Source organism: Streptomyces sp. NPDC050548 (assembly GCF_044457385.1).
GTDB lineage: Bacteria > Actinomycetota > Actinomycetes > Streptomycetales > Streptomycetaceae > Streptomyces.
In genome coordinates, this window is the sequence record NZ_JBITGV010000010.1 from 280456 (window position 1) to 337824 (window position 57369).

Consider the following 57369-nt stretch of genomic DNA (forward strand, 5'->3'; position numbering starts at 1 on the left):
GGCCGCGATTCTCGCCGTGGGCGCGGTCCGCCGTATGCCCTGGGTCGTCCGGGACGACAACGGTGACGAACGGATCGAGCCCCGGTGGGTGACCCAACTCGCGCTCTCCTTCGACCATCGGCTGATGGACGGCCGACAGGGCTCCGAACTGCTGGCCGGTATCGCGGAGATCCTGCACGAACCGGGGCTGGCGCTGCTGTGACGGCGGTCGCGTCGACTGGAATGGCGGCCTGTGAGGCAACATTATTTGCCTAGGAGGTTGACTTGGGCTCGCTGGGCCGAGACTCTGTGGGAAAGGCCGAGGGGTCTTGGAGTCTCAGGAGGAGCGGGCCATGGCAACGTTCGTACTCGTACACGGTTCATGGGGCGGCGGCTGGGTGTGGGACCGGTTGCGCCCCCTGCTGGAGAGCGCCGGCCATACGGTTCTCACCCCCACCCTGACCGGTCTCGCCGAGCGCAAGGACCTCTCCTCGCCGGACGTCGGCCTCGGCGTCCATGTCCGGGAGATCGCCCAACTCCTGGAATCCGAAGGGGTGCAGGACGCGATCCTGGTCGGGCACAGCTACGGCGGGATGGTGATCACAGGAGCCGCCGCGCTCGCCGCCGACCGGGTCGGACAGGTGGTCTACGCCGACGCCTTCGCCCCGGTGTCAGGCGAGTCGGCGTTCGCGATGCTGCCGTGGCTGGAGCAGGCGTTCGCCGATGCGCAGGGGCCGGCCGAGTGGGAGGTGGCACCGATCGACCCCGGGGCGCTCGGTGCGGACGAAGAGGGGGCGGCGTGGCTTTCGGGCAGGCTGACGCCGATGCCGGTGCTCACCCACCGGGAACCGCTCGGGCCCGGCAGCGAAGAGGTTCTGGCGGCCAGGCCGGTCACCTATCTCTACTGTGCCGATCAGGGGCTCTTCACAGAGGTGGCCGCCGCGGCGGAGAAACGCGGATTCCGGGTCGTCGCCCTGTCCGGTGTCACCCATATCGGCCTGCTGACCCACCCGGACGGCTTCGCGCAGGAACTGCTGAAGCTCGCGTAGGGCCCGGCCGATGTACCTGGCAGGCTGGCTTGATTGCCTCACAGGCATGTTATCGTGCGGGAATGTCGATCGAGGACACTGATCTGTGGGTTGCCCAACGCCTCAAGGACATGCGGGGCGAGCGGGGCATCACCCTGACGACACTGGCCGAACAGACCGGCATTTCCTCGGCGCATCTCTCGCGACTGGAGAAGGGTGTACGCAAGCCGTCCATCGGCAGCCTGCTCCAGATCGCCCGCGTCTACGGCGTGTCCATCAGCGAACTGGTGCAGGAACCCGACCAGGACGACTTCCATCTGGTGCGCGCCGACGAGGCGATGACACGTGAGGGCCAGGACGGCCGCTACACCGTACTGAGCGGGCCTCGCGAAACGATGTCTGTCATCCGGGTCGAATTGACGGCCGGCAAACACACCAAGACCGCGCGGCATGTCGGCGAGGAATGGCTGCATGTCGTGTCGGGGGCGATCACGCTCGACATCTCGGGCGTATCGCTGCAACTCGATGCCGGAGACTCGGTGCATTTCGACTCGTCGAAGGAGCACCGTCTCACCAGCAACGACGACGCCGACGCCACCGTACTGATCGCGTCGACGGCGGCGACCGTTCCGATGCGACACCCCATTCCGGCGTCGCGTCGCAATTAGCCGGACACCCGCTGCGTACCGCGCGGGAATGACGGAAACATACATTCTGTGGCAAGAGGGAAGGCCTCGCCATGTCTTCGATCATCGCGCTGAATCCCGCTGAACTCCCGCCCCTCACCGGTGTGATCTCCCACGGTCTGGCGGTCCCCGACCTTGGTCTCCTCTACACGTCGGGACAGGTCGCGTGGGACGCCGAAGGGAAACTCGTCGGCCGGGGTGACCTGGCCGCGCAGTTCACCAAGGCCTACGAGAACATCGACGCGGTACTGGCCGCCGGGGGTTCGAGCCGTAGCAAAATCATCAAGGAGACCATTCATCTCGTGGGGTACGACACCGACAACGCCGAGCAGTTGATCGCGCTCATCGCCGGCTGCCGCGGGGCGGGACAGACGCCGCCCGCGAGCACCTGTGTGGGTGTGGAGACGCTCTTCGCGGAGGGCTATCTGGTCGAGATCGAGGTGGTCGCCACCCTTTGACCGACCGATGCGGGCCGCCCGGGTGGTCGGGGCCGCATGCGACGTCCGGCAGAGAGAGGGCATCGCCAAGCTCTCGGCGAGGGCGGTGGCCGCCGAACTCGGCGTCAGGATGAACACGGTCATGTGGCACATCCGGACCAAGGACCGACTGCTCGGCCTGATGGCGGAGTTCATCATGGGCGAGGTCGACCGGGAGAACCTGCACGGAGACTGGCGCGAGCAAGTGGCCGAGCTGCTCGGGCGGTTGCGGGGAGCCATGCTCGCCCACCGGGACGGCGCTCTGCTCGTCGCCGGAACCTTTCCCGTCGAGCCGAACACGCCGGCCTTTTCCGAGCGCCTGGTGACCGTCCTCTTCGAGGGGTGCCCCACCCGTAAGTCGGCCGTGTTCCACGACCGGCTGCGGGAATCCGTCGACGAGCAGCATTTCCCCGGCCTCCATTCGGTACTGGAGGACTACGTCTCGATCGACTACGGCGAGCGCTTCGCCCTCGGTATCGAGCAGATCCTGCAATCGGCGCCGACGACCAGACCCAGGCCCGGTTCCGGGAGTTGAGCGAGGGCCTGTCCGCCGGACGTCGGTCCGGCGGACAGGCCCTCGGGTCGTGACTATCCCCGGCGGCCCGCCGGATCGTGGGCGACCGAGTCCTGGTCCTCATCGGCGGAGGCACCTGAACCGGTGCCCGCAGCAGGCGCGGTTTCCCGGGCGCGGTCGGCATGGCCCGGCCACCAGGCCGCGTGACCGATCAGAGCGGTGAGGCTGGGCGTGAAGAACATCGCCATCACGAACGCGGCGACGGCGATGCCGAAGGAGACGGCGAAACCCATCTCCGTGAGCAGCGCGTTGCCGGCCAGCATCATCGTCGCGAAGGTCGCCGCGAGGATGAAACCGGCCGCCGCCACGGTCGGCCCCGCGTGCCGCAGCGCCATACCCGCCGCCTCGCGCGGATCACGGCCCTCGCGGGCCTCCTCGCGCAGCCGGGCGATCATCAGGATGTTGTAGTCCGTGCCGATGGCGACCACGAAGAGATACATGATCACCGGGAGCATGAACATCAGACCCGGGTGCCCCTGCGCGTCCTGGAAGATCCAGACGGTGGCGCCGAGCGTGGCGCCGAAGCCGAGACCCACCGACGCCATGAGGTACAGGGGCGCGACCACACTCCGCAGGACCAGACCCAGGATCAGCATGATCAGCAGGGCGGCGACGGGGAAGACGGTCCGGTAGTCGTGATTGACCGCCGCGTTGATGTCCTTGTAGATCGAGGACATGCCGCCGACCACGGCCTCCGTACCGTCGGGAGCGGAGGAGTGCGCGACCTCGCGCACCCGGCCCACGGTGTCGATCGCCTTCTCCGTCGAAGCCTCGTACTTCAGCGTCACGGTGAAGTCAGCCGTGGTCCCGCCCTTGTTGACCTGGCTCATCCGGGCGCTCGCGACACCGTCCACGGCCCCGAGCTTCTCGGCGTAGGAGGCGAAGGTGCTCCGGTCGAGCGCCCGGCCGTCGGAGCTGGAGAGATAGACGTCGGTGGGTGCGGCGGCACCCGCCGAGTACGCCTCCTGCATCTCGTCCTGGACGACCATCGACTCCTTGGTCTTGGGCATGGAACCCGAGGCCAGGTCGAAGGTGGCCTTGTAGCCGAGGGTGCCGAGCGACAGGGCGACGAGAACGAGGCCCGAGAGCGCGGCGGTCAGCGCGGGACGGCTGCGCACACCGCGGCCGAGGGCGGCGAACCGGGCGTTCTCCGGCTCCCGCTGCCACGACTTGGAGGGCCAGAAGACCTTCGGCCCGATCAGCGACACCACGGCCGGGATCAGGGTCAGGCCCGCGACCAGGGTGACGCTGACCGCGATCGCCAGCGCCGGACCCATCTGCTTGAGGAAGCCCAGCGTGGACAGCACCAGCGCGAGGAACGCGATGATGACCGCGCCGGCCGCCGACGCGATGGCCTCGCCGACCCGGGCGACCGCGTTGATCATGGCCTGCTTCGGTTCGTCACCTGCCCGCAGCCGTTCTCGGTAACGGAACATCAGGAACAGGAAGTAGTCCGTGCCCACACCGAACAGCACGACGATCAGGATCGACGAGACGGAACTGTTGGCCTGCAGGCCGAACAGCTTGGTGGCGTACGCGATCAGCCCGTTGGCGATGGCCGCCACCACACCGATCAGCAGCAGGGGCAGGAAAGCGAGGATCGGCGCCCGGAAGATGATCAGAAGCGTCACCAGAATGATGACGAAGGTCCCGATGCCGATCAGCGCCTCGCCGCGCTTGGAGGAGTCCTGCTGGTCGAGGGCCTGAGCGGCGGAACCGCCGAGCTTCACCTCCAGGTCCGTGCCCTTGACCAGTTGTTTGACGTCGTCGCGCAGCACCTTGGCGGCGTCCGCCTGGACGGGCTGGCCGGCGTTCTTGCTGTCCATCTGGACCAGGGACATGGTGTAGCGGCCGTCCTTCGACGGCTGGCCGGTGACCACCTTCTGCACCTGGTCGATGTGCTTGTCGCCCAGTTCGGTGGTGATCCGGGCGACGTCCTTCTTGTCGGCGGCGGTCAGTGTGCCGCCGTCGGTGCGCTGGTACAGCGCGATGGCGGACGGGGTGAAGGCGCTGGGGAACGCCTTCACCTGCAGATCCGCCGCTTTGATGGATTCGTAGCTCTTGGGCAGGAAGCTGCTCTCGTCACTGTTGGAGGGCAGGCCCGGAGCGGTGGCGACAATCGCCACCGCCGCGATCAGCCACGCGACGATCGTCCAGACGGGATGTCGGACGACCGTATTGCCAATACGTTGGAACATGCGGGAGGTCCTCCTGGGCAGGAAGATCACCGCAGCCCGGGGAGCGGACCCCGGCATCGGCGACCCCGACCGGCCCTCACCCGTTGGCCGGTCGAATGGTTGTCTGTCTTTTGTCATATCGGTCAGGCGTGAAGATTCATAACACAGGCATGGTTGCCGACGCGGGTGAGTTTTCGGGGCGGAGCGGGGGTGCGGGGCCGACGCTGTGGCGTCCTAGGCTCCGAACGCGAGCTTCGAGACGTCGTCCCACTTCCGCCACTCGTCCAGTCGTGCCCCGTACTCCTTGGTGATCAGTTCCAGGGGGCCTTCGCCGAAGAAGATCCGCAGTGGCGGCTGCTCCGCGTCGACCACGGTGAGGATCGCCGCGCGCGTCGCGCTCGGATCGCCGCGCCGCGCCGCGATCCGCGTCATGGCGGCACGGAAGTCGTCGTAGGCCGGCAGGTGTTGGGCCTGTACGGCGGAGGGCCCGGCCCATTCGGTGGCGTATCCGGCCGGTTCGACCAGGGTGACCTTGATGCCGAAGTCCCTGACCTCGGCGGCGAGGCTCACGGTGAAGCCCTCCAGGGCGAACTTGGACGCGTGGTAGAGGCCCAGTCCGGGCAGCGAGACGACCCCGCCGATGGACGACACCTGGATGATGTGGCCCGATCCGCGGGCGCGCAGGTGCGGCAGCACCGCCTGGGTGACCCAGAGCGCGCCGAACACATTGACGTCGATCTGTTCGCGGGCCTGCTGCTCGGTCACCTCCTCGGTCATGCCGAACAGGCCGTAACCCGCGTTGTTGATGACGACGTCAAGGCCACCGAACGTGTGCACCGCCCGCTGCACGGCCTCGAACGCCGCCGTGCGGTCGACGACGTCGAGCCGCAGCGGCAGCACCGCGTCGCCGTACTTCGCGACCATGTCGTCGAACGCGGACTCCGAGCGACTGGTCACGGCGACCCGGTCGCCTCGTTCGAGTGCGGCTTCCGCCCATTCCAGGCCGAACCCCTTCGAGGCTCCGGTGATGAACCATGTCTTCGGCATGATCTCCCTCGCTCACTCTCTTGTTCGCTGACCAACAAAACAAGTGAACTTGGTCGGCGACCAAGATGTCAACCCATGGCAACGCGCCCCTTGTGCGGTGACCAAGGGGTGCGTTACTGTTCTTGTGCGTCGACCAAGATGATCGTCGGCCCTGTCCTGCGGCAGGGGTCTGAATTGTTTTCGGGCACGAAAGGGCAACTCTGCGGCCATGAATGCGACTGAGCGCTATCGGGATCTTTTCGACGGTATGTACACGTGGGTCTCGGACCTGTGTGACGTCGAGAAGGGCGGTGCTCTCGACGAGATTCACCGCTACTGGGCGGACGACGCGCGGATCGTCACCTTCGGCAGAGTGAAGGCGGACGGTATCGAGGCGCTGCGGAAGCACTTCGGGGTCTTTCCCGAGCTGTACGAGAAGGTGCGGGTTCGCGTGCCGTACTACACGTACCTGGAATCGGGAAACAGGGTCGTCGTCGAGCACGACATCCTGATCCGTCCGCGAAATGCAGATCATGCCGTCATCGACGGGGAGGCCGGCCGGGAGGAGTTCCGGGTGACGTCGATCTTCACCGTCCTCGACGGCAGGATCACGGAAATGCGCGAGGTCGCCGCCGTCAAGGCCGGAGGTGACTGACCGCCAGCCGGAGGGCTATGCAGTTTTGCGGCGCAACCACATGTTGCGGCAGGAAACGCCGTATCTGTTCAGGTCCGTCCGGTCATGGAAGAACTGCCCCTGATCGCCGGCCAGCCAGTCGCGCACCGCCGACACGACCCCACCGGTCTCACCCGGGGGCTTTATGTGTACGCACAGTTCCGGCGAATCTATGAGACCGTCCTCGACCACGAAGAAGCCGTCGTCGGGGACGAACCGGGAGTAGTGGCGCAGTGCCGCGTGGGTGGTCTCGTAGGCGTGCCGGGTGTCCTCCACCACAAGACAGCGCGCGCCCTGCGGAATGTGCTCGGCGACTCCGAAACTGGTGTCCTGGTCGAGGATGTCTCCTTCGAGCAGGGTGATGTGCTCGGCGTAACGGCTGTCGGCCGCGGCCAGGACGTCGTGCGTGTTCTTCTGCGAGAGGTCCACGGAGATCACGCGGATGTCTTTGGGGATCAGGCCGTAGGCGGCCATTGTCCGCAGCCGATCCCGGAACCACAGGGCCGAACCTCCTGAATGCGTGCCGAGTTCCACGACCACCTGCGCCCGGGAGAGCCACAGCAGGTGCTCGAACATCCGCAGGTCCTCGGGGAACTTCATCAGTCGGACACCTGCGTACGAATCATGCACATGCTGGCCCACGCGATCCTGCCAGTAGGTCAGCAGACTCCCCTGGGCAGGGGCCTCCACGCCGGGCGGAAGTGATTCGGGGTCGTCGACGTGGGGTGGAAGTACGACTGACTTCTGGTCCGGCATCGCCTTTTCCTGTCTGTGGTTTCGGGAGAAGGGCGAGCAGGAATGCGGTTCGACTGCCGCCCAGTAAGCGGAGAATCTATCACCACTTAGTGTCGACGGAGGGGGCTCCCCGTGAGAGGCTGAACGGCATGGGGGCAGCGGCGGACGACCGGGCGGTCAGGGAATTCCTGGCGGGGATCCACGTGGGGGACATCTGCGGCGGGACCGTCGTAGAAGTCAGGCGGGGGATGTTGGCGGTTGCCCTGGACGGGTACTCCGCGCGCCCGCTGGGGATCGTCTGGCAGGGGGACATCACCTGGCGCTGGAATACGGCGGGGACCGTGGAGATCGGCCGGCGGATCACGGCTGAAGTGGTGGCCGTCGATCTGGACGAGGGCCGGGTGCGGCTGGCGATGACCGCTACCGAGAACCCGGAACTATGGGCGTTCCTGACCTCACGTCGACCCGGTGAGGTGCTCTCCGGGACAGTCGCCGCGATCGAGCGGTTCGGCGTGTTCGTGTCACTGGACGAAGGCCCCGACCATCCGGTCTTCCCCGGCGTCGGGTTCATCACGATCCCCGAACTGTCGTGGCGTCACATCGACGCGGTGTCCGACGTCGTCCGGGTCGGACAGCACGTGTCGTGCGAGTTCCTCCAGTTCGACGACTGGCACGGAGAGGCACGGCTGTCCTTGAAGGGAACGCAGCCGGACCCCTTCGCGGCGTTCGTCGAAGAGGTCACGGTGGGTCAAACGCTGCAGGGGCAGGTCACCAAGGTGATCCCGTTCGGCGTCTTCGTCAGGGTCGCCGACGGCATCGAGGGACTGGTCCATCTACGAGAGCTCACAGAGCTGCCTGTGGAGACGGCGGAGGGCATCCTTCAAGTGGGCGACGAACTCATGGTCGTCATCACCGAAGTCGACCTGGAACGACGCAGGTTGGCGCTCTCCCCGGCGCACCGGCCGTGAACTCCCGCACCCGGCCGCGCTGTTCGACATGAGTCAGGTTCCTCGATCCGCCCCCGCGTCGCCCTCGCGCGGAGACGGATCAGGCAGCGGCTTCAGGACTTGACCGGCCGTCCCCGGCCCCACGCCCAGGCGAGCCGGTCCGCGCCGGACTGGTTGGTGGTCTCCAGCCAGGGGCGGGCGGCGTCGCCGATGAGCTTCTGGATCGAGTACGTGTCGTCGGTGCGCAGACCGGGCCAGTACACGGAACCCATGCCGAGCTTGCGGAAGGTGTCGGTGTCGGCCTGGATGAAGTTGACCGAATTGTCGTCGGGAGCAGGCACGTTGTAGTTCAGGCCCGTGGTCATCGGGGCGCCGAACTCGTCGGCCACGGTGCGGTTCGCGCAGTCGCCGAGGCGTACCTTGAGGTCGCTCACCCACTGGTCGTAGGTGGCGTAGTCCTTCCAGAAGCCGTAGTGGTGCAGGGAGAGGTAGGTCCCCTTCAGGCGCGGGTCGGCGCAGACCGTGGTGACGTGGTCGTTGTAGCCGGCGCCGCTCACGAACACCCGGTTGCGGGGCACCTTGGAGTAGGTGTCCAGCCACTTGGCGGCGAGGTCGGCCCACTCGGTGTCGGTGTAGCCGTGGGGTTCGTTCATCGGCTCGAAGTAGACGCGCTGGTTGTGCTGGTAGGCCTTCACCACGGTGTCCCACATGGGCCAGTACGTGGCGGGGTCGTCGATGAAGCCGTCCTTGTTGGCGCCCGTCCCCTCCCAGTACGACACGATGACCTTGAAGCCCTGCGCCGTCGCCGCGTCGATGACACCGCGGTACGACTTCCAGTAACTGCCGTTCACCGTGTACGGGTTGATGGGCAGCCGTACCGTGTTGGCGCCGAGGTTGGCGCGGAACGCCGCGATGACACGGGTCGCCTTCGTGTACGTCTGGGCGTAGGTGTCGGTGAGCGACAGGCCGGACAGGACGACCGGGTCGTCGGCGTAATTGTCGCGCGGGTCGGCCCAGTTGACGCCCTTGAACTGGGACGTGTTCGTGCTCGGCGCGGCGGAGGCGGGGCTGCCGGCCAGCGTGGTGCCGGTGACCGCGGCGATCGCGACGGCCACGAAGGTGGCCCGCAGACGGGTTCTGGCGGGGTTGGTGCGCATCGACTTGCCCTTTCAGGAATGGCGACTCGGCGCAGGGCGGGGCCTGCGCGCGGCTGAGCGGCCGTCGGAACGGATACCGGGCGGACGGCTCGTGCCGGCTCGTCGTCCTGGGACCCGGTGGGCTCGGTGTGGGGGAGTGGAGAGGGATGTTTACGCAAACATGGCGGCGCCGGAATCGTGGCATCCGGCACCGCCATCGTCAAGGTTTCCCGCGTGTAACGTCGTCGGCGTCCTGCGACGCGGCTACGGCTTGATGCCCACCCCGGTCCACAGGCTGACCTCGGCGTCCGTGGGCGGCTCCGCCGTGACGGCATCCTCGTCGGCGGCGTCGGGGCGCCAGCGGTGGCCGACCGCGATGCCGGGTTCCAGCAGATCGAGCCCGGTGAAGAAACGGGAGACGTCCTTCTGGGACCGGAACTGCACCGGTGTCCCGGCATTGGTGTAGATCGACGTCACCTTCTCCCAGGTGGTGGGGTCGAAGTCGGGCGTGCAGTGGCTCACGGCCAGGGCGCTGCCCGAGGGGAGAACCGACAGCAGGCGCTCGACGAGCCCGTACGGGTCCTGGGCGTCGGTGACGAAGTGCAGGAGCGCGTTGAGGGAGAGCGCGACCGGCTGGTCGAGGTCCAGTACCTCGGCCAACTCCGGGGCGTTGAGGAGCGTTTCGGGATCGTTGACGTCCGCCTGCACATAGGTGGTGCGGCCCTGCCGGGTGCTGCGCATCAGCCGCTCGGCGTACTTGAGGACCAGCGGGTCGTTGTCGGCGTAGACCACCCGGGCCTCGGGGACCACGGACTGGGCGACCTGGTGCAGGTTCGGTTCGGTGGGGATGCCGGTGCCGATGTCGAGCCACTGCCTGATGCCGTGCTCCCGGGCCAGGACACGGGTGGCCCGGTGCATGAACGCACGGTTCTCGCGGGCGCAGACGAAGATGGCCGGGTAGGCCGCCGCGACCGTCTCGGCCGCCTGCTTGTCGACCTCGAAGTGGTCCTTGCCGCCCAGGTAGTAGTCGTACATGCGGGCGGAGTGCGGCCTGCTGGTGTCGATGTCCCGCGCGGCGTGGGGGTTGGTCATGCTGTCCCTCTCAAGTGGTGTGCATCGGCGTCTCGGGCAGGTCGCAGCCGGGCCGGCTCCAGTTCCTCACGCCCGTGGTTCTGGTTCAGCCGACCATCAGATGGTCGGCCAGGCCGCGCTTGACCCCGGCGACGAACGCCGCCATCTCCTGCGGCGTGTAGATCAGCGCGGGTCCGGCGGGGTCGGTCGACTGACGCAACGCGACGCGGCCGTCGGCGAGTTGCTTGGTCTCCACGCACTGACCGCCGTTGGGACCGCTCCAGGGGCATTCCCAGCCCTGCTCGCCGAGGTTCGACGCGGGCATCCCGTTGTAGACCGAGTTGTCGGTGGTGGTCATGAGTACTCCTTGCGCATGCGGTTCAAGAGCGCCTTGCTGTCCGCGGACGAGGTCAGCAGCGACATCCTGTTGTGCGCCTCCAGATGGGCCGCGACGTCGGATCGCTGGTCCAGATACATGGAGGCGGAGAGGATCTCGCTGTAGACGATGTCGGGCAGCTCCGGTTCCTCGAACCGGAAATAGGTGAAGGGTGCGCACGCCCCCACGTGGGCACCCGCCGAGAACGGGACGATGTCGACACTGACGTGGTCCAGTTCCGAGACTTCGAGGAGCCGGTCTATCTGGTCCCGCATGACCGCGGGACCGCCCACCACCCGGTGGAGCACGGCTTCTTCCAGCACCGCCCACAGGGTGGGCGAGTCCGGCCTCTCCAGCAGACTCTGGCGGCGCAGACGTAACTGCACCCGCCGTTCGAGGTCTTCGTCGTTGTCGTTCGGGAAGCCGCCGCTCAGTACGGCACGCGCGTAGTCGTACGTCTGGAGGAGTCCCGTGACGTAGTGGGGTTCATAGGTGCGCAGGGTCTTGGCGCCGGTCTCCAGGCTCACATAGGCGGTGAACCAGCCGGGCAGCACATCACGGAAGTCGTGCCACCAGCCGGGCCGGTTGGCGCGCTCGGCGAGGGTGACGAACTCCTCGATCTCCTGCCGGTCGGCACCGTAGGTCTCCAGCAGCTTCTCGACGTAGAGCGGCTTGAGGCCGACCTCGGCCTTCTCCAGGCGGCGGATGGTCAGGGACGTCACCCGCAGGGCCTTGGCGGCGTCCTCCAGGGACACACCGGCGTCCTGCCGACGGTCCTGCAGCCGGCGGCCGAGGATCATGCGCAGGACCGTGGGTGCACCGGCGCCCGAACGAGCTTCGCTCACGCCCAACCTCCTGAGGGACTGTCACCGGCGTCAGTGTGACAGCGACTTGCTGATGTCGCCAGACAGAAATCGCCGTTCTGTAATTATCAGGGAGCCGGTTGCAGCTTGAACTGACCTATGGGCATAGTTACTTGTGTCAGTGATCTAGGCAGTCCGCCGGAACACCCCAACTCCGGCACGCCCGTTGCCGCTGACTCGCGTCTCCCGCCTGCGCACGCCCCCGATGGAAGGCGAACCACCGTGTCCCCCCACACGACTCCCTCCCCGCAGCTTTTAGACGTCGCCAGCCCCGACCTGGCGCACTGGCTGGAACTTCCGGCGCACCGCTCCGGCGTCCGGGTCGCCCGCCATGTCATGGGCGCGCAACTGACCAAGTGGGGCCTGCCCGAGAGCGTGCGTGACGACGCGGTGCTCCTTGTCTCGGAGTTGGCCACGAACGGTGTGTGTCACACGCCCAGCGCACGGCTGCTGTGCGGGGTCGGGATCGTCGACGACCGCTGTCTGCGCATCGAGGTGCACGACCACGACTACACCGGGGGCGGACTCTCCCGCTGCGAGCCGTGTGTCGACGACGAGAGCGGGCGCGGGCTGTTCATCGTGCAGGCGCTCGCGGACACCTGGGGGGTCGACCGGTCGGCGCTCACCGGCGGCAAGGCCGTGTGGGCCATGCTGCCGACCGGGCGCTGATCCCGGACGATGCGGGGGCGAGGACGCCCGCGGCCTGTTCAGGTGGTCGCGGGCGTCAACTCGGCCAACAACAGCGTGCGGTCGTCGGCCCCGGGCACCGCGCCGGGGGAGCGGAGCAGCCGCTCGCACAGCGAGGGGAACGCGTCCGGGCCGCCGGACGGCGCGGGTTCGGCGGCGGCCGAGTCGAGGGCCGCGGCCAGCCGGGCGATCTCCTGGTCGATGTCGGCGTGCCGGGACTCCACCAGCCCGTCGCTGTAGAGCAGCAGCAGGGACGGCTCGGAAACCGTCAGCACCGTGGCCTCGTAGTTGCCGGTGCCGAGTCCCAGCGGCAGTCCCGCGCCGGCGAGGACGACGGGCGCGGCCGGTCCCCCGGGGCCGCGCAGCAGCGGCGGAGGGTGCCCGGCGCCGACCAGGGTGCAGGTGTGCGCCCGCGCGTCCCACTCGGCGTAGATGCAGGTGGCGAAGGACGCGCCCGGGGTGTCGTAGGCCAACTCGTCGAGGCGGCGCATCAGTTCGGCCGGCTCCATGTCGAGTCGGGCCAACGTGCGTACGGCGGTGCGCAGTTGGATCATGGCGACGGCCGAGTCGGGGCCGTGGCCCATCGCGTCGCCGACGACCAGGCCGACCCGGCCGCCGGGGCGCGGCAGCACGTCGAACCAGTCGCCGCCGATGATGTTGGCCTGGCCGGCGGGGAGATAGCCGTGCGCGATACGGCAGCCGGGGAACTGCCGGGCCGGATCGGGGAGCAGGCTGTTGCGGATGGCCAGCGCGGTGCGGCGCTCGCGTTCGTAGCGCCGCGCGTTGTCCAGCGCGACCCCGGCCCGGGCAGCCAGTGACTCCACGGCCACGGCCTCGCCGGGCAGGAACGGTTCCCGCTCCGGGCCGCGGGTGCAGGCGATGAACCCGATGACGGCGCCCCGGAGTTGGAGCGGCACCACGAGGAAGGACGCCGTCTTCAGCAGGTCGTCTATGCGCTGCGCGTCCCCGCCCGCGGAGGCCAGCAGCCGCTGCGACGTGTGCGAGTCCACCCCGTCGAGCACCTGGGAGTGCCCCGTGGCGAGGGCACGCGCGTACGGCGTCTCGCGCGGGAAGACGATCACCTCACCGACCGGCAGCACACCGTCCCAGGACTCCTGCGCCTCCGAGCCCACCCGCACCGCCAGTCGGCGCGCCTCGATCTGGGCCGGGTCCACGGACGGAGTGGCGTTCTCCTCAAGCACCCACCGCTCCAGCAGGTACACCGACGCCGCGTCGCAGAACCCGGGTGTCAGCGCGTGCACGACATGTGTGCCGGTCAGCCGCAGATCGAGCTCCGAGCCGATCACGTCCGCGGCGGGGGCGAAGGCCTGCCTGCGGCGTGGGGACCCGGCAGGGAGTGCGTCACCGTGGTGACTGCGCGGTTCGTTCCGCAGGGTCGTGCCTTTCCGGGGTGGGGACCGGCCGCGTCGCGTGGGGCATGCGGTCTGCCGTGCGTTCGAGGGCAATCATATGATGACTCGTCAAGGATCTTCGGGCGAAGAGGAGTTGCCGTGCCGAGTGGTGGAGGTCTGCCGCAGGGGATCGATCCCGACAAGGCGAGCGTCGCCCGAATGTACGACGCGATGCTGGGCGGTGAACACAATTTCGCCATAGACCGCGAGGCGGTGGCGGCGTTCACCGCGATCGATCCCCAGGTCCGCACCCTGGCCCGGGCCAACCGCGACTTCCTCGGTCGGGCCGTGCGCTTTCTGGTCGCCTCCGGAGTACGGCAGTTCATCGACCTCGGCTCGGGCATCCCCACCCAGGGAAACGTCCACGAGGTCGCACAGGCGGCGAGCCCCGGCGCCCGCGTGGTCTACGTCGACAACGACCCGGTGGCCGTCGCACACAGCACCTCCCTTCTCGCCGACAACCCGGACGCGGACATCGTCGACGGCGACATCCGGCGGCCCGACGAGATCCTGTCCGCCCCGCAGGTGAGGAAGTTGATCGACTTCGAGCAGCCGGTCGCCGTCCTGATGATCACGATCCTGCACTTCATCACGCCCGCGGAGGACCCGGCCGGCATCGTCGCCGCGTTCCGCGACGCGCTGCCCGACGGCAGCTGGCTGGCGCTGAGCCACGCGACGAACCAGGACCGCCCGGACACCGCCGCGGCCGTCGGCCAGTTGTACCGTTCCAAGGCCACCTCGCCCGTCACCGCCCGCTCCCACGACGAGATCCTCGGCCTGTTCGACGGCTTCGACCTCGTCGAACCCGGTCTGACCTACGTCCCCCTGTGGCGCCCCGACGCCGAGGACGAGATCCCGGAGAACCCTTCGGAGTACTGGGTCTACGCGGGCGTCGGCCGCAAGGGCGCGTGAGCCGTCGGGCCAGGCAGCCCACCGAAAACCAGCTACCCGCCCCGGATTTGACCGAACGAGGGGGAGTGAGACCCGCGAACCGGGGCAGGGGCCTCTTGACGGAAGTTCGTTCGAGCGAATGGGGTGGGCGTTATGGGAGCCGTGACGGCAGCGAAGGCAGCGGCCACGGCAGGGCGGCGGGTTGCGACCGAGGAGTCGCTCCCGTTGATCGCGGAGCCGTCGAAGGTGAGCCCGAAGGACGCGCGTGAGCTGTCGCGCCAGTTCTTCGACCGGCTGACCTCGCTGGAGGAGGGCACCCCCGAGTTCCAGTACGTGCGCAACACCCTGATCGAGATGAACCTCTCCCTCGTGCGCTACGCGGCGGCGCGCTTCCGCAGCCGCAGCAACAACGAGATGGAGGACATCGTCCAGGTCGGCACGATCGGACTCATCAAGGCGATCGACCGCTTCGAACTCACCCGGCAGGTCGAGTTCACCTCGTTCGCCGTCCCCTACATCGTCGGCGAGATCAAGCGCTTCTTCCGCGACACCAGTTGGGCCGTCCATGTGCCGCGCCGACTGCAGGAGGCCCGCGTCGAGCTCGCCAAGGCGACCGAGGAACTCCGCTCCCGCCTCGGCCGTACCCCCACCACCCGTGAACTGTCCGAGCTGATGTGCCTGACCGAGGAGGAGGTCATCGAGGCCCGCAAGGCGTCCAACGGCTACACCTCCTCCTCGCTCGACGCCGCGCTCAGCTCCGACGCCGGCGCCGAGGGCGAGACCGTCCTCGCCGACGTCATCGGCGAGGACGACCCGGGTCTCGAACTGGTCGACGACCTCAGCTCCTTGGCCCCCCTGATCGCCCGACTCGACGGGCGGGAACGGAAGATCATCCACATGCGCTACGTCGAGGAGCGCACCCAGGCCGAGATCGGCGAGGAACTCGGCATCTCCCAGATGCACGTGTCCCGCCTCATCAGCCGTATGCTCCGACGCCTGCGCGCGGGGCTGCTCGATCCCGCGGTCGCCTGACCGGCCATCCTGCCCAACAATCCGGTCTGTTGGGTGAATTCACCCTCCCCCGACGCTCGTTCCGCGGGACTCTCGTACTGTGACCGGTCCGGCACCCAGGGTGCCGGACCGGCCGTTGCAGGCTTGCCGGAAGGGGGAGTTGTGGCGTGGCGGAGTGAGGAGTTCGGGGAGTCCCACGAGGGCATCGTGGGGGCGACACTCGCCGACGGCAGTGAGCCCAAACCCGTGTATCTGGACGTCGGCAGTGGCACCAACGGATTCCAGACGTGCGAGTGGTGGGCGTACAACGGCTGGCTGGGCCGCCCCAAGGCGGCGGCCTGGCGGGCCTCCTGTGCGTGCGGTTGGCGTGGCGAGAGCCATCCCATCGACTGGGACCAGGTGGAGGACCACGACCTGGACGACCTGGACACGTCCGACGCGTACGAGGACTGGTGGGAGCACATCAACGCGGTCGAACGCCGTACGGTCCCGCTTCCGGAGGAACTCTCCGATCTGATCGAGCAGTTGGAGGAACGGCTCGACGCGCTCGCCGAGACGGCACCGGTGGCCGCGCTGAAGGCGGTGGCCATGCTGGAACGCATGGCGAGCCGGGTCGGCAGGGAGGCCGCGTACGGGGTACGGGCCGACGACGTGTCCGGCGAGGCGCTCGGCAAGGCACTGGGACTCAGTGTGAACCGGGCCCGCTCCCGGGTCGACCGTTACCTGCGCTCCTACTGAACGGACGGCGGGCGGGACGCCGTGCCGCCGCGATGCCGTACGGTCGCCGGGCCGTGCCAGACTGGACGTACCGTTAGTCCCGCTCCGCCGTTCCCGCACTTCACCGAGGTTGTCCGTGACCAAGCCCCCGGCCCGAGTCCCCCAGCGAAGCAACGCGCGCTCCAACCGGGAACGCATCCTGGCCACGGCCCGCCGGGAACTCGGCCGGAACCCGGACATCACCCTGGAGGAACTCGCCCGCGCCTCCGGTGTGGTGCGGCGCACCCTGTTCGGGCACTTCCCCGGCCGGGAGGCGCTGTTGGAGGCGCTGGCCGAGGAGGCCGCGGAGGCGTTGAAGGCCGCGCTGCCCGCCGACCCGGAACCGGCGGAGCCGGAGTCGGCCGACCGGGCGTTCGCGCGCTTCGTCCTGTCGATGTGGACCGTGGGCGACCGCTACCGGCTGCTGCTGGCCCTGGCCCGCCATGACCTGGGCGTCGAGCGGGTGGCCGAGGTCCTGGCACCGGCCCGCCGTGCCGCCACCACCATCCTGGACCGCGGACAACGCGACGGCGTCTTCCACACACAGTTGCCACCCGCCGTACTGAGCGTGGGACTTGAGGCCCTGACGATCGCGCTGCTCGAAGAGCTCAACACCGGCGAGCTGGAGGACGACGGCACGCACGCGGCCGTCGCCGCGCTGATCGCGACCGGTGTCCCGGAGAAGCAGGCGCGTGACGTGGTGGACGAGATCGCGGGGGCGAAGCGGACCGCCACGGACGCCTGAGCCCTCAAAGATCGTCCCCGCAGGGCGAGTTGGCTCACGCCGAACCGCTCCGCGCGCTGTCGTCGGACCGGAAGGTGACCGACTCGCCCGGCAATCGGGCGCTGAGCCCGCTCTCCGTCGCGGTGACGGACCGCAGCCGCAGTCCCTCGGGGATGTTCCGCAGCTGTATCGGCCGCTCGAAGACCGAAGTGAGCGCCGCTCTCCCCACCTCGGGCAGCAGACCGCCGGTGACCCGGAAGTCCTTGAAGGCGATGCGGTTGCCGGGCAGCACCGAGACGGTCGCCGCCACGATGACGTCGGCACCGGGAGCGAGCGGCACCGTCGCGCGGACCTGGTCGGGGCGTGCGCCCTGGGAGATCTGCAGTCCGAGGGTGTCGGACAGGTCCTGGTAGGACAGCAGAGCGGTCGCCTCGGCCGAGCGGGCCAGTGCCTCCTTGTCGTCGTCCGACTTCCTCAACCCGGCGAGATGGACCGAGAGTTGGTTCACCGGAAGCGGGCCGGTGGTGTCGCTCGCCGCTATGTCGTGCGCGGTGATGTCCACGTGCCGCAGAGTGCCGGCGGCCAGTTGGGTCAGCACGGGGAAGCCCCGGACGTGGACCTCCGGCAATGAGGGCGTGTGCATGCCCTCTTGGAACGCTTTGGCCGTACGGGACTCCACCCGTGCCGTCGCGAAGCGGTCGACGGCGACGGGAATCACGAGCAGTGCGACCAGCGCGCCGACCGCGACGACGACCGGGCGCCGGTTCCCGCGCGGCGGGCGGGTGTCGTCGGGCTCGTACGCCCCGTAGGTGAAGTCGGCGTATTCGTAAGGGTGTTGGTCCATGAGATCTCCTTCAGCCGGACGGTCGCAGGTGGTGAACCGTGGCGGCGGCGCTGTCGCGTCCGACGCCCGCGGCGATGAGGGCGGCGGTGGCGGCGGCCGTGCCGTCGTCGTTCCAGAGGCCGGAGTTGACGCATTCCAGCAGCGCCAGCATCTGTGCCTCCAGGGCTCTGTTGAGCGGTCCCGGCGGGACGGCGGTGTGGAAAACGCCTTGTTGTTGGCCCTGGTCGAGGATCCCGATGACGGTTTCGCGGGCCGGGCGGAGGAGCGCGTCGATCGCGTCGGGGCCGAGGTCGTGGTGGGCGAGTCCCAGGAGCGTGCGGTAGCGGTCGCCGACCGGCCACAGGGCCAGGACGAAGCGGGCCAGCGCGGTCACGGCGTCCGGCGTCGGCGCCCGGGTGGCGGCGCTCACCCGCCGTACCGCCTCCCCGGCGTCCGCGGCGAGGCCCTGGACGAGCGCGGCCCGCCCGGTGAAGTGCCCGTAGATGGTGCGCCGGGCCACGCCCGCTGCCTCGGCGATGTCACCGAGGCTGCAGTCGGGGTCGCGGCCCAGTTCCCGCAGGGCCGCTTCCAGGATGCGGGCGCGGGTGGCGTGCGCCCTGGCGCTGCTGCGGCTGATCACGTCGACACCTCCTGGAGGGGCCGGCTCGTCCCGGCATAGTTGCACAGAGGTGAGCAATAAAATAGCCTGCACGTCAGTGAGCAATTAATGCGTCCCCAGGAGTCCCCGATGCCGCTCTTCGTCACCACCCCCGTCGACCGGATGGCCGGGCCCTACGCACGCCGCTGGTCCGCCCTGATCGTGCTGTGCCTGAGCCTGCTGATCGTGGTCATGGCGAACACCTCGCTGATCGTGGCCGCCCCCGACATGACCACGGACCTCGGTCTGAGCAGCAGCGACCTGCAGTGGGTCATCGACGGCTACACCGTCCCGTACGCCGCGCTGATGCTCGTACTGGGCTCGATCGGCGACAAGTACAGCCGCCGCGGCGCCCTCGTCACCGGCCTGCTGATCTTCGCCGCGGGATCGGTGACGGGCAGCCTCGTCCACGAGACCGGGCTCGTCATCGCCGCCCGCGCGATCATGGGAGTGGGCGCGGCCGTGGTCATGCCGGCCACGCTGTCCCTGCTCGTCGCGATCTTCCCGAAGCACGAGCGGGCGCGGGCCATCACGGCCTGGACCGCCACCTCGGGCCTCGCCATCGCCGTCGGCCCGCTGGTCGCGGGGTGGCTCCTTGAGAACCACGCCTGGGGCTCCACGTTCCTGATCAACGTCCCCATCGCCGTCCTCGCGGTGGTCGGCGCCCTGGTCCTCGTCCCGCCGTCCAAGGCCGACACGACGTTCCGCATCGACTACGTGGGCGGTCTGCTCTCCATCGTCTCGGTCGGCAGCCTCGTCTACGCCGTCATCGAGGGCCCGCACTTCGGCTGGGGCGCGGGACCGGTCACCGCGGCCGTCGTCACCGCCGTAGGACTGCCCGCCTTCGTGGCCTGGGAGCTGCGGCACCCGCGCCCCATGCTCGACGTCCGCAAGTTCGCCCACCGTCCCTTCAGCGGCTCGATGACGGCGGTGCTGTTCTTCTTCTTCGGCACCTTCGGCTCGATCTACTACGCCACGCAGTTCCTGCAGTTCGTCCTCGGCTACAACGCGCTGGAGACCGGCGTACGACTGCTGCCGCTGGCCGGAGCCGTGTTCCTCGGCGCCGCGGTCACCGGACGGCTCACCCCCAAGCTCGGCATGAAGCCGATGGTGGTGACCGGCATGGTGCTCGGCACCGTGGCCGTTCTCCTGCTCACCCAGGTCGACAAGACCTCCACCTACGGCGACTTCCTGCCCACGCTGATGCTGCTCGGCTTCGCGGTCGGACTGAGCGTCTCGCCCGCCACGGACACGATCATGGGCTCCTTCCCGGAGAACGAGCTCGGTGTCGGGGGCGGTGCCAACGACACCGCGCTGGAACTGGGCGGCTCGCTCGGCATCGCCATCCTCGGCTCGCTCCTGGGCACCGTCTACAAGGACAAGCTGACCGACCTGGTCGGCGGCCATCTCCCCGCCGCCGCCCTCGACAACGCCAAGGACTCGGTCGGCGGCGGCCTGGCGGTCGCCCAGGAGATCGCGAGGACCCCGTCCGCCGGACCGCAGCAGGCACAGGCCCTGGTCGACGCCGTGCACGAGGCCTTCGCCCACGGTGTCGCGCAGACCAGCCTGGTCGGCGGGATCATCATGGCCGCCGGCACGCTGATCGTCCTCGCGGTTCTGCCGGGCCGTCGCGCGGCCGGAGAGCCGGAGGCGAAGGTGGCGGAGTCCAGCCGCGACGAGGAGCACGCCGACTCCGTCTGAACTCCGGTGCGTTGCGGGCCCCTTCGTGCAGCAGGGGCCCGCGCGATCGCGTACGCGCGCGACGAACGAACGGGGGCACACTCCGGTCCGCCGGGCCATCGTGCATAAACTGGCACAGTTCCGCCTCGGCGCCCGCTCCCTCGTCCGCTCGGAGAACACCGTCCCCGCATCGAGCGGCGCCGGGATCGCCGACGGTTGAAGCTCACTTCACGAAATCGACGGTCCTGCCTGTGCACGCTCCGGACACCACCGCCATCACCCCCGAACCGGCCGGCACGGCGCCGCGTCGCACCCGGCGCTGGCTGCGCCCGGCGGTGATCACGGTCCTGCTCGCGCTGTTCACCACCGAACTGGTGCTGGGCTGGCCGTCGCTCGCCGCCGCTCTGTCACAGCTGCGCGCACCCCGGCTGAACTGGTTCGCCGTCGCGCTCGTCGCCGAGGTCGCCGCCATGGGCTGCTACGCGCGCATGCAGCGCCGGCTGCTGCGTTCGGCCGGGGTGGAGGTGCCGATCCAACGCCATGTCGCCCTGGCCTACGCCGCGCACTCGCTCAGTGTCACGCTGCCGGGCGGACCGGCCTTCTCCACCCACTTCAACTACCAGCAGATGCGCCGCTTCGGGGCGACACCGGCCGTCGCCTCCTGGTGCATCGCACTGTCCGGCATCCTCTCCGCGGCGGCCCTGGCCGTCGTCACCGCGATCTCCGCGATCGCCTCCGACGGCAGTCTGCAGTGGCACAGCCTGGTCACCCTCGGCCTGGCCGTCCTGCTGCTCACCGTCGGCATCCGGCGCATCACCCGCCACCCGGAGAAGGTCGAACCGGCCACCCGGGCCGCGCTGGCCAAGGTCAACAAGTTGCGGCACCTGCCCGAGACCCAGGGCCTCGACCGGATCCGCGGCTTCGTGGAGCAACTCCGCACCGCCCGGCTGCAACCCCGGCACGCCGTCGCCGCCGCCGTCTTCGCCGTGCTCAACTGGCTGCTCGACGCGGGCTGTCTGTGGCTCTGCTTCCACGCCATAAGCGACACGCAGATCAGCAACGCCCAGCTGCTGCTCGCCTTCTGCGCGGGCATGGCCGCCGGCACCCTCACGATCATCCCGGGCGGACTCGGCATCATCGACAGCGCGCTCGTCCTCGGGCTGGTCACGGGTGGCGTCGCGACCAGCACGGCCATCGCCACGGTCGTGCTCTACCGGATCATCAGCTTCGGGTTCATCATCGGCGTCGGCTGGATAACGTGGCTGGTCATCCGCCGCCACAACCGCCGTGAGCCGGTCGTCCCCGCAGACGCCGATGGTGCCCAGGAGGACAGGGGTCCCCTGGGCACCGGCGCCGGTACGTCGGCGGGTCGCTAGCTGAGCGTGAAGTCGTCAGCCGTGACGTTGGACTGGCCGTACCAGCCGTGGACGAACACGGTGACCGTTCCGCTGCTGCCGGTGGTGAAGGGCACCGACAGCTGGTTCCAGCTCGTGTTGTTGGACCAGGTGCTCGCGGAGGCCCCGCCGCTCACCCCGAGGTAGGCGTACGGTCCCTGCACCCACGCGGTCAGCGTGTAGCTCTTGTTGGGGGACAGGGTGACGGTCTGGTCGCATTCGCCGGTACCGCCGGCACTCGGTGTGACCTGGAGGCTGTGGCTTCCGCTGTGCACCGGACTGGAGACCACCGCGCTGCCGCCCGTGCAGGTCCACGGGCCCAGACTGCCGGTCTCGAAGCCCGCGTTGGTCAGCGAGCCACCGCCGCCGCCAGTGCTGCTGGTGACGGTGAGCGTGTACGTGGCGATGTGGCTGCCGGTCGCGGCGGTGCCGGTGACGGTGATCGGGTAGCTGCCCGCGGCCACGGACGAACCGACCGTCGCCGTCAGCGTCGAACTGCCCCCGGATGTAACGGAGTTGGGGCTGAACGAGACGCTGACACCGGAGGGTGCGCCGGAGGCGGAGAGGCTGACGGACTCGGCGCTGCCGGAGGTGACGGCGGTGGAGACGGCCGAGGTCGCCGTACCGCCCTGGGCGACCGAGGCGGAGCCCGGCGACAGGGACAGCGAGAAGTCGCTGGTGGTGCCTCCGCCGCCGCCCGTGCCCGTGCCCGTGTAGGGCACGAACGCGTCGGTGAACGCGAGGCTGTTCTGGCTGATCTGACTGCACGTGGGCAGGGAGTTGGCGCTGCCACCGCACGCCTGGTCCCGGGTGATCGCCCAGAACGCCAGCCGGCCGACACTGTTCTGCGCGGCGAAGCTCTCCACCGTCTGGGCATCGGCCAGGGTGAAGGTGGAGCCGTCGTCGTTCTTGCCGATCATCGGGGTGATGCCGAGGTTGGCGTAGGTGTAGCCGGAGTCGACGGACTGCATCTGCGCCAGCGTGGCCTTCGCGGCGGAGACGGCGGCCTGCCCCATCTCGGTCCCGGTGCCCGCGTAGTAGTCCATGGCCATGATGTTGAGGACGTCGATCTTGATGCCCGCGGTCTTGGCGGCCTTGACGATGTTGACGCCGTCGCCGGTCAGCCCGCTCGTCAGCACCGGCAGGGTCATGGAGAACTTCAGGTTCGGGTTGGACGCCTTGAGGTCCTTCATCGCCTGCATCTGGCGGGCCACCGCGGCGGTGTCCGCGATGGCGGCGCCCTCGATGTCGAAGTCGAGCTGGGTGACGCCGTAGTCGTTGATGACGGCCTGGTATCCGGCGTCGATGCTGCTCTGCGTCGAGCACGTCCAGGCCAGCGGCTCGCCGCTCGCGCCGCCGGAGGAGATGATGACCGACGCGCCCTCTGACTTCGCCTTGGCGATCAGGGGGTCGGTGAAGGAGTCGTTGCCGATGGGGAGGGTGTCGCCCCAGATCTGGTTGCAGCCGACACCGAGCACGAAGGCCGCTGTGTACGCCTTGAGTTGGTGTCCGGTGATGGCGGTGTCGAGCAGTCCTTCCTGACTGTTCGACATGTCGACGTAGGGGGCCACGGAGTAGACGCTGCTTCCCGCAGCGCTGCTCGCGGGGGCCAGGGCGACGGTGACGCCGGTGACCGAGAGCGCGAGGGTGCACACGGAAGCCGCGAGTCTTGCCAGGTGCATGACAGATCCCCTTTCGGGGGTGCCTATAAGGGGGGAGTGGTGGGGGGTGGCGCGTGAAGGCTTTGGTATATACCAAAGCGCTCGCGCGACTCTCCGTCAAGAGGACTAGACCAACTCAGTACCGTCGGGTCGGTCCGCCCCAACTCCCCACGGGTGTCGGCGTCATGAGGCGCCGACACCCGCGTCCTCGCGGCCGGTCCGGGCTCAGCCCGGGTTCGCCGCGCGGGCGACCAGGTCCAGCGCGATGTCCGTGATCATGTCCTCCTGGCCGCCGACCATCGCCCGCCGCCCCGCCTCGACGAGGATGCTGCGCGTGTCGAGCCCGTAGCGGGCGGCGGCCGTCTCGGCGTGGCGCAGGAAGCTGGAGTACACACCCGCGTACCCGAGGCTGAGGGTCTCACGGTCGACCCGTACCTCGCGGTCCTGCAGCGGTCGTACGAGATCGTCGGCCGCGTCCATCAGCGGGAACAGGTCGCAGCCGTGCTTCCAGCCCATCAGGTCGGCGACCGCCACGAACGCCTCCAGCGGGCAGTTGCCCGCGCCCGCGCCCTGGCCCGCGAGGGAGGCGTCGACGCGGATCGCGCCGCCCTCGACCGCGACGACCGTGTTGGCCACGCCGAGCGCGAGGTTGTGGTGGGCGTGGATGCCCAACTCGGTCTCCGGGGCGAGGACTTCGCGGTACGCGCGGAAGCGGTCCCGGACGCCGTCCATCGTCAACCGGCCGCCGGAGTCCGTGACATACACGCAGTGGGCGCCGTAGGACTCCATCAGTTTGGCCTGGCGGGCGAGTTCGGTGGGCTCGGCCATGTGGGACATCATCAGGAACCCGGCCACATCCATGCCCAACTCCCGCGCTGCCGCGATGTGTTGGGCGGAGATGTCGGCCTCGGTGCAGTGCGTGGCGACCCGTACCGAGCGGATGCCCAGCGCGTGGGCCTGCTTGAGGTCGTGGACGGTTCCGATGCCCGGCAGGAGGAGGGTTGTCGGGATCGCCTGCCGTACGACGTCGGTGACGGCCTCGATCCATTCCCAGTCGGTGTGGGCGCCGACGCCGTAGTTGATGCTGGAGCCCGACAGTCCGTCGCCGTGGGCGATCTCGATGGCGGCCACTCCGGCCGCGTCCAGGGCGGCGGCGATCGCGCGGGCCTGGTCGACGGTGTAGCGGTGGCGCACGGCGTGCATGCCGTCCCGGAGGGTGACGTCCTGGACGTAGAGGGACGGGGTCACTGGACGGTCTCCTTGCGGGTGCGGGCGGCCATGCGTTCCGCGGTGCGCAGGGCGGCCGAGGTCATGATGTCGAGGTTTCCGGCGTAGGCGGGGAGGTAGTGGGCGGCCCCCTCGACCTCCAGGAACACCGACACCTTGAGCAGTTCGCCCGTGCCCGGAGCCAGGGTGCGCAGCGGGTCGTCGGCCGCCACCTTGTCGTACTGCACCTGCTGCTTGAGGCGGTAGCCGGGCACGTACGCCTGGACGCGGCCGACCATCTCCTCGACGGACGCGGTGACCGCCTCGGTCGCGCAGTCGGAGACCAGGCAGTGCACGGTGTCCCGCATGATCAGCGGGGGTTCGGCCGGGTTGAGGACGATGATCGCCTTGCCGCGCGCGGCGCCGCCGACCGCCTCGATGGCCTGGGAAGTGGTCTCGGTGAACTCGTCGATGTTCGCGCGGGTGCCGGGGCCGGCCGAGCGCGAGGCGATGGACGCGACGATCTCGCCGTAGTGGACCGGCGAGACGGCGCCCACGGCGGCGACGATCGGGATCGTGGCCTGGCCGCCACAGGTGACCATGTTGACGTTCGGGGCGTCGAGGTGGGCCTCGCCGTTGACCGGCGGGACGACGTACGGGCCGATGGCGGCCGGGGTGAGGTCGACGAGCGTGCGGCCCAGGGGCCGCAGGACCTCTTCGTGGTGGCGGTGGGCGCCGGCCGAGGTCGCGTCGAAGACGAGGTCCACGTCGGCGAACTCGTCCAACTTGACCAGTCCTTCGACGCCCTCGTGAGTCGTGGCGACCTTGAGGCGGCGGGCGCGGGCCAGGCCGTCGGAGTCCGGGTCGATGCCGGCCAGTGCGGCGATCTCCAGGGTCTCGGAGAGACGCAGGACCTTGATCAGGAGGTCGGTGCCTATGTTGCCGGAGCCGATGATGGCGACCTTGGTCGTCACTTGCCGTTCCCTTCCGTGGCGAAGCGGACCCGTACCGAGCCCAGGTCCGAGATGTGCGCCTCGAAGGTGTCTCCGGGGGTGGCCGGGGTCATCGGGCCGAGGGCGCCGGTCAGCACGAGGTCGCCCGCGCGCAGCGGGTCGCCACGCTCGGCGAGGGCCGAGGCGAGCCAGACCGCCGCGGTGAGGGGGCTGCCGAGGCAGTCGGCGCCGGTGCCCTCGGAGACGGTCTCGCCGTCCCGGCTCATGGCCATCGTGACCGCGCGCAGGTCCACGGTGGTCAGCGGTACGGGTGTGCCGCCGAGGACGTACAGACCGCAGGAGGCGTTGTCGGCGACGGTGTCGACCAGGGAGATGTCCCAGTTCCGCACCCGGCTGTCGACGATCTCCAGTGCGGGCAGCGCGAAGTCGACCGCGCGCAGCACGTCGACGATCGTGCACTCGCGTTCCGGCAGGTCCCGGCCGAGGACCAGTGCGACCTCAGCCTCCACCTTCGGCTGGAGCAGTCGGCCCACCGGCACCTCGCCGCCGTCCGGAACCGCCATGTCGGCGAACAGTGCGCCGAAGTCCGGCTGGTCCACGCCGAGTTGGCGCTGTACGGCAGGGGAGGTCAGGCCGATCTTGCGGCCGACGACACGGCGTCCTGCGGCCAGACCGCGCCGGACGTTCAGCTGCTGCACGGCGTAGGCGGTCTCCAGGTCGCCGCCGTCGAGCAGGTCGCGCACCGGCGGACAGGCGACCCCGGTACGGGTGGCCTCCGCCAGCAGGTCGGCGGCCTTGACCACGGCCGGGGACACGGCGTCCGGACGGGCGCCGTCGGGCACGGTGGGCACGGGTTACCTCCTGGGAGAGCAGTGCGGGTACACCCCTCGGTATAGACAGCATCCCCGCCAAGGGACAATCTTTGTTCCGTGACACGGAACATTGCGGGCGGCAGCATGCTGGAGAAGGCCGCGCTCATCCTCGACTGCTTCAGCCCGAGCGGCGGACCGTACCGCCTGTCGGAACTTTCGGAGCACACCGGACTGCCCAAGCCCACTGTCCACCGATTGGCGGCCGACCTCGTCCGGCTGGGCTGGCTGGAGCGCTCGGGCACCCGCTATCTGCTCGGCGCGAAGCTGTTCGAGCTGGGCTCGCTGGTCCCGCACCGGCGCGATCTGCGCGAGACGGCCCTGCCCTTCCTCCAGGACCTGTTCGAGGCCACCCGGGAGACCATCCACCTCGGTGTCCGAGAGGGCCTGGAAGTGGTCTACCTGGAACGCATCCACGGCCACGAGGCCCTGCGGCTGCCCTCCCGCATCGGCGGCAGCCTTCCCCTGACCTGCACCGCCGTCGGCAAGGCGCTACTGGCTTTCTCCGGCGCCGAGTTGACGGAGGAGGTGCTGTCCCGACCGCTGCAGAGTCTCACCCCGCACTCGATCACCGACCCGGCCCGGCTGCGCATGACCCTGGAGAAGATCCAGGTCTCCGGCCTCGCCTACGAGGAGCAGGAGGCGGCCTCGGGCGTGAGCTGCATCGCGGCCCCGGTGTTCGCCGGCGAGACCGCGGTCGCCGCGCTCTCGGTCGCCGTACCGCGCACCCGCTTCCGGCCCGCCCAACTCGCCCCGGCGGTACGGACGGCGGCGCTCGGACTGTCCAGGGTGCTGAGGGGCGGAGGTGCCCCGCGGTCTCCACTGTCCTAGCGGCGAACCCGACCGTACACTGACAAGTCACGGTAACGGGGGCGTAGTTGAGCGGGGGGAGAATCATGTCCGGGGACCAGTACGGCGGTTATCAGGGATATCAGGAAAATTCGGGGTATCAGGGGTTCGCCGTTCCACCCATGCCCTCGTCTCCGCCACCCGCGCCGCCGGACCGACTCAGATCCGTCGCGGTCGGCCTGCTCAACCTCAGTGGCCTGGGCCTCGGTTACGCGCTGACGCGCCGCTGGCTGCTGATGGCCGTGTGCTGGGTCGCGACCGCAGTCCTGCTGCTGGTGACCCTGCCCGCCGACCCGGACGGTGTCTCCGGCGTCCTCGTCACCCTGTACGTCGTGTTCCTCGTGTTCGCCGCCGTCCACGGCGCGTTGGTCGGTCTGCGCACCCGGCTGGCCTGGCCCGCGGCCGCACCGCTCGCGATCCTGCTGGGCCTGGTGCTGCTCGCCGTACCCGCCGGGGGAGTCGTGCTGTACGACAACGCGCGCGACGAGGCGACTCAGCAGATGCTCCTCGACCGGCTGGAGAAGGCCGACCAACTCGTGGCGGACAGCGGGAGGTTGTCGTTCTCCGCGGCCGAACCCCACTACCGTCAGGCCCTGGCGGTGTACGACGACCTCACCACCGCGCACTCCGGTTCGCGGGCGGCCGGCAAGGTGCCCGACCGGCTGAAGACGTTCTACACGACGGTCGGCGGGGCGTACATGCAGAAGAACTACTGTGACGCGATACCCCAGTTGAAGTATCTGCGGACCGTCCCCGGCACCATCGGCAAGAAGCAGCTGGGCACCCTGACCAGCTGGCCGGACGACCGGCTGGCCACCTCCCTCTACGAATGCGCCTCCGCCTCGCTGGCCGGTCAGAGCGCCGACTGGCCGACGAACTTCGGGGATCTGCTGGCCACATTCCCGCAGTCGTCCCAGGCGGGCCAGGTCGAACCGGCCGTCAAGTCGGCCGTCACCAAGGCCGCGCAGGGTGTGGGCGGCAGCCAACCGTGCGCAGCCGTCGAGCAGTTGAAGAGTCTCTCCGCCCAGATCGGGACCCTGGAGGGCGGACAGGCGGGCGTGGCCGACGAGTTGAGCGCCGACGCCACGCGGGCCGGCGGCCAGGCCAGTGCCGGGGCCTACCAGTGCGGTGTCTCGCAGTACAAGAGCGGCGACTTCGACTCGGCGCTCTCCACGATGAACGACTTCGTGAAGAACAACACGCACGACAAGAACCGGGCCCGCGCCAAGAAGATCGCGATCGCCGCCGAGGTGGCCCAGACGGTTCCCGCCGCGGGCAAGAAGCTGCCGACGACGGCGTCCGGCGGCAGCATCTCCGTCACGGTCAAGAACGACAGCCCGGACGACATCACCGTCCTGTACACCGGGCCGGTCACCGGCAGCTTCACGCTCAAGGCCTGCGGCAGCTGCACGACGTACTCCCTGAGCACCACCCTGTTGTCCGGCTTCAAGCCGTGCAGCGGAGGCAAGAACTATCCGCAGAAGACGATCAGTCTGCCGACCGGCACCACGTACTTCGTGCACCGGCCGGACAGTTCGACCGCGAGCCCGGCCTCGGACACGGCCAAGCTCAGGTCGGGCTACATCTACACGGAGTGCGCCTACGCCACGGGGGCCTTCGGCACCGGCTGACGCGCGAGGGTCCGCTCACAGCAGCGCCGGTGCGTGGAAGGTGCCGAGGCCGGTGGTCAGGTCGCGGTCCATCCAGTACCGGCGCGGCTCGGCGAGCATGACGGAGACGCTCACACCGAGCAGACCGGGGATCCTGGCCAGTTCGCCGTCGACGAAGAGCGCCAGGGCGGAGCGGTCGGTCACCAGGCCGGTGGCCAGGACCGACATGTCGCTGGCGACATGCGCGGCGAGCCGCGTCTGTGGGAGCTGGTCGATGCGGTGCATGACCTCGGGGGTCGCCCCCGGCGCCACCCGCAGCCGCAGGATGAACGGGGTCTGGAAGCCGAGCCACTCCGACACGATCTCCAGGCGCGGCTTGACCCACCCCTCGTCCAGGACCCGGCGGACGACGCGGTGCGCGGTGGAGGTGGCCAGACCGGTGGCCCGCGAGACGCTCGCCGCGGACGCGCGGCTGTCCCGGAGCAACTCGGCTACGACACCGCGCTCGGCCTCGCTCAGCGGCTTCGCCGGGGGTGTCGCGGTCGCGGTGCCCTCGTGTCGGGCGCCGGCGAGCTTCAGCAGCTCGGCGCGTTCGGCGTCCGTGAGGAACTGCGGGTCCCAGGTCCGGCCCCGGCGCAGCGTGCTGAGCGCGGGCAGCGCGTTGACGCGGCGGACACCGGGCACGGAGAACATCCGGTCGATCGCCTCGCTGGTAGCCGCCTCCGACGGGGCGTGCACGACCGCGTAGAGCGGGTAGTCGCCCGAGATCTGCGCCAGCAGCTGGAGATGGGGCAGGCCGCGGAGCCGGTGCAGGACGGCCAGTGGGCTCTCGCCGGTGATGTCCAGGAAGACGTGGACGGGCATCGCCGTGGAGTGGATGCCCCAGTCGGCCTGCCCGATCACGCGCACCATGCGGGCCTCGTGCAGACGGTCGTAGCGGCGTTTGAGCGTGCTCGCGTCGGCGGCCAGGATCTCGCCGATGTCGTCCCAGGTGGCCCGGGGCGCCAGGTGCAGCGCGCCGATGAGGCGCCGGTCGAGCTCGTCGAGGAGAGGACGGGTCATAGGGCCTCACTCTAGATGCCGTTTAATCCCACCGTTACATCCAAGTTATGGAGAATCTCTCACTGGGGTGCCATTGTTCGCAGGAACATCCCCCCATCGTGTGAAGAGGTACCGATGAGTGCCACCTCGGCCGAGCCTCAGCCGCAGTCCACCGAGCCCCGGTCGAGGGCCTTGCGCACCGCGTTCCGGGGCCTGACGGCGATAGAGAAGATCGGGAACCGACTCCCCAACCCCTTCTGGCTGTTCTGGATCCTGGCGGGCGTCGTCGCCGTCCTCAGCGCCGTCCTCGCGACGACCGGCCTCAGCGCGGTGCACCCCGGCACGCACGAGACCATCAAGGTGCAGAACCTGCTCAGCAAGGACGGCCTCACCATGGCCGTCGAGGGAGCCGTCGACAACTACGCGGCCTTCCCGCCGCTGGCCACCATCCTCACCGTGATGTTCGGCATCGCTGTCGCCGAGAAGAGCGGACTCTTCTCCGCCCTGCTGCGCCGCATGGTCGCCCGCGTGCCGGGCCGGTACCTCACCTTCGCCCTGTCGATGACGGCCATGGTCAGCCATGTCGCGGGCGACGCCGCCTACGTCACCCTCATCCCGCTCGGCGCCCTGGTCTTCCGCGCGGCCGGCCGCAGCCCGGTCCTCGGCTGTGTCGTCGCCTACGTCTCGATCGCCGCCGGATACGACGCCTCCCCGTCGCTCACCACCACCGACGTCCTGCTGTCCGGGATCTCCACGGCCGCCGCGCACACCATCGACGCGCACTACGTCGTCACGCCGGTCGCCAACTACTTCTTCGGCCTCGGCTCCTCGATTTTGGTGGCCGTCGTGATCACCCTCGTCGTCGACAAGGTCCTCGCCCGCCGCTCCGACCTCGAACCCGACGAGCCGGTCGCCGCGCCCGACACCGGGGAACTCGCCGCGATCGAGATCACCGAGCGGCAGCAACGCGCCCTGCGCGCCACCGGGTTGGTAGCCGTGGGCTTCCTCGTGTTCCTCGCGGCGGCCATGATCCCCGACTCCTCACCCCTGCGCGGCGAGGGCGGCGGCATCGTCGACTCCCCGCTCATCGGCGGGATGGCGCTCGTCCTGGGCGTGTTCTTCGCCGTGCTCGGCACCGTCTACGGCCGGATGGCCGGCACGTTCACCGCCGCCCGCGACAGCATCGGCGCGATGGTGGACGGCACGCGTTCGATGGCGCCGATCCTCGTCCTGTTCTTCGCGATCGCCCAGTTCCTCGCCTACTTCAAGTGGACGAACATCGGCAACATCCTTGCCATCAAGGGCGCCGAGGCATTGCGCGACCTGAACCTCCAGGGCTGGACGGTGCTCGTCGGCATCGCCGTGCTGATCACCTTCATGAACCTCGTCATCACCAGCGGCTCCGCACTGTGGGCGCTGGCCGCGCCGGTCCTCGTGCCCATGCTGATGCTCATCGGCATCGAGCCCGAGACCACCCAGGCCGTCTACCGCGTCGCCGACTCGGTCACCAACTGCGTGACCCCGATGAGCCCCTACTTCGTGATGGCCCTGGGCTTCATCCAGCAGTACCGCAAGTCCGCCGGCATCGGCACCCTGGCCTCCTTCACGATCCCCATCGCCGCCGTCCTCTGGGTCGCCTGGGTCGCGTTCTTCGTGGCCTGGTACCTGCTGGGCATCCCGCTCGGCATCGGCTGACCGAACCCTCACCGTCGTACAAGAAGGCAGATCATGACCGCGTCACCCGCAACCGTCCCCCTCACCACCCGCGCCCAGGACGCCTCGTCGCGAATCATCGACGACATCCTGACCCTCGTCCGCCACGAGACCGGCAGCTACGACCTTCCCCGCCTCGCGGCCGGCCTCGACCTGCTGCGCGAGCTGGCCGTCGAGCGGCTCGGCCCGCCCGACCGGGAACAGCGACACCCAGGCGGCGAGTACGGCGACACCCTCATCCTGACCTACACGGGTTCCGGCGCCGGCCATGTGGCGCTCGTCGGTCACTACGACACCGTGTGGCCGACCGGAACCCTCGCCGGATGGGAGCAGCCCGAGCCGTCCGAGGACGGGCGGTCACGACTGAGCGGGCCGGGCATCTTCGACATGAAGACCGGTCTGGCACAAGGCATTTGGGCCCTGAAGGTGGCAAGGGAGAGTGGTGCGCCCCTGCCCACCGTCACCTTCCTCTTCAACGGCGACGAGGAGATCGGTTCCCTGTCCTCGCGGGCGGTGATCGAGGAGGTCGCGCGGGCGGCGGACGCCACACTGGTCCTGGAGCCGAGTGCCCACGGCGCGGTGAAGACCGCCCGCAAGGGCACCGGGATCTTCCAGGTCACGGCCACCGGCGTCGAGTCCCACGCGGGGCTCGCACCGCAGGACGGGGCGAGCGCGATCACCGCACTGTCCGAGTTCGTGGTCGCCGCCGCTGCCGTGGCCGCCCCGGAACGCGGCACCACCGTCAACACCGGTCTCATCAGGGGCGGTTCGGCCATCAACGTCGTCGCCGGGCAGGCAACGGCGGGCGTCGACATCCGGGTGAGCAGCGCGGCCGAACAGGACCGGGTCGACGCCGAGTTCGACGCCATCACGGTCAGCGACCCGCGCGTCCGTATCGAGATCGACCACGCCTGGAACCGGCCGCCCATGACCCTCAACGCCGCCTCCGGCCCGCTCCTCGACCTCGCCCGCGAGGTCGCCCGGGAGCAGGGCCGCGACCCCCTGCGCGACACCGCGGTCGGCGGTGCCAGCGACGCCAACTTCGTCGCCGCGCTGGGTCTGCCGGTGCTGTGCGGCATGGGAGCGGTCGGCGACGGGGCGCATGCGCAGGGAGAGTTCATCTATCCGGACACGGTGCCTGGGCAGACGGCGCTGGTGGCGGGGTTGTTGGGGCGACTGGCCGAACCGCTGAAGGGCTGACCACGACCGGCCGGGGCACCCAGGGCGGGGCGCGTCGGGCGAGCGAGCCCTGACCGGGGACAATCGGTGGCATGACGGACGACAGAGACGACTCCGCGAACCGCCTGGCCAGGATCGAGCGGCTGCTGGAGGACGGCAGTCGCGATGTGGTGCCCGCGTGGCGGCGGGTGACACACGGGGAGACGCGGTGGGTCGTGTCGGCCGTGATCCTGGTGGCGGTCGCCGTCCAGTTGATGCTGCCGCACCGGCTCGCCTTCCAGCCGTACTGGCTGCTTCCGGCCCTGGAACTCGCCCTGATGGTCGGTCTGTTCGCCGCCAATCCCGGGCGGATCGAGCCCGGCACGAGGTGGCTGCGCTGGCCGAGTCTGGTGCTGACGGGGGTCATCAGCCTGGCCAACAGTTGGTCGGCGGCCCGCTTGGTGGTGGGCCTGGTCAGAGGCACCGAAGGCCTGGCCGCCGGACCGCTGCTGCTGACCGGCGGGGGCATCTGGCTGACGAATGTCATCGTGTTCGCGCTCTGGTACTGGGAGTGGGACCGGGGCGGGCCCATGGCGCGGGTCATGGGCGACCACCAGTACGCCGACTTCCTCTTCGTCCAGATGCAGAGCCCGGAGACCGCGCCACCGGACTGGGAACCGGCGTTCCTGGACTACCTGTACCTGTCCTTCACCAACTCCACGGCCTTCAGCCCGACCGACGTGATGCCGCTCTCGCGCTGGGCGAAGATGCTGATGATGGGCCAGTCCTCGGTCTCCGTGTCGATCGTCGTCCTGGTGGTGGCGCGGGCGGTCAACATCCTTCGCTAGCAACGGACAGCGACGCCGAGCAGGCTCTTCCCAAGGCCAACTCGGCGTCGCAGCCCATGTCCTACTGATCCCGCCGGATCAGCAGGCGCCCTCGTCCTGCCAGGGGCCCCACTCGGAGGCTCCGGGCACCTCGTTCTGGGTCCACCACTTGGCGACCCAGTTGTGGTTGCCGTACGACACCTCGTTGCCCTTCGTGTAGACGGCCGTGGAACTCCACGCCGTCTTGCACGTGCCGGGGGTGGGCGTGGGAGTCGGCGTCGGTGTCGTGGTCGGCGGGGTCACGCCCGCGAACTGGACCGAGTACTTCGCGAAGTCCCACGCGTTCTGCGCCACGCTGGAGCAAGTGCCGGACGTCGTACCGCCGTTGTCGACCGGGCTGCACTGGCGGTCGCGGTTGAGGGACCAGAACGTGAAGCGGTCCATGTTGTGGCTGGTGGCGTAGTTCAGGACCGTCTGGAAGTCGGCCTGGGTGAAGTACTCGCCGGTGTCGCTGCGGCCGTTCATGCCCGAGAAGCCCTCGTGGGCGTACGCGGTCGCCGAGTCCCAGCCGAACGTCGACTGGAGGATGGAGTTGAAGTTGGTGAGCGCGCTGGTCTGCGAGGCCGCGCCGTTGAAGCCGCCGTCGAACGGCATGATGGAGAAGTTGTTCGGCGTGAACCCCTGCGACTTCGCCTCCAGCAGCATCTGCTTGCCGAACCAGCCGGTGCCGTCCGCCGTACCGGCCGTGGTCACGGAGACGTACAGGCCCGCGTTGTTCTGCTGGAGGATCTTGGCCGCGCCGATCTCGTTGTGGATGGCCGCGGTGTTCTCGTACTCCGGCTCCTCCAGGTCGAAGTCGATCGCGTGCAGGCCGTACTTGGTGATGACCTGCTGGTAGGCCGCGGCCGTCGAGGCCGGGTCGGAGCAGGCCTGGCCGAGCTTCGTGCCGCCGTAGCCGCCGATGGAGACGGAGACGTCGCCGCCCTTGGCGCGGATCGTGTTGATGACCGACTGGACGGCGGTGTCCGAGGAGACCGGTGAGGTGCCTCCCCAGGTGGGGGTGCAGCCACCGCCGTTGGGGGCGAGGACGAAGGCGAGCTGGAAGGCCTTCAGGCCGGTGGCGTCCATGATGGTGCCGGCGTCGGGCGGGTTGTTGTCCGTCGGCATCAGGTAGGGGGCCGCGGCGTACCAGCGGTTGCTCAGCGCGGTGGCCGCGTTGGTCGCGCCCTGGGCGTTGGTCGCGATGAGAGCGGTCGTGCCCGCGGCGGCGAGCGTCACGGCGGCTGCCGCGCCGAGACATGCGCGAAGACGTGTCACGTTGTGCCTCCGGTGGGAGTGGGGGAGGCGCCCAGCTTCTGGCGATGTCGCGGCCACGTCAATGGATTGGACTGAACCAATTCGCACTTTGGACTAGACCATACGGTTTCTTTACCGTCGGCCCGTTGAAGCGCCCCGCGCGACACGTTTGCGACTAGTGTCCCGGCTCACATGGCGTTACAGGGGTGACGCCGACACCATGGTGCACGTCACCGGCAGGCTGAAGGGATCCGGAATGTTCCGCAAGGTGCTGGTCGCCAACCGTGGAGAGATCGCGATCAGGGCGTTCCGCGCCGGCTATGAGCTGGGCGCGCGAACGGTCGCGGTCTTCCCCCACGAGGACCGCAATTCGCTGCACCGGCTCAAGGCCGACGAGGCCTACGAGATCGGTCAGCCCGGACATCCGGTCCGCGCCTATCTCTCGGTCGACGAGATCGTCCGCGCGGCACAGCGCGCGGGAGCGGACGCCGTGTACCCGGGCTACGGGTTCCTCTCCGAGAACCCCGAACTCGCCCGCGCCTGCGAGGAGGCGGGCATCACCTTCGTCGGCCCCAGCGCCCACATCCTGGAGCTGACCGGCAACAAGGCCACCGCCGTCGCCGCCGCCCGCGCGGCCGGCGTACCCGTGCTCGGCTCCTCGGCGCCCTCCACCGACGTCGACGAACTGGTGCGCGCCGCCGAGGAGATCGGCTTCCCGGTCTTCGTGAAGGCCGTCGCCGGTGGCGGCGGGCGCGGTATGCGCCGCGTCGAGGACCCGGCCGCCCTGCGCGAGTCCATCGAGGCCGCCGCCCGCGAGGCCATGTCCGCGTTCGGCGACGCCACGGTGTTCCTGGAGAAGGCCGTCGTCGACCCCCGTCACATCGAGGTGCAGATCCTCGCCGACGGCGAGGGCAACGTCATCCACCTCTTCGAGCGCGACTGTTCGCTGCAACGCCGCCACCAGAAGGTCGTCGAGCTGGCCCCCGCGCCCAACCTCGACCCCGAACTGCGCGACCGCATCTGCGCCGACGCCGTCCGTTTCGCCCGCGAGATCGGCTACCGGAATGCGGGCACCGTCGAGTTCCTCCTCGATCCGCAGGGCAACCACGTCTTCATCGAGATGAACCCGCGCATCCAGGTCGAGCACACGGTGACCGAGGAGGTCACCGATGTCGACCTCGTCCAGGCGCAGTTGCGCATCGCCTCAGGCGAGACCCTCGCCGACCTCGGCCTCTCGCAGGAGACGGTCACTCTGCACGGTGCCGCCCTCCAGTGCCGTATCACCACCGAGGACCCGGCCAACGGCTTCCGCCCGGACACCGGCCGGATCAGCGCCTACCGCTCGCCCGGCGGCTCCGGAATCCGTCTCGACGGCGGAACCACCCACGCCGGTACGGAGATCAGCGCGCACTTCGACTCCATGCTGGTCAAACTCACCTGCCGGGGACGGGACTTCACCACCGCCGTCAACCGCGCCCGGCGCGCGGTCGCCGAGTTCCGCATCCGCGGTGTGGCCACCAACATCCCCTTCCTGCAAGCGGTGCTGGACGACCCCGACTTCCAGGCCGGGCGTATCACCACGTCGTTCATCGAGCAGCGCCCGCAGCTCCTGACGGCCCGTCAATCCGCCGACCGCGGCACCAAGTTGCTCACCTACCTCGCCGACGTCACGGTCAACAAGCCGCACGGCGAACGCCCCGACCTGATCGACCCCACCACCAAGCTGCCGCCGGTCCCGACCGGCGAACCCCCGGCCGGTTCACGGCAGTTGCTCGCCGAACTCGGCCCCGAGGGCTTCGCCCGCCACCTCCGCGAATCGCCCACGATCGGCGTCACCGACACCACCTTCCGCGACGCCCACCAGTCGCTCCTCGCCACCCGGGTCCGCACCAAGGACCTCCTCGCGGTCGCCCCGGTCGTCGCCCACACCGTGCCCCAACTGCTCTCCCTGGAATGCTGGGGCGGTGCCACCTACGACGTCGCGCTCCGCTTCCTCGCCGAGGACCCCTGGGACCGGCTGGCCGCCCTGCGCGAGGCCGTCCCCAACATCTGCCTCCAGATGCTGCTGCGCGGCCGCAACACCGTGGGCTATACGCCGTATCCGACCCAGGTCACCGACGCCTTCGTCCAGGAGGCCGCCGCCACCGGCATCGACATCTTCCGCATCTTCGACGCGCTGAACGACGTGGGCCAGATGCGCCCGGCCATCGACGCCGTACGCGCCACGGGAACGTCGATCGCCGAGGTCGCCCTCTGCTACACCTCGGACCTGTCCGACCCCAACGAGCGCTTGTACACGCTCGATTACTACCTCCGTCTCGCGGAACAGATCGTCGAGGCGGGCGCCCACGTCCTCGCGGTGAAGGACATGGCGGGCCTGCTGCGCGCACCCGCCGCCGCGACGCTCGTCTCCGCGCTGCGCCGCGAGTTCGGCCTCCCGGTGCACCTGCACACCCACGACACGGCCGGCGGCCAGCTCGCCACCTACCTCGCCGCGATCCAGGCCGGCGCGGACGCCGTCGACGGCGCGGTGGCCTCCATGGCGGGCACCACCTCGCAGCCCTCGCTGTCGGCGATCGTCGCCGCCACCGACTACTCCGACCGCCCGACCGGCCTCGACCTCCAGGCCATCGGCGACCTGGAGCCGTACTGGGAGAGCGTCCGTAAGATCTACGCCCCCTTCGAGGCGGGCCTCGCCTCGCCCACCGGCCGCGTCTACCACCACGAGATCCCCGGCGGCCAGCTCTCCAATCTGCGCACCCAGGCCATCGCCCTCGGCCTCGGCGACCGCTTCGAGGACATCGAGGCGATGTACGCCGCCGCCGACCGCATCCTCGGCCACCTGGTGAAGGTCACCCCGTCGTCGAAGGTCGTCGGCGACCTCGCCCTGCACCTGGTCGGTGCCGGAGTGACCCCCGCCGACTTCGAGGCGTCCCCGGAACGCTTCGACATCCCGGACTCCGTGATCGGCTTCCTGCGGGGCGAGTTGGGCACCCCGCCCGGCGGCTGGCCCGAGCCGTTCCGTACCAAGGCACTCCAGGGCCGCGCCGCCCCCAAGCCCGTACAGGACCTGACCCCCGAGGACCGCACGGCCCTCGACAAGGACCGCCGCGCCACCCTCAACCGCCTGCTGTTCCCCGGCCCCACGCGGGAGTTCGAGACGCACCGCCAGACCTACGGCGACACCAGCGTCCTGGACAGCAAGGACTTCTTCTACGGCATCCGCCCCGGCAAGGAGTACACGGTCGACCTGGAACCGGGTGTCCGCCTCCTCATCGAACTGGAGGCCGTCGGCGAGGCCGACGAGCGTGGGCTGCGTACGGTGATGTCCGCCCTGAACGGCCAACTCCGGCCGATCCAGGTGCGTGACGCGGCCGCCGCCTCCGACATCCCCGTCACCGAGAAGGCCGACCGCGCCAACTCCGGCCACGTGGCAGCCCCGTTCGCGGGCGTGGTCACCCTCGCGGTCGAAGAGGGCGACGAGGTGGAGGCCGGTGTCACCGTCGCCACCATCGAGGCCATGAAGATGGAGGCGGCGATCACCGCGCCCAAGTCCGGCCGGGTCTCCCGCCTCGCCATCAACCGCATCCAGCAGGTGGAGGGCGGCGACCTGCTCGTCGAGCTGAGGTAGGCGGACGGCGGCGACAGGTTGCCCCCCCCGGTGACCGGATCGGTCCGGTCCCGGACCCGATGCGGCCTGTCGCCGCCCCACCCGTACGGATCATCCTTGGGACATGAACCGAGCACTGATCGTCATCGATGTCCAGGAATCCTTCCGCGCCCGCCCGCTCTGGGAGACCATCTCCGACCCTAAGATCGCCGAGCAGACGGACCGCCTGGTGCGGCTCGCTCGCCGGGCCGGCGACCTGGTCGTGTGGGTACTGCACTCCGAGCCCGGCAGCGGCGACGTCTTCGACCCGGCCCTCGGCCACGTCCGCCTCATCGAAGGACTGGAGCGCGCGGAGGGCGAACCGCTCCTCCACAAGACCTCGCACAACGCCTTCACCACCACCAACCTGCAGCAGATCCTCACCGAGCAGGGCGTGCGCGAGCTCACCATCTGCGGTATCCGTACCGAACAGTGCGTCGAGACCACCACCCGGGTAGCGAGCGACTTCGGCTACCAGGTCACCTTCGTCACCGACGCGACGGCCACCAACCCCATCGCGCACCGCGACGCCCCCGCCGACCAGACCGTCGCCGAACTCCTGGCCGACCCCCGCACCCTCCCCGCCGACGAGATCATCAGGCGGACCGAGTACGCTCTCGCGGGTCGCTTCGCCACCATCGCGACGGTCGCCGAACTGGAAGCCGCCGCCGCACCTCAGGCATGATGACCGGATCGTGAGCCACGTCGTCTTCTTCCTGGTACCCGGAGTCCATCTGCTGGACCTGGCCGGCCCCGCGCAGGTCTTCTCCACGGCGGCCGACTTCGGGCACCCCTACACGCTCTCCTACGTCGCCGAGCAGCCCCAGATCACCAGCGCCCAGGGGCTGCCGCTGACGGCCGGGCTCGACTGGCCCGAACTCGGCCCCGAGGACCTGATCGTGGTGCCGGGCTGGCGTTCGCTCCGGCTCGCTCAAGGGCCCGCCATCGGGCCCACGACCTTGCAGGCTCTACGGGAGCACCACGCCCGCGGCGGCACGGTGGCCAGCGTCTGCGCCGGAGCCGACGCGCTCGGCCGGGCCGGACTCCTCGACGGCCGCCACTGCACCACCCACCACGACGTGCAGGACGAACTGGCCCTGCGCCACCCCAAGGCGTCGGTGGTCCGGGACGTCCTGTTCACGACCGACGACCGGGTCATCACCTCGGCGGGCATCGCCAGCGGCATCGACCTCGCCCTGCACATCGTCGCCACCCGGCACGGCCCGGCCGTGGCCGCCCAGATCGCCCGGGACATGGTCGTCTACGCCCGCCGCAACGGCCACGAACCGCAGTCCAGCGCGATGCTCCGGCACCGCTCCCACCTGGACGACACCGTGCACCGCGCCCAGGACCTCATCGACACCCGCTTCGACGAGGCGCTGCCCCTGCCCGCCCTCGCCTCGGCCGTCGGCGTCAGCGAACGCACCCTCACCCGCCTCTTCACCCGGGCCACCGGACTCACCCCGCTGCGCTACCAGCAGACCCTCCGCCTCGAACGCGCCGAGCACCTCATCAGCCACGGCACCACGATCGACGCCGCCGCCCGCTCGGTCGGCTTCGAGGACCCGCGCATGCTGCGCCGACTGCGGGCCCGCGGCCAGTAGTCCGGCTGCCCCTCACAGGACCGCCCCCATGCGCCAGGGCACGATCTCCTCGGTCCCGAACCCGAGCGCCTCGGACTTGCTCTCCGCACCGGAGGCCATGTCCACCAGCGCCTCGAACAGGGCGGTGCCGTAAGCGACTTGATCGGTGTGGGTCATGGCGGGCCCGGCGTCGAAGTCGATGTCGCCGCGCATCCGCTCGTACAGCTCACTGGTGGTGCTGATCTTCAGCGAGGGCACGGGACGGGAGCCGAACAGTGAGCCGCGTCCGGTCGTGAAGGCGAGCAGGCCGGCGCCGCCCGCGACCATCCCGGTGGCCGAGACCGGGTCGTAGCCGGGGGTGTCCATGAAGGTGAGGCCCGGCGCGGTGACCGGCTCCGCGTAGCCGACGACATCGTTCAGCGGACTCGTGCCGGACTTGAGCACGGCGCCCAGGGACTTCTCCCAGATGGTCGTGATCCCACCGGCCCGGTTTCCCCGCGACGGATTGTTGTCGAGGGTCGCGCCGCCCGCGGCCGTGTACTCCTGCCACCAGTCGATGAGTTGGTCGATACGCGCCGCAGACTCCGGGGTCGTCGCCCGGTCCCGGAGGAGATGGTGGGCGCCGTAGATCTCGGGAGTCTCGCCGAGTACGACCCGTCCGCCGGCCGCGACGAGCAGATCGGCCGCGACGCCGAGCGTGGGGTTCGCGGTGAGGCCGGAGTAGGCGTCGCTGCCGCCGCATTGGAGGCCAAGGGTCAGTTCCGCGAGCGGGATCGGTGTGCGGTGGGTCCGCGTGATGCGTGGGACCAGGTCCGCGATGCGGTCGAGGGCCGCGTTCACCGTGGCCGCCGTACCGCCGAGTTGCTGGATGGTGAGTGTCTCGGTGCTCAAGTCGCCGTCGGGGAGGAGGTTTTCGGGCTGGTTCACCTCGCAGCCGAGACTGATCAGCAGGGCCGCGGCGACGTTGGCATGGCCGAGGTATCCACGCAGCGTGCGGCGCAGGACGGCGTCCCCGGGGGTGCCCTCCGCCATTCCGCAGCCGAGGTCGTGGGGGAGTGCGATGACGCCGTCGAGGCCGGGTGTCCCCTTGTGGACGGCGTCGGCCCGCAGGGCGATCATCCGGGCCACCGTGGCCGAGCAGTTGACGGTCGGGACCACGACGACGTAGTTCCGGGTGGCGGCGCGCCCGTCGGCCCTGCGGTAGCCGAGGAAGTGGTCGCGGGTGGGGGAGACGCCGGCCGGCCGCGGGCGCGTCGGCGACGGGCCGGCGGTCGGCTCCTCCCATCGGCCCACGCCCAGGTTGTGCACGTGGACGTGCCCGCCCGCCGGGATGTCGGCCAGGGCCACGCCGATGACCTCGCCGTACTTGCGGACCGGGGTGCCCTTCGCGATGTCGTGCAGCGCGACCTTGTGTCCGGCGGGGAGGTCCTCCACGGCCGGTGCCGTGCCGTTGGAGAGTTCGAGGGGCGTGCCCTGCGCCACCGCCGCGAGAAGCAGGCCGATGTCGTCCACACCGGGACGAGGCACCAGCGGCCTGATGGTCGCCGCCGGTCCCTCCGCGGTACGACGTTCACTGTTCACGTGATCGACCGTAGGGCCCCAACACCGCCCAGGGGAAAGACGGTTATCGATGGTCGGTCATCCGGAATACGAATGCCCGGCGCCATGGCGGCAGTTGGGTCAGGCCCGGAAGAGGCGGACCGGAACCCCGGCCGTCCCGGTCTCGACGACGAAGACGGAACCGGACAGCGGGGACCTGGCCAACTCCTCGGCGGACAGGCCGTTTCGCGCGGAGGTGATGTACAGGCGGCCGTCCGCACCGAAGGCGCAACTCGTCGGCTGGAGCACGGGCACCGGTACGAGCCCGACGACGCGCCCTGCCGGGTCGTAGCGGCGCACTTCGCGTCCGCCGTGCATGGCCACCCAGAAGCAGCCCTCCACGTCGACGGCGAGACCGTCGGGGACGCCGACTCCCTCGGTCTTGGTCAGCACCTCCAGGCGGCCGAGTTCGCCCGGCTCGGCGTGGAAGTCCGAGCGGTAGAGGAGGTTGGCGTAGCTGTCGGCGAGGTACATGACGGTGTCCTCGGCGTTCCAGCCCAGCCCGTTGGGCAGCACCAGCCCGTCCGCGACGACGACGCTCGGGCCGACGCCGTCCCAGCGGTGCAGCCGGCCCTGGCCGGGCGCGAACTCCATGTCGTTGCTGCCGGCCCAGAACCTGCCGCGGGAGTCGACCTTGCCGTCGTTCATGCGCAGGTTCGGTTCGGGCAGTACGGGATCGACCAGCGTCAGCCCGTCGCAGGTGACGTAGCCGAACCCGTCCGCCACCGCCACGGCGAAACCGTCGTGCGCCGCGCGGGGCGCGACCGCGCCGACCATCGTGCCGACCTCGTGGACGGTCTGGCGACCGGTGGACAGCTCGTCCTCGAACACCTTGCGGCCGTAGATGTCGACCCAGAGGAGATGCCCGGTGCGGGGGTCGAAGACCGGTCCCTCACCGACGTCCGACGTCTCGCTGCGCACCGCGACTTCGAGCTGTGTGTACGTTCGGACATTGGACATCGCGACTCCGTTCGTTTTCCCTCAACCTGGCCCTGGTCGCCCGTGATCGTCAACGCCCGAATAGCAGATGCCGGGTATTCGTTCCGCGAATGGAAGCGAGTCATGTCACACCGGTGGAATGGCCGTCGTGCCTTCCGGTCTTGGTGCCTTCAGCACCTCCCGGATGAAAGCCTGTGCGGCCGCGCCCAGCGGACGTTCCGAATGCCACCAGACTCCCACGTCCCGATAGCGGTTGAGTTGGCGAATGGGGCGCATTTCCATTCCTTCGCGCAGAATCATCACCGCACCCAGATAGTTGATGATGCCGAGTCCGTGTCCGGCGCGCACCATGGCGCCGAGCGTGGTCGGCTGATGCGACACGATTCCGTTCGGCGAGACCAGGTTCTGGATGCTCAACTCGACCTCGGCCTCGTAACCGACCACCGTGTTGGCGAGCGGATCGCCGATCGTGATGACGCGCTGGTTCGCGAAGTCGGCGAGTTCGACCTCGCTCTTCTTGAGGAGAGGATGGCCCGTCGGCGCGAGCATCACGTAGGGCTCCCGCCACAACGGACGCATGGTGAAGGCGTGATCGTGCGGCTCGGGGCGGACCGTGCGCACGGCCACCGAGACCCGGCGCTCGGACAGCGCCGCCTCGATGAAGTCCACGTCCCCGTCCAGGACCGCCACCCGGATCCCCGGATATTTCTCCTGCAACGACGTGATGACTCCCGGCAGGAACTCCGAACTCGCACTGGCGAAACTCGCGACGGTGACGCTTCCGGTGATGTTGCCCAGGTCGGTCTGGCGCGCGGTGACCAATTCGTCCGCCGCCGCGAGAACCGCCCGCGCCCGGGCCAGTAGCGCACGCCCGTCATCGGTGAGCGTGAGCGGCCGGATACGGCGTTCGATGAGCAGACAGCCGAGTTCGCGTTCCAGATTCGCGATGTGCGCCGAAACGCGCGGTTGCGACAAATGCAACTTCTCCGCCGCCCTGGTGAAGCCGCCGGTATCCACGACCTCAACCCAGGTACGCAACCAGGCCAGTTCGAGCGTCATCGACCGAACCTCCTCTTCTTACGGTCATCTGCGCGGCGGATCACCGGTATTCGTATTTCACTGTTGACGAGTTTCGGCGACCATGGCCGACTGGGACAATGACCGATCAGACTTCTTTCGGCACCGCCCGCGGACTGCTGTCCGCGCACGGAGCGGACCTTCTTCGCGGCGACGACGGTGCCGTGATCACCTCCGTGGAGACCTACGCACTCGCCGTGCCTCTGAAGCGGCCCATCGCCGACTCCACGGCCGCCATGGCGCACTGGACGGTGCCCGTGGTCGAGATCCGTACCGCCGACGGCCGGGTCGGGACCGGGATCTCCGGTGTGCACTGTGCTCCCGAACTCCTCTCCGACGTGATCCTCTCCTACTATGCCGACGCCCTGCTCGACACGTCCTCGGAGGACATCCTCGGCACCTGGAAGCGCCTGTACTGGCTGCCCACGCACTGGATCGGCCGGGCCGGTGTCGTCCACATGGCGCTGGCCATGGTCGACATCGCCCTGTGGGACCTTGCCGCGCAGCGGGCCGGGATGCCCCTGTGGCGGCTGCTGGGCGGCACCCAGGAGAGCGTCGAGGCGTACAACACGGACGGTGGTTGGCTCAACCTCAGCGACTCCGACCTGGTCCGTGACCTCACCTCGCTGGTCGACCACGGCTGGTCCCGGGTGAAGATCAAGGTGGGCCGCTCCGACTGGCGGGAGGACGCCCGGCGCGTCCGCGCGGTCCGCAAGGCGCTCGGCGACGACGTGACCCTGATGTGCGACGCCAACCAGCGCTGGGACCTGTCGACGGCCAACCAGATCATGCCGGTCCTGGAGGAGGCGGCGATGGACTGGGTGGAAGAGCCCTTCCACGCCGACGACCTCCAGGCCCACACTCGTCTCCAGGCATCGACGCGGCTGGACGTGGCGGCCGGCGAGAGCATCTACTCGTACCACCAGTTCGCCTCCTTCATGGCCGCCGACGCCATCCGCGTCGTCCAGGCCGACGTCACCCGGGTCGGCGGCGTCACCGAGTTTCTCCAGGTCGCGGCACATGCGGCGGCCCGGGGCCTGCGACTGGCTCCGCACGCGGGCGACATGATGCAGGTGCACCAGCACCTGGTCGGCACCGTCCTGTCGGAGGTGCCGCCCCTCATCGAGTTCATCCCCTGGACACAGGAGGCCTTCGTCGAGCGCAGCGTCGTACGCGAAGGACTCATGGAGCGCCCCCAGGCCCCGGGCGCCTCCACCGCGATCGAACCGGCCGCCCGGGTCCGCTGGCAGATCCCCGCGGTGGGCTCCGCCAGGACCCTGTGACACCCCGACCGTCCACCGAGGAAAGGAACGAGATGACCGAGCAGACCGACGAGCGCGTGGCCGTCGTCACCGGCGCGGGCCAGGGAATCGGGCGCGCCATCGCCCTGGCGCTCGCGGCCCGAGGCGTACGGGTCGTCGTCACCGACCGCAACACCGAGACCGGAACCGCCGTGGCCAAGGAGGTCGGCGGCGACTTCCTGCCCCTGGACGTCGCCGACCCCAGGGCCGTCGCGGAGGTCGCGGACGAGGTCGTACGGCGCTTCGACCGCGTCGACGTCCTCGTCAACAACGCCGGTATCGCCCACGAGAACGCGGCCCTCGACGTGACCGACGAGATATGGCACCGCGTCCTCGATGTCGATCTGACCGGCACCTTCGTGGCCTGCCGCGAGTTCGGCCGGCACTTCGTGCGCCGACGCTCCGGGTCGATCGTGAACATCTCCTCCATCGCCGCCTTCATCGGCTCCAACCCCGAGTACCACGTGGCCTACGACGTCGCGAAGGCCGGCGTCTCCCAGCTCGCGCGGTCGCTCGCCGTCGAGTGGGCCCAGTACGGGGTCCGGGTCAACGCCGTCGCGCCGGGACGGACCCGCACCCCCATCCTCGACACGGTCGGGATGGACGATCCCCGGCGGATGACGCAGTGGATCGACCAGATCCCGATGGGCCGGCTGCTGGAGGCCGAGGAGATCGCGGCGGCCGTGGCGTTCGTGGCGCTCGACGGAACCGCGATGACCGGACAGACCCTCCTCGTCGACGGCGGCCAGATCGCGCAGTGACGCTGTCATCGGCGCTTGCCCTCAGCCGACGCCGAGGGCAAGCGTCTCTCCCTCGGCGAGTTGTACGTCGAGGAGGTCGGCGCCGTACCGCACCCGGACGTCGGCGGCCCGTGCCGCTCGGATCCGCGCCGCCTCCAACTGCCCTTCTTTCCAACGGATGTCCACGGTGAGACCGCCACGGGCACGGAGCCCGCACACGCTCCCCTCCGGCCATGCGGCGGGCAGCGCGGGCAGCAGTTCTACGTCCTTGCCGTCGGACTGGAGCAGCATCTCGGCGATGCCCGCCGTGCCACCGGCGTTGCCGTCGAAGGAGTAGATGTTCTGCGCCGCGCCCGCCACCCCGCCGGCCGAGAACGACATCAGGTTCGCCTCACCGGCGTCCGCGATCAGGCTGGTGAGGTGCTTCAGGGCCGCGTCGCCGTTGAGCAACCGGGCGAAATAGACAGTGAAGTTGGCCTCGACCCACTCGGTCTGCTCCCAGCCCGGGGCCTGCTGCCTGCGCGCGATGGTGACCTCCGCCGCGCGGGCGAGATCCGGGGTGTCGCGCGGGGTGATCTGGCGCTCCGGGAACAGCGCGCTGAGATGGGAGGTGTGCCGGTGACTCGGCTCGGCCTCCTCGTAGTCGTGCAGCCACTCCTGCAGTTGCCCGTGCCGCCCGATGCGGAACGGAGGCAGTCGGCGTCGCGCGGCGGCGATCCTGGCCCTCAAGTCGGCGTCGACACCGAGCAGTTCGGCACTCTCCGCACAGATCCGCAGCACCGCCTCCATGAATACCCGGTCCGCGGTGGCCCCCATGGACACGGAACACCGGCTGCCGTCGGGCGCGAGGTACCAGTTCTCCGGTGACTCCGACGGCCCGGTGACGAGCAGACCGTGCTCCGGCTCCTCGACCGCGTAGGCGAGCAGGAACTCGGCGGCCCCGCGCAGCACCGGGTACGCGCGCTCCCGGAGGAACGTCTCGTCGCGGCCGTACTCGAAGTGTTCCCACAGCTGGAGGGCCAGCCAGGCCCCGCCGGTCACGTTCATGCCCCAGCCGATGCCGGAACCGGGTGCCGTGTAGCCCCACGCGTTGGTCACCGTGTGCGCGACCCACCCCGGAGCGCCGTACAACTGCTCGGCGGTGGACCGGCCGTGGTCCGCCAGGGTCTCCAGCAGACCGAACAACGGCTCCTGGCACTCGGCCAGGTTCGTCGGCTCGGCGGCCCAGTAGTTCTGCTGGGTGTTCATGTCCAGGTGGAAGTCGTTCGTCCAGGGCGCGCTGCTGGCCAGGCCGTCGTTCCACAGACCCTGCAGGGCGAGCGGCAGAGGGGAGTTGGGGCGGGAGCCGGCCACCGTGAGGTAGCGGCCGTACTGGAAGTAGAGGGCCATCAACGCGTTGTCGGTCCTGCCGGAGGCGAGCTGTTCGCGGCGCGTGTCGGTGGGGAGGGACGCGAGGTCGGGCGGTGCCGATCCGAGATCCAGGGAGACGCGTCGCATCAGCGCCTGATGGTCCGCGATGTGTGCCGCCCGGACAGCCTCGAACCCGGCCTCCAGGCCTGCGGACAGCAGTGATTCGGCGCGCTTTCGCGGGTCCGCTCCGGCCCAGTCGGTGCCGACCACGACGTACACGACGGCGCGATCGGCGCCCTCCAACCGGAGCGTGTCTCCCGTGCGGTGCACGGTGCCGCCCTCGGCTTCGAGGCGGGCGCGGATCTCCAGGGCGACGCCCTGCCGCCCGTCGCTGTGCAGGCTCTCGTACGCATGGCCGTCGAAGGTGACGCAGGTGTCCGTGGCGGTCGTGTCGCCGGGGAGTATGCCGTCCCGGATCGAGAGGGTGAAGGCGAGCGATCCGGGACGGTCCGAGGTGAGGCAAATCGCCATCAGGCCATGGGGGTTGGTGGCGAACACCTCGCGGGTGAAGCGGACGCCGTCTTGTTCGTACGTCACCTCGGCGAGGCCCGTGTCCAGGTCCAGCGTCCGTCTGTAGCGCCGGGCCGATGGGCCCTCGGGGAAGGCGAGTTGCACTTCGGGCAGGGGCATGTTGGTCCCGAACGAGCTTGGTCTGCCCGGGAGATGCTCGGCGGCGAGCCGTTGTGCCTCGGCGTGGTCTCCCGCGAAGAGGAGTTCGCGGATGCGGGGGAGCTGCTGCCGGGCGGTCGGGTTCAGGTCCGTCGCGGAGGGGCCGCCCGACCAGGCCGTCGACTCGGAGAGCTGGATGCGCTCGCGGTCGGTGCCGCCGTAGATCATGCCGCCGAGGCGGCCGTTGCCTAGGGGGAGTGCTTCGAACCAGCGGGTGGCGGGGCGGCCGTAGTGGAGTGTTCCGGGTGGGCGGCGGACAGCGTGGAAGTCCTGGTCGGAGAAGGCTTTCAGCATGGCGTGCGCTTTCGGGACATGGCCAACTCGCGTGCGGCGCTGGCTACTTGACGGGAGCGAAGACGTGCTGGGCGGCAATGGCGGCGCCGCCACGGGCCCATTCCTCGAACGGGAGGGGTCTGACGACGAGGTCGCAGTCGGCCGCCGCGCCGAAGGCACGGGCCGCGAAGGTGGCGCGGATCTGGTCCTCGTACAGGTCGTAAGTGGCCACGCCCTCACCGGAGATGATGATGCGTTCGGGGCCGATGAGGTTGGCGACGGAGGCGATGGCCAGGCCCAGGGCGTGACCGGCCCGGGCGAAGACGGCGCGGACGGCGTCGTTGCCGGCGTGGGCGAGGCGGACCGCGCCGTCCATCGTCAAGTCCGGGTCGCCCGTCGCCTGGCGGGCCTGCTCGGTGATGGCCTGGGTGGAGGCGACGGCTTCCACGCACCCGGTGTTGCCGCAGGTGCACACCCGGTCCGTGCCGCCCACGGGAAGGTGGCCGACCTCGCCCGACACACCGTGGGCACCGGAGACGACCCGGCCGCCGATGGAGATGCCGCAGCCGATACCGGCGCCGACGGTGACCAGGGCGAAGGACGACAGCCCGGCACCCACACCGAACCACTGCTCGGCCACGGTCAGCGCACGGACGTCGTTCTCGATGACCGTCGGCAACTCCGTTGCGGTACGGATCAGTTGGGCGAGGGGTACGCGGCGCCAGTTGAGGAACGGGGAGTACTGGACGGTCCCGGTGTGGCCGTCGACGTCCCCGGAGATCGTGACACCGATGCCGTGCAGGGCACCCGGTGCGTACGGCCGCGCCTTCGCGTTCAGCTGCTCGACGAGCCGGGCGACGGCCAGGACGACCGTGCCGACGTCACGCGAACCGAGTGCGGACCGGGCGGTGGCCAGGGGCCGTGCGGTCAAGTCGGCAAGCACACCGATGAGTTCGTCACCGGTGATCTTTATGCCCACGAAGCGGGCGCGTTCGCCGCGCACCGCCATGAGCGTGGCCGGCCGGCCCTGGGTGCGCTCGGTGGAGCGGCCCAGCTCGGTGATCCAGCCGTCGGTCAGCAGGGGAGTGGCGACCTTGGTGACCGCGCCGGGCGACAGACCGGTGCGGCGCCCCACCTCGGCGCGCGTGAGCGGGCCGTGGGCCAGGAGGGTCTGGAAGAGCAGAGATGCCGCGGGTGGCTGATCGGCGAGCGTCATGCGGCGACCATACATTTCCATTGGAAAAGAAGATAGAAGAAGGATCGCGTGGATCCACGCCCGTCTTTCGCACTCATCTCCTGAATCCGGCTCCATTCTTTCCACGAATGTCGATGATTCGCGCGGCGCAATATGTTGACGCTGGAAGAAAAGCCTGGCTACATTCGCGGCACCTCACGACAGGTGGATGGGACGTCCACCGACGCAGGTGGCGGCCGGTTTCCTCCCCGACCGGCCGTCGTCGTACGGCTACGAGGGCGGACCCGAACGCCCACTCACCAATTCCCCATGCGGCTGACCGTGCAGGGGCACTTCCGGACCTTCCCAGGGCCCCGCCGTGTGCCTTTTCGCGCCGAGATGGAGTAAACACATGCCTCGTCCAGCAGGACCCCCGTCCTTCGCACGGCACAGATTCCGTGCGGGCGGCGCGCTCCTCCGTCATCTGCCCGTCCTGGCCGCCGGCGCTCTCGTGGTGTCCCTCGCGGCACCGTCCGCCGCGTCGACCGCGGACACCGGCACGCTCCGGCAACAGGCGGTCCTGGCCGCCAAGCCCTATATGGGCTGGAGCAGTTGGAGCCTGGAGGCCACCGGCTACCCCGGCTACGGCGGGGTGAGCTATCTGACCGAGGCGCACGTCAAGCAGCAGGCCGACGTGGTCGCCTCGAAGCTCAAGTCCCACGGCTACGAGTACATCAACGTGGACGCCGGCTGGGCGAGCGGCTTCGACCAGTACGCCCGGCCGACCGCGAACCCCACCACCTTCCCGCACGGCATGAAGTCCCTGGGCGACTACCTCCACCACAAGGGCCTCAAGTTCGGGCTGTACCTGGCGGTGGGCCTCGACCCCGTCGCGTACGGCGACGGGAAGACCGCCATCCACAACGCTCCCGGCTGCACCACCTCCGACATCGTCTATCCCGACCTGCGGAAGACCAACGGGTGGAACTCCGCGTACAAGATGGACTTCGCCAACCCCTGCGCACAGAAGTACATCGACTCCCTCGCCGATCAACTGGCGGGCTGGGGCGTGGACTTCCTCAAGGTCGACGGTGTCGGCCCGGGCTCGTGGCAAGGCGACGCCGACCACGACAACACCCCGGACGTGAAGGCCTGGCACACCGCGCTCCAACAGACCGGCCGGCCCGTCCAGTTGACGCTGTCCTGGTCACTGAGCCACACCCAGGCCGAGACCTGGAAGGCCAACTCCAACGGCTGGCGGGTCGACACCGACGTCGAGTGCTACTGCGACACGCTCGTCACGTGGAACAACTCGCTCAAGGTGCGCTGGAACGACGTCGTGCAGTGGACCGACGACGCGGGACCCGGGCACTGGAACAACCTCGATTCCCTGAACGTCGGCGTCGGCGCCATGGACGGCCTCACCGAGGCCGAACGGCAGAGCTACGCCACGCTGTGGGCCATCGAGTCGGCACCGCTGTACTCGGGCGACGACCTCACCAAACTCGACGCGTACGGGCTGAAGTTGCTCACCAACGACGAGGTCATCGCCGTGGACCAGGCCGGGCATCCGGCGCGGCCGGTCAGCCAGACCACGAACCAACAGACCTGGTACGCCCGTAATCCCGACGGCAGTTACACCGTCGCCCTGTTCAACCTGGGTTCCGAAACCGCCGACGTCACCGCGGACTTCGCCGACCTGGGTATCAGCGGCTCGGCCGCGGTCCGTGACCTGTGGCAGCACAAGAACCTCGGCCGGGTCTCCGGGCACCTCACGGCGAACCTGCCCGCGCACGGCTCACGGCTGTTCACCTTCACCCCGACCGGGCGGGGCGTCAACCCCGGTGTCTCGCTGGGCGTCCACGGCACCTCCGTCACGTCCACGAGCGTGTCGCTTTCCTGGGACAAGGTGAACACCGGCGCCTCGCCCGTCACCCGCTACACCGTCTACGCCGACGGCCGCCCGGTGACCACCAACACCGGCACCTCGGCCACCGTGAGCGGCCTGAGCGCGGCCGGTGACCACACCTTCACCGTCGTCGCCCGTGATGCCAAGGGCCGAACATCGGCTCCCAGCAAGGCCGTTGAGATCACCACGCCCGCGGCCGGCGGTCCCATCGCCTACGAGGCCGAGTCGCCCGGCAACATTCTCACCGGCAACGCGGTCGTCGCCGGCTGCGACGCCTGCTCCGGCGGGAAGAAGATCGGCAACCTCGGCGGCGGGGTCGTGTCCTTCACCCACGTCAGCGTGCCGAAGGACGGCACGTATCTGCTGAAGCTGGACTACGCGGACGGCGACTCAAGTCGCGTCATCGACCTGACCGTTGGGGCTACGACTCTCCAGGTTCCGGTGCCCGGCACGAACGACAACGCCTGGGGCACCCCGCAGTCGCTCACCGTCCCGGTGCCGCTGAAGGCCGGGGACAACACGATCAGCTTCGGCAACGCGACCGACTACGCGCCGGACATCGACAAGATCACCGTCTGATCCACCCACCCACACCCATCCACCAGTTCACGCCGATCCACCAGTTCGTATCGCACGAAGGAGGGTGCTGTGGTGGTCACATCACAGGGCAACCACGCGACAACGGTGAAACCGCGGTCCGGTGAACCGGGCGCGGTGGCCACCACCACCTCACCCAGCGAGGGCCCGGACAGGAAGGCGCGGCGCACGGCCGTCACCAGGTCGGCCGCGGCCCGCCGCCGGGACCTCCCGGTCGCCCTGCTGCTCATCCTGCCCGCCGTGCTCGGCTTCGCGACCTTCTACGCCTATCCGACCCTGCGCGGCATCTACCTCAGCTTCACCGAGTTCCATGTCCTCACACCGCCGAAATGGGTCGGACTGGCCAACTTCCGGGAGCTGGCGGGGGACGACGTCTTCTGGCACTCGCTGCTCGTCACCGCCTATTTCGTCCTGCTGTCCGTCGTCTTCGGTACCCTGATCTCGCTGGTGACGGCGGTGGTGCTGGACCGGGTGACCCGGTCGTCGGCGCTGCGCGGGGTGATCCTGCTGCCGTTCCTGATCTCCAACGTCATCGCCGCTCTGGTGTGGCAGTGGATGCTCGACCCGACCCTCGGCATCGTCAACATCGCCCTCAAGCACCTGACCGGCCACTCCATCCTGTTCTTCGGCAGCGGGGGATGGGCGATCCCCTCACTCGCCGCGATCAGCGTCTGGAAGTGGATGGGCTACTACTCCCTGCTGATCTTCGCCGGCCTGCAGACCATCCCGCCGACCATCTACGAGGCAGGCCGGGTCGACGGCGCGAGCGAGATCCAGATGTTCCGCCGGCTGACCGTGCCCCTGCTGCGGCCGATCCTCGTCATGGTGGTCGTCCTGACGGTGATCAACTCCTTCCAGGTGTTCGACATCGTGCAGGTCACCACCGAGGGCGGTCCGGCGAACGCCTCGAACGTGCTGCAGATGTACATCTACCGCAAGGCCTTCCGCCAGTTCGACTTCGGCTATGCCGCCACCATGTCGCTGGCCCTGTTCGCCCTGCTCATCGCGGTCACCTTCACCCAACTCCGGCTCGCCCGAGCCAACGAATCCGACCTGAGCTGAAGGAGGCCGCCCCCATGGCTGTCACCGTCGCACCCGGCCCGGCGGCCGTCCCGCATCGCCGGCTTCCGAAGGACACCCGCAGGTTCTCGCCCGGCAGGGCAGTGGCCTGGACCTACCTCGGAGGCATCGTCCTCGTCACCCTCTTCCCCTTCTACTGGATCCTGCGCACCGCCCTGTCGAACAACTACCAGCTCGCCACCAACCCGTCCTCGCCACTGCCGGTCGGCTTCACCTGGGGTGCCTTCGAACGCGTCCTCGGGATCGCCACCACCGCCGAGGCGCAGGCCCAGGGCGGTTCGGGCGCCACCCTCGACATCGCGATCTACCTGCGCAACTCGCTGATCTACGCATCCGTGCAGACGGCGCTGATCGTGCTGCTCTCGGCAGCCGCCGCCTACGCGTTGTCGCGGCTGCACTGGCGTGGCCGTGACCTGGTGTTCAACATCCTGATCAGCGCCCTGATGGTGCCCACGGTGTTCACCCTGTTGCCGAACTTCGTCCTCGTGAAGGACCTGGGGCTCACCGACACCTTCGCCGGACTCATCCTCCCCGGCGGGCTGTTCCAGGCCTTCGCGCTGTTCTTCCTCCGGCAGTTCATGCTCGGGCTGTCCACTGAGGTCGAGGAAGCCGCCATCATCGACGGCGCGGGCCCCCTGCGGATCTTCTTCCGGGTCATCCTGCCGATGTCGACGGCACCGATCGCGACGGTGTCGCTGCTGATGTTCGTCAACGCCTGGAACGACTACTTCTGGCCGCTGCTCATCGCCAACGACCAGAGCGTCCAGCCCCTCACCCTCGCCCTCGGCGTCTTCAAGCAGTCCTCACCCCAAGCCGCCCCCGACTGGGCCGGGTTGATGGCCGCCGCGCTCATCGCGGCGCTGCCGATGCTGCTGCTCTTCATCGCCTTCGGCAAACGCATCGTCAACTCCATCGGCTTCTCCGGCCTCAAGTGATCAGTGAAAGAAGGAACCATGAGAGTTCGCAAGGCCGTTGTACTGGGAGCCGCGCTCACCCTGACCGCCCTCGTCTCCGCCTGCTCCTCCACCTCAAGCGGCGGCTCCGGCTCCTCCACCCTCAACTGGTGGACCTGGGACGACAAGCAGGCCGCCGCCTACAAGGTCTGCGCCACGGATTTCGAGAAGGCCAACCCCGGCGTCAAGGTGAAGATCACCCAGTACAACGTCGTGGACTACTTCACCAAGCTCACCGCCGGCTTCGTGGCCGGCAAGGCTCCCGACGCCTTCCAGAACAGCGTCCAGTTCTTCCCGGAGTACGCCGACCAGCACCAACTGCTTCCGCTGGACGACTACATCAAGAAGGACAAGTTCGACCTCTCGCGGTTCTCCGTCGGCGTGGACTCGTGGAAGTACACCGACGGAAAGCAGTACGGCCTGCCCCTGGACTGGGCCGCCACCGGCCTCTACTACAACACCGACATGCTCACCAAGGCCGGCTACTCCACCGACGACGTCCAGAAGCTGAACTGGAACCCCGACAACGGCGGCACGATCGGCAAGATGATCGCCCATCTCACCCTCGACACCAAGGGCCGACGCGGTGACCAGCCGGGCTTCGACAAGGCGCACATCAAGACCTACGGCTTCGGCCAGCTGGCCGCCAAGGACTTCCTGGGCCAGTCCACCTGGAGCTCCTTCGTCTCCACGACCGGCTGGCGGCTCGGCAACAAGGCCAACTGGCCGACCGAGTTGAACTACAACGACCCGCGCCTCGTCAAGACCATGGACTGGATCCGCACCCTGGTCGCGAAGGGGTACGCACCCAAGATCGGCACGTTCACCAACACGGTGTCCGACGTCGACCTGCTCTCCTCGGGCAAGGTCGCGATGGAGACGGGCGGTTCGTGGTCGGCGTCCACCTTCGCCAAGATCCCCAACGTCAAGGTCGGCATCGGCCCCACGGTCCTGGGCCCCGACGGCAAGACCCGCGCCGTCTTCAGCAACTCCAACGGCAACACCATCTGGGCCGGCACGAAGAACCCCGACCTGACCTGGAAGTGGGTCTCCTACATGGGCTCCGAGGCCTGCCAGACCAAGGCGTCGGCGACCGGCACCTTCTTCCCGTCCATCCCCGCCTCGATGGACGCCTCCGCCAAGGCGCTCAAGGCGCAGGGCGTCGACCTCACTGTCTTCACCGACATGCTCAAGAACAAGGAGCTGTACCCCTCGCCGGACTTCCGCAACGGCGCGGCCCTCCAGGACGCGATCGAGCCGCTGATCGAGGCCTACTTCGGCGGCCAGAAGAACGACAGCGTCTTCGCCGACATGCAGGCCAAGACGAAGAGCATCCTCACCGAGAAGTGACCGCCGCCCCTCCGGCGCACTGAGGCGGGAGGGGGCTTGTGCGGCGGGAATCCCCACGCAAGTCCCCGCTGCCGTCGAGGAGTTCCTCCGCGGGCCCCGGGACGCTCGCCGTCCGGCGCTTCCCGGTCGACGACGACTGGGCCGGCCGACGAGACCGTCCGGGTGGGCGAGTCCGGCCGCGAACCGTGACCGGACCGGCTCGGCCCCGCCCGCCCCACCCGACATTCCGCGCCGGGCCACGGCGTCCCACCGCCCTCCCTGAAAAGAGACCGCATGCCCACACCCCCCTCGCGCATCGTCAGCCTGCGCGCGGCCGGCACCTGCTTCACCGTGGAACTCACCGAACCCGTGCCCCGGGTCCTGCACTGGGGTGCCGACCTGGGCGACCTCGCCCCCGAGGACCTGACGGCCCTGAGCCTGACCGCCGAACCCGCGATCCTCAACAACGCCCCCGACATCCCGCGCCGCTTCACCGTCTGGCCCACCGAGGCGGACGGCTGGTCCGGCACCCCGGCCCACCACGGCCACCGGGCCGGCACCGCCACCGCACCTCGGCCTGCCCTCACCGGGGCCACCCACCACAAGGCCCCCGACGGCGGCGGCGAACTCCAACTCCGGCTGACCGACGCGGCGTTGGGGTTGGACATCACCGTCACCTACACCCTGGACCCCCACGGAATCCTCACCGCCGACGCCGTCCTCTCCCGCCCGCCCGGCACCGACACGACGCCCTACGACCTCTCCGGCGCCCTGACCCTGCTGCCTCTCCCGCGCCGGGCCACCGAGATCCTGGACTTCACCGGAAAGTGGAGCCGCGAACGCTCCCCGCAACGCCGCCCGCTGCACCACGGCGCCCACGTCCGCGACGTACGACGCGGGAAACCCGGAGTCGACTCGCCGTACCTCCTGTCGGTGGGCGTACCGGGCTTCGGGTTCCGTAGCGGCGAAGTGTGGGCCGTGCACGTGGCGTGGAGCGGTGACCAGCGCTACCTGGTCGAGCAACTCCCGGAGGGGGCAGGCGTACACGCCTCAGCTCTCGGTGGCGGCGAACTCCTCCGGGCGGGCGAGATCCGCCTCGCGCCAGGGGAGTCGTACCGCACGCCCCGCTGCCACTTCGCATGGTCGGCCGATGGCCTCGACGGCATCGCCGACCGCTTCCATCGCCACCTTCGCGCACGACCCCAACACCCGCGTGGCGCCCGCCCCTTGGTGCTCAACAGCTGGGAAGGCGTCTACTTCGACCACGACCTCGGTCGGTTGCGCGCCCTGGCGGAGCGGGCCGCCGCGGTGGGGGTCGAGCGGTTCGTGCTCGACGACGGCTGGTTCAGCGGGCGCCGCGCCGACACCGCGGGGCTCGGCGACTGGCTCGCCGACCCGACCGTCTGGCCCGACGGGCTCAGCCCGCTCGCCGACCATGTGCGGGCGCTGGGCATGGACTTCGGGCTCTGGGTCGAGCCGGAGATGGTGAACCTCGACTCGCGGCTGGCCCGTGCCCACCCCGACTGGATTCTGGGCCCCGCCGCCGGCCTCGGCCCGACCGCCCGCCATCAATACGTCCTGGACCTCGCCCGCCCCGAGGTCTTCGACTATCTGCTGAAGTCACTGGACGCACTCGTCGGTGGCTACGACATCGCCTACTTGAAGTGGGACCACAACAGGGAACTCCTCGAAGCCGTGCGCGCTCCGGCCGACCGGCCCGCCGGTCACGCCCAAGTCGCGGCGCTGTACCGGCTGTTGGACGCGGTGAAGCAGCGTCACCCAGGGCTGGAGATCGAGAGCTGTGCCAGCGGCGGCGGGCGGATCGACTTGGGCGTACTCGCCCGCACCGACCGGGTGTGGCCCTCCGACTGCAACGACCCCGTGGAACGCCAGGCCATCCAGAACTGGACCGCCCAACTCCTCCCGCCCGAACTCGTCGGCACGCATGTCGGCGCCGCCCGCAGCCACACCACCGGACGCGTCACCTCCGACACCTTCCGCATGATCACCGCGCTGTTCGGCCACGCGGGCATCGAGCAGGACCTCGCGCGGTGCTCCGAGGAGGAGTTGGCCAGGCTGACCACCTGGAGCGCGCTTTACCGCGAACTGCGTCCACTGCTG

Annotated in this window: 50 protein-coding genes (2 of these 50 cut by a window edge); 29 read left to right on the top strand and 21 right to left on the bottom strand. The window is 69.4% G+C overall.

Annotation, left to right across the window (positions count from 1 at the left end; translation table 11 throughout):
• The 5 genes from ACIBJH_RS27580 to ACIBJH_RS27600 all read left to right on the top strand — a co-directional run.
• Positions 1 to 202, top strand: partial view of a dihydrolipoamide acetyltransferase family protein gene (locus tag ACIBJH_RS27580; protein ID WP_399119556.1) — the final stretch only. The gene continues 1136 nt to the left of window position 1, outside the view; the window shows 202 of its 1338 coding nt (coding positions 1137–1338); the start codon falls outside the window, past its left edge; the stop codon is at positions 200 to 202.
• Positions 203 to 332: 130 nt separating this feature from the next.
• The gene (locus ACIBJH_RS27585) at positions 333 to 1028 is read left to right on the top strand and encodes an alpha/beta fold hydrolase (protein WP_399119557.1); all 696 of its coding nucleotides are present in this window, start codon (positions 333 to 335) and stop codon (positions 1026 to 1028) included.
• 62 nt (positions 1029 to 1090) lie between these two features.
• Positions 1091 to 1675, top strand: a complete 585-nt coding sequence (locus tag ACIBJH_RS27590; protein WP_399119558.1) for a helix-turn-helix domain-containing protein — start codon at positions 1091 to 1093, stop codon at positions 1673 to 1675.
• Positions 1676 to 1746: 71 nt separating this feature from the next.
• A complete protein-coding gene (locus tag ACIBJH_RS27595; RefSeq protein WP_399119559.1) occupies positions 1747 to 2151 on the top strand; it encodes a RidA family protein in 405 nt (134 codons plus the stop codon).
• A 7-nt stretch (positions 2152 to 2158) separates the two neighbouring features.
• Complete coding sequence (locus ACIBJH_RS27600; RefSeq protein ID WP_399119560.1) at positions 2159 to 2704, top strand: TetR/AcrR family transcriptional regulator C-terminal domain-containing protein; 546 nt, start codon at positions 2159 to 2161, stop codon at positions 2702 to 2704.
• Between the two features lie 53 nt (positions 2705 to 2757).
• On the opposite strand, the gene ACIBJH_RS27605 is transcribed toward ACIBJH_RS27600, so the two are convergent.
• Together ACIBJH_RS27605 and ACIBJH_RS27610 are read right to left on the bottom strand one after the other, a co-directional pair.
• Positions 2758 to 4941, bottom strand: coding sequence for an MMPL family transporter (locus tag ACIBJH_RS27605; protein ID WP_399119561.1), 2184 nt, complete (start codon positions 4939 to 4941; stop codon positions 2758 to 2760).
• Between the two features lie 213 nt (positions 4942 to 5154).
• Positions 5155 to 5967: an SDR family NAD(P)-dependent oxidoreductase gene (locus ACIBJH_RS27610; protein WP_399119562.1), complete on the bottom strand. Its 813-nt coding sequence runs from the start codon at positions 5965 to 5967 to the stop codon at positions 5155 to 5157.
• 208 nt (positions 5968 to 6175) lie between these two features.
• On the opposite strand from ACIBJH_RS27610, the gene ACIBJH_RS27615 reads away from it, so the two are divergent.
• Positions 6176 to 6601, top strand: coding sequence for a nuclear transport factor 2 family protein (locus ACIBJH_RS27615; protein WP_399119563.1), 426 nt, complete (start codon positions 6176 to 6178; stop codon positions 6599 to 6601).
• 15 nt (positions 6602 to 6616) lie between these two features.
• Here the strand turns inward: ACIBJH_RS27615 and ACIBJH_RS27620 are convergent, their stop codons facing one another.
• Entirely contained in the window at positions 6617 to 7375 is a 759-nt protein-coding gene (locus ACIBJH_RS27620) for a CmcI family methyltransferase (RefSeq protein ID WP_399119564.1), read from the bottom strand.
• Positions 7376 to 7503: 128 nt separating this feature from the next.
• Between ACIBJH_RS27620 and ACIBJH_RS27625 the strand changes: the two genes are divergently transcribed.
• Positions 7504 to 8322, top strand: a complete 819-nt coding sequence (locus ACIBJH_RS27625; protein ID WP_399119565.1) for a S1 RNA-binding domain-containing protein — start codon at positions 7504 to 7506, stop codon at positions 8320 to 8322.
• Between the two features lie 92 nt (positions 8323 to 8414).
• On the opposite strand, the gene ACIBJH_RS27630 is transcribed toward ACIBJH_RS27625, so the two are convergent.
• From ACIBJH_RS27630 to ACIBJH_RS27645, 4 genes are all read right to left on the bottom strand, one after another.
• Positions 8415 to 9458 carry a glycoside hydrolase family 5 protein gene (locus ACIBJH_RS27630; protein WP_399119566.1) on the bottom strand — a complete coding sequence of 348 codons (1044 nt, stop codon included), beginning with the start codon at positions 9456 to 9458 and terminating at the stop codon, positions 8415 to 8417.
• Positions 9459 to 9701: 243 nt separating this feature from the next.
• Positions 9702 to 10529 (bottom strand): SAM-dependent methyltransferase, encoded by an 828-nt coding sequence (locus tag ACIBJH_RS27635; protein WP_399119567.1) that lies wholly within the window; start codon positions 10527 to 10529, stop codon positions 9702 to 9704.
• Positions 10530 to 10614: 85 nt separating this feature from the next.
• Positions 10615 to 10866, bottom strand: coding sequence for a DUF397 domain-containing protein (locus ACIBJH_RS27640; protein ID WP_399119568.1), 252 nt, complete (start codon positions 10864 to 10866; stop codon positions 10615 to 10617).
• Complete coding sequence (locus ACIBJH_RS27645; RefSeq protein WP_399119569.1) at positions 10863 to 11729, bottom strand: helix-turn-helix domain-containing protein; 867 nt, start codon at positions 11727 to 11729, stop codon at positions 10863 to 10865. The genes ACIBJH_RS27640 and ACIBJH_RS27645 overlap by 4 nt, the downstream gene beginning before the upstream one ends.
• A gap of 240 nt (positions 11730 to 11969) precedes the next feature.
• Here ACIBJH_RS27645 and ACIBJH_RS27650 point away from each other — a divergent pair, with 240 nt between their 5' ends.
• Entirely contained in the window at positions 11970 to 12416 is a 447-nt protein-coding gene (locus ACIBJH_RS27650) for an ATP-binding protein (protein WP_399119570.1), read from the top strand.
• Positions 12417 to 12454: 38 nt separating this feature from the next.
• On the opposite strand, the gene ACIBJH_RS27655 is transcribed toward ACIBJH_RS27650, so the two are convergent.
• The gene (locus ACIBJH_RS27655; RefSeq protein WP_399119571.1) at positions 12455 to 13741 is read right to left on the bottom strand and encodes a PP2C family protein-serine/threonine phosphatase; all 1287 of its coding nucleotides are present in this window, start codon (positions 13739 to 13741) and stop codon (positions 12455 to 12457) included.
• A 204-nt stretch (positions 13742 to 13945) separates the two neighbouring features.
• Here ACIBJH_RS27655 and ACIBJH_RS27660 point away from each other — a divergent pair, with 204 nt between their 5' ends.
• From ACIBJH_RS27660 to ACIBJH_RS27675, 4 genes are all read left to right on the top strand, one after another.
• Positions 13946 to 14758, top strand: a complete 813-nt coding sequence (locus tag ACIBJH_RS27660) for an SAM-dependent methyltransferase (RefSeq protein ID WP_399119572.1) — start codon at positions 13946 to 13948, stop codon at positions 14756 to 14758.
• Between the two features lie 132 nt (positions 14759 to 14890).
• Positions 14891 to 15769, top strand: a complete 879-nt coding sequence (locus ACIBJH_RS27665) for a SigB/SigF/SigG family RNA polymerase sigma factor (protein ID WP_399119573.1) — start codon at positions 14891 to 14893, stop codon at positions 15767 to 15769.
• 141 nt (positions 15770 to 15910) lie between these two features.
• The gene (locus ACIBJH_RS27670) at positions 15911 to 16486 is read left to right on the top strand and encodes a hypothetical protein (RefSeq protein ID WP_399119574.1); all 576 of its coding nucleotides are present in this window, start codon (positions 15911 to 15913) and stop codon (positions 16484 to 16486) included.
• Positions 16487 to 16601: 115 nt separating this feature from the next.
• A complete protein-coding gene (locus tag ACIBJH_RS27675; RefSeq protein WP_399119575.1) occupies positions 16602 to 17249 on the top strand; it encodes a TetR/AcrR family transcriptional regulator in 648 nt (215 codons plus the stop codon).
• Positions 17250 to 17283: 34 nt separating this feature from the next.
• Here ACIBJH_RS27675 and ACIBJH_RS27680 read toward each other — a convergent pair whose 3' ends face one another.
• A complete protein-coding gene (locus ACIBJH_RS27680) occupies positions 17284 to 18072 on the bottom strand; it encodes a DUF2993 domain-containing protein (protein WP_399119576.1) in 789 nt (262 codons plus the stop codon).
• A 10-nt stretch (positions 18073 to 18082) separates the two neighbouring features.
• Complete coding sequence (locus ACIBJH_RS27685; protein WP_399119577.1) at positions 18083 to 18691, bottom strand: TetR/AcrR family transcriptional regulator; 609 nt, start codon at positions 18689 to 18691, stop codon at positions 18083 to 18085.
• A 108-nt stretch (positions 18692 to 18799) separates the two neighbouring features.
• On the opposite strand from ACIBJH_RS27685, the gene ACIBJH_RS27690 reads away from it, so the two are divergent.
• Both ACIBJH_RS27690 and ACIBJH_RS27695 read left to right on the top strand, forming a co-directional pair.
• Positions 18800 to 20410, top strand: coding sequence for an MFS transporter (locus tag ACIBJH_RS27690; protein WP_399119578.1), 1611 nt, complete (start codon positions 18800 to 18802; stop codon positions 20408 to 20410).
• Between the two features lie 230 nt (positions 20411 to 20640).
• Positions 20641 to 21765, top strand: coding sequence for a YbhN family protein (locus ACIBJH_RS27695; RefSeq protein ID WP_399119579.1), 1125 nt, complete (start codon positions 20641 to 20643; stop codon positions 21763 to 21765).
• On the opposite strand, the gene ACIBJH_RS27700 is transcribed toward ACIBJH_RS27695, so the two are convergent.
• The 4 genes from ACIBJH_RS27700 to mhpD form a co-directional block, all read right to left on the bottom strand.
• Complete coding sequence (locus ACIBJH_RS27700) at positions 21762 to 23465, bottom strand: carbohydrate binding domain-containing protein (RefSeq protein ID WP_399119580.1); 1704 nt, start codon at positions 23463 to 23465, stop codon at positions 21762 to 21764. The genes ACIBJH_RS27695 and ACIBJH_RS27700 overlap by 4 nt on opposite strands.
• A 204-nt stretch (positions 23466 to 23669) precedes the next feature.
• Complete coding sequence (gene dmpG, locus ACIBJH_RS27705) at positions 23670 to 24692, bottom strand: 4-hydroxy-2-oxovalerate aldolase (RefSeq protein ID WP_399119581.1); 1023 nt, start codon at positions 24690 to 24692, stop codon at positions 23670 to 23672.
• The gene (locus ACIBJH_RS27710) at positions 24689 to 25624 is read right to left on the bottom strand and encodes an acetaldehyde dehydrogenase (acetylating) (RefSeq protein ID WP_399119582.1); all 936 of its coding nucleotides are present in this window, start codon (positions 25622 to 25624) and stop codon (positions 24689 to 24691) included. Before ACIBJH_RS27710 ends, dmpG begins: the two co-directional genes overlap by 4 nt.
• Positions 25621 to 26454 (bottom strand): 2-keto-4-pentenoate hydratase, encoded by an 834-nt coding sequence (gene mhpD / locus ACIBJH_RS27715; protein WP_399119583.1) that lies wholly within the window; start codon positions 26452 to 26454, stop codon positions 25621 to 25623. The genes ACIBJH_RS27710 and mhpD overlap by 4 nt, the downstream gene beginning before the upstream one ends.
• A 105-nt stretch (positions 26455 to 26559) precedes the next feature.
• On the opposite strand from mhpD, the gene ACIBJH_RS27720 reads away from it, so the two are divergent.
• Together ACIBJH_RS27720 and ACIBJH_RS27725 are read left to right on the top strand one after the other, a co-directional pair.
• On the top strand, positions 26560 to 27303 hold the full coding sequence (locus ACIBJH_RS27720; RefSeq protein ID WP_399119646.1) for an IclR family transcriptional regulator: 744 nt from the start codon (positions 26560 to 26562) through the stop codon (positions 27301 to 27303).
• 140 nt (positions 27304 to 27443) lie between these two features.
• Complete coding sequence (locus ACIBJH_RS27725) at positions 27444 to 28952, top strand: hypothetical protein (protein ID WP_399119584.1); 1509 nt, start codon at positions 27444 to 27446, stop codon at positions 28950 to 28952.
• A 15-nt stretch (positions 28953 to 28967) separates the two neighbouring features.
• Here ACIBJH_RS27725 and ACIBJH_RS27730 read toward each other — a convergent pair whose 3' ends face one another.
• Positions 28968 to 29993: an Lrp/AsnC family transcriptional regulator gene (locus tag ACIBJH_RS27730; protein ID WP_399119585.1), complete on the bottom strand. Its 1026-nt coding sequence runs from the start codon at positions 29991 to 29993 to the stop codon at positions 28968 to 28970.
• Between the two features lie 114 nt (positions 29994 to 30107).
• On the opposite strand from ACIBJH_RS27730, the gene ACIBJH_RS27735 reads away from it, so the two are divergent.
• The 3 genes from ACIBJH_RS27735 to ACIBJH_RS27745 all read left to right on the top strand — a co-directional run bounded on the left by ACIBJH_RS27735 (position 30108) and on the right by ACIBJH_RS27745 (position 33691).
• A complete protein-coding gene (locus ACIBJH_RS27735) occupies positions 30108 to 31667 on the top strand; it encodes an AbgT family transporter (protein ID WP_399119586.1) in 1560 nt (519 codons plus the stop codon).
• Between the two features lie 33 nt (positions 31668 to 31700).
• Positions 31701 to 32885 carry a M20 family metallopeptidase gene (locus ACIBJH_RS27740; protein ID WP_399119587.1) on the top strand — a complete coding sequence of 395 codons (1185 nt, stop codon included), beginning with the start codon at positions 31701 to 31703 and terminating at the stop codon, positions 32883 to 32885.
• 71 nt (positions 32886 to 32956) lie between these two features.
• The gene (locus ACIBJH_RS27745) at positions 32957 to 33691 is read left to right on the top strand and encodes a hypothetical protein (protein ID WP_399119588.1); all 735 of its coding nucleotides are present in this window, start codon (positions 32957 to 32959) and stop codon (positions 33689 to 33691) included.
• Between the two features lie 78 nt (positions 33692 to 33769).
• On the opposite strand, the gene ACIBJH_RS27750 is transcribed toward ACIBJH_RS27745, so the two are convergent.
• Positions 33770 to 34987: a chitinase gene (locus ACIBJH_RS27750; protein ID WP_399119589.1), complete on the bottom strand. Its 1218-nt coding sequence runs from the start codon at positions 34985 to 34987 to the stop codon at positions 33770 to 33772.
• Between the two features lie 235 nt (positions 34988 to 35222).
• Here ACIBJH_RS27750 and ACIBJH_RS27755 point away from each other — a divergent pair, with 235 nt between their 5' ends.
• From ACIBJH_RS27755 to ACIBJH_RS27765, 3 genes are all read left to right on the top strand, one after another.
• Entirely contained in the window at positions 35223 to 38597 is a 3375-nt protein-coding gene (locus tag ACIBJH_RS27755; protein WP_399119647.1) for a pyruvate carboxylase, read from the top strand.
• Between the two features lie 103 nt (positions 38598 to 38700).
• On the top strand, positions 38701 to 39300 hold the full coding sequence (locus ACIBJH_RS27760; RefSeq protein ID WP_399119590.1) for an isochorismatase family protein: 600 nt from the start codon (positions 38701 to 38703) through the stop codon (positions 39298 to 39300).
• A gap of 10 nt (positions 39301 to 39310) precedes the next feature.
• Positions 39311 to 40219 (top strand): GlxA family transcriptional regulator, encoded by a 909-nt coding sequence (locus ACIBJH_RS27765; RefSeq protein WP_399119591.1) that lies wholly within the window; start codon positions 39311 to 39313, stop codon positions 40217 to 40219.
• Positions 40220 to 40231: 12 nt separating this feature from the next.
• Here ACIBJH_RS27765 and ACIBJH_RS27770 read toward each other — a convergent pair whose 3' ends face one another.
• The 3 genes from ACIBJH_RS27770 to ACIBJH_RS27780 all read right to left on the bottom strand — a co-directional run bounded on the left by ACIBJH_RS27770 (position 40232) and on the right by ACIBJH_RS27780 (position 43795).
• Positions 40232 to 41779: a UxaA family hydrolase gene (locus ACIBJH_RS27770; protein WP_399119593.1), complete on the bottom strand. Its 1548-nt coding sequence runs from the start codon at positions 41777 to 41779 to the stop codon at positions 40232 to 40234.
• 99 nt (positions 41780 to 41878) lie between these two features.
• Entirely contained in the window at positions 41879 to 42757 is an 879-nt protein-coding gene (locus ACIBJH_RS27775) for an SMP-30/gluconolactonase/LRE family protein (protein ID WP_399119594.1), read from the bottom strand.
• A 105-nt stretch (positions 42758 to 42862) separates the two neighbouring features.
• Positions 42863 to 43795, bottom strand: a complete 933-nt coding sequence (locus tag ACIBJH_RS27780; protein ID WP_399119595.1) for a LysR family transcriptional regulator — start codon at positions 43793 to 43795, stop codon at positions 42863 to 42865.
• 98 nt (positions 43796 to 43893) lie between these two features.
• On the opposite strand from ACIBJH_RS27780, the gene ACIBJH_RS27785 reads away from it, so the two are divergent.
• Positions 43894 to 45096 carry a mandelate racemase/muconate lactonizing enzyme family protein gene (locus ACIBJH_RS27785; RefSeq protein ID WP_399119596.1) on the top strand — a complete coding sequence of 401 codons (1203 nt, stop codon included), beginning with the start codon at positions 43894 to 43896 and terminating at the stop codon, positions 45094 to 45096.
• Positions 45097 to 45128: 32 nt separating this feature from the next.
• Positions 45129 to 45875, top strand: a complete 747-nt coding sequence (locus ACIBJH_RS27790) for an SDR family NAD(P)-dependent oxidoreductase (RefSeq protein WP_399119597.1) — start codon at positions 45129 to 45131, stop codon at positions 45873 to 45875.
• Between the two features lie 21 nt (positions 45876 to 45896).
• Here ACIBJH_RS27790 and ACIBJH_RS27795 read toward each other — a convergent pair whose 3' ends face one another.
• Together ACIBJH_RS27795 and ACIBJH_RS27800 are read right to left on the bottom strand one after the other, a co-directional pair.
• Positions 45897 to 48227, bottom strand: coding sequence for a glycosyl hydrolase family 95 catalytic domain-containing protein (locus ACIBJH_RS27795; RefSeq protein WP_399119598.1), 2331 nt, complete (start codon positions 48225 to 48227; stop codon positions 45897 to 45899).
• 43 nt (positions 48228 to 48270) lie between these two features.
• Positions 48271 to 49422: an ROK family protein gene (locus ACIBJH_RS27800; RefSeq protein ID WP_399119599.1), complete on the bottom strand. Its 1152-nt coding sequence runs from the start codon at positions 49420 to 49422 to the stop codon at positions 48271 to 48273.
• Between the two features lie 370 nt (positions 49423 to 49792).
• Between ACIBJH_RS27800 and ACIBJH_RS27805 the strand changes: the two genes are divergently transcribed.
• The 5 genes from ACIBJH_RS27805 to ACIBJH_RS27825 form a co-directional block, all read left to right on the top strand.
• Positions 49793 to 51868, top strand: a complete 2076-nt coding sequence (locus tag ACIBJH_RS27805; protein WP_399119600.1) for a fibronectin type III domain-containing protein — start codon at positions 49793 to 49795, stop codon at positions 51866 to 51868.
• Positions 51869 to 51937: 69 nt separating this feature from the next.
• The gene (locus ACIBJH_RS27810; RefSeq protein ID WP_399119601.1) at positions 51938 to 52948 is read left to right on the top strand and encodes a carbohydrate ABC transporter permease; all 1011 of its coding nucleotides are present in this window, start codon (positions 51938 to 51940) and stop codon (positions 52946 to 52948) included.
• A 14-nt stretch (positions 52949 to 52962) separates the two neighbouring features.
• On the top strand, positions 52963 to 53901 hold the full coding sequence (locus ACIBJH_RS27815; RefSeq protein WP_399119602.1) for a carbohydrate ABC transporter permease: 939 nt from the start codon (positions 52963 to 52965) through the stop codon (positions 53899 to 53901).
• An 18-nt stretch (positions 53902 to 53919) separates the two neighbouring features.
• Positions 53920 to 55269 carry an ABC transporter substrate-binding protein gene (locus tag ACIBJH_RS27820; RefSeq protein WP_399119603.1) on the top strand — a complete coding sequence of 450 codons (1350 nt, stop codon included), beginning with the start codon at positions 53920 to 53922 and terminating at the stop codon, positions 55267 to 55269.
• Between the two features lie 273 nt (positions 55270 to 55542).
• Positions 55543 to 57369: the 5' portion of an alpha-galactosidase gene (locus ACIBJH_RS27825; protein WP_399119604.1), read on the top strand. 357 nt of this gene lie beyond the right edge of the window; 1827 of the gene's 2184 nt are visible here — the first part of the coding sequence; it begins with the start codon at positions 55543 to 55545; its stop codon lies beyond the right edge, outside the window.

Bases quoted from the DNA above. Each gene is read 5' to 3' on its own strand.
- ACIBJH_RS27585 (WP_399119557.1), top strand. From the start codon at position 333: ATGGCAACGTTCGTACTCGTACACGGTTCATGGGGCGGCGGCTGGGTG.
- ACIBJH_RS27590 (WP_399119558.1), top strand. From the start codon at position 1,091: ATGTCGATCGAGGACACTGATCTGTGGGTTGCCCAACGCCTCAAGGAC.
- ACIBJH_RS27595 (WP_399119559.1), top strand. From the start codon at position 1,747: ATGTCTTCGATCATCGCGCTGAATCCCGCTGAACTCCCGCCCCTCACC.
- ACIBJH_RS27600 (WP_399119560.1), top strand. From the start codon at position 2,159: ATGCGGGCCGCCCGGGTGGTCGGGGCCGCATGCGACGTCCGGCAGAGA.
- ACIBJH_RS27605 (WP_399119561.1), bottom strand. From the start codon at position 4,941: ATGTTCCAACGTATTGGCAATACGGTCGTCCGACATCCCGTCTGGACG.
- ACIBJH_RS27610 (WP_399119562.1), bottom strand. From the start codon at position 5,967: ATGCCGAAGACATGGTTCATCACCGGAGCCTCGAAGGGGTTCGGCCTG.
- ACIBJH_RS27615 (WP_399119563.1), top strand. From the start codon at position 6,176: ATGAATGCGACTGAGCGCTATCGGGATCTTTTCGACGGTATGTACACG.
- ACIBJH_RS27620 (WP_399119564.1), bottom strand. From the start codon at position 7,375: ATGCCGGACCAGAAGTCAGTCGTACTTCCACCCCACGTCGACGACCCC.
- ACIBJH_RS27625 (WP_399119565.1), top strand. From the start codon at position 7,504: ATGGGGGCAGCGGCGGACGACCGGGCGGTCAGGGAATTCCTGGCGGGG.
- ACIBJH_RS27630 (WP_399119566.1), bottom strand. From the start codon at position 9,458: ATGCGCACCAACCCCGCCAGAACCCGTCTGCGGGCCACCTTCGTGGCC.
- ACIBJH_RS27635 (WP_399119567.1), bottom strand. From the start codon at position 10,529: ATGACCAACCCCCACGCCGCGCGGGACATCGACACCAGCAGGCCGCAC.
- ACIBJH_RS27640 (WP_399119568.1), bottom strand. From the start codon at position 10,866: ATGACCACCACCGACAACTCGGTCTACAACGGGATGCCCGCGTCGAAC.
- ACIBJH_RS27665 (WP_399119573.1), top strand. From the start codon at position 14,891: ATGGGAGCCGTGACGGCAGCGAAGGCAGCGGCCACGGCAGGGCGGCGG.
- ACIBJH_RS27680 (WP_399119576.1), bottom strand. From the start codon at position 18,072: ATGGACCAACACCCTTACGAATACGCCGACTTCACCTACGGGGCGTAC.
- ACIBJH_RS27690 (WP_399119578.1), top strand. From the start codon at position 18,800: ATGCCGCTCTTCGTCACCACCCCCGTCGACCGGATGGCCGGGCCCTAC.
- ACIBJH_RS27700 (WP_399119580.1), bottom strand. From the start codon at position 23,465: ATGCACCTGGCAAGACTCGCGGCTTCCGTGTGCACCCTCGCGCTCTCG.
- ACIBJH_RS27720 (WP_399119646.1), top strand. From the start codon at position 26,560: ATGCTGGAGAAGGCCGCGCTCATCCTCGACTGCTTCAGCCCGAGCGGC.
- ACIBJH_RS27725 (WP_399119584.1), top strand. From the start codon at position 27,444: ATGCCCTCGTCTCCGCCACCCGCGCCGCCGGACCGACTCAGATCCGTC.
- ACIBJH_RS27730 (WP_399119585.1), bottom strand. From the start codon at position 29,993: ATGACCCGTCCTCTCCTCGACGAGCTCGACCGGCGCCTCATCGGCGCG.
- ACIBJH_RS27735 (WP_399119586.1), top strand. From the start codon at position 30,108: ATGAGTGCCACCTCGGCCGAGCCTCAGCCGCAGTCCACCGAGCCCCGG.
- ACIBJH_RS27740 (WP_399119587.1), top strand. From the start codon at position 31,701: ATGACCGCGTCACCCGCAACCGTCCCCCTCACCACCCGCGCCCAGGAC.
- ACIBJH_RS27745 (WP_399119588.1), top strand. From the start codon at position 32,957: ATGACGGACGACAGAGACGACTCCGCGAACCGCCTGGCCAGGATCGAG.
- ACIBJH_RS27755 (WP_399119647.1), top strand. From the start codon at position 35,223: ATGTTCCGCAAGGTGCTGGTCGCCAACCGTGGAGAGATCGCGATCAGG.
- ACIBJH_RS27760 (WP_399119590.1), top strand. From the start codon at position 38,701: ATGAACCGAGCACTGATCGTCATCGATGTCCAGGAATCCTTCCGCGCC.
- ACIBJH_RS27775 (WP_399119594.1), bottom strand. From the start codon at position 42,757: ATGTCCAATGTCCGAACGTACACACAGCTCGAAGTCGCGGTGCGCAGC.
- ACIBJH_RS27780 (WP_399119595.1), bottom strand. From the start codon at position 43,795: ATGACGCTCGAACTGGCCTGGTTGCGTACCTGGGTTGAGGTCGTGGAT.
- ACIBJH_RS27785 (WP_399119596.1), top strand. From the start codon at position 43,894: ATGACCGATCAGACTTCTTTCGGCACCGCCCGCGGACTGCTGTCCGCG.
- ACIBJH_RS27790 (WP_399119597.1), top strand. From the start codon at position 45,129: ATGACCGAGCAGACCGACGAGCGCGTGGCCGTCGTCACCGGCGCGGGC.
- ACIBJH_RS27795 (WP_399119598.1), bottom strand. From the start codon at position 48,227: ATGCTGAAAGCCTTCTCCGACCAGGACTTCCACGCTGTCCGCCGCCCA.
- ACIBJH_RS27800 (WP_399119599.1), bottom strand. From the start codon at position 49,422: ATGACGCTCGCCGATCAGCCACCCGCGGCATCTCTGCTCTTCCAGACC.
- ACIBJH_RS27805 (WP_399119600.1), top strand. From the start codon at position 49,793: ATGCCTCGTCCAGCAGGACCCCCGTCCTTCGCACGGCACAGATTCCGT.
- ACIBJH_RS27815 (WP_399119602.1), top strand. From the start codon at position 52,963: ATGGCTGTCACCGTCGCACCCGGCCCGGCGGCCGTCCCGCATCGCCGG.
- ACIBJH_RS27820 (WP_399119603.1), top strand. From the start codon at position 53,920: ATGAGAGTTCGCAAGGCCGTTGTACTGGGAGCCGCGCTCACCCTGACC.